The following is a 57,671-nucleotide window of genomic DNA, read 5'->3' as shown; positions in this document are numbered from 1 at the left end:
CCGCCAGCCCGCTGCGGCGCTGGGTTGGCGTGCGGATCGCCCGCATCAGCACGGCATCGGTGGCATACAGCGAAAGCTGTCTGCGCGCCCGGGTGATAGCGGTATACACCAGTTCGCGGGTCAGTACCGGCAGGAAGTGATTGGGCAACACCAGCACCGTATGATCAAACTCTGACCCCTGAGACTTATGCACTGTCATCGCATAGGCGGTTTCATGCGCCGGTAAACGGCTTGGCTGCACCGACTTGATGCTGCCGTCCGGCAGTTGGAAGTGCACGCGCAACTCACCGCTTTCATCGCGCAAAGCGATACCGATATCGCCGTTAAACAGCCCCAACGCACTGTCGTTGCGGCCAATCATCACTGGACGACCGGGATACCAACGCCCCAAGGCCCCTGGCGTACGCTGGATAAGCCCTGCCCGTTGCAGCCCCGCCTCGATACGCTCGTTCAACCCGGCGATACCGAATGGCCCTTCGCGCAGCGCGCACAGCACCTGGAAACGGCCAAACTCCGCCAACACCTCTCCCGCATCCGCCCTGGCAGCGACCCGCCGCAAATAATCCCCATAGCCTGCCACACAGGCGTTCAGCAGGGCCTGATAGTCCTCCGTTTCTGCCAATGGGTAACCCGCAACGTCACTGAAACTGCCGCTGAGTGCCCTGGCCGCCCGCTTGCCGTCACCGGCATTCACCGCGAAGGCCAATTGGCCGATGCCCGAATCGGCATCAAAACGATAGCTTTTGCGCAGCAGGCACAGGCTGTCTCGCACCGCTGCCTCCGCCTGCGCATTTTGCCCCTGCAACGGGCAGCCGGTCAGACGGGTGAGCTGTTCTGCGCGCGCAGTGCTGTACCCCTGCTCGGCAAAACGACAGATATCCCCCAACACAGCCCCGGCCTCTACCGACGCCAGTTGATCCCTGTCGCCAAGGAAAATCACCCGCGCCTGAAGGGGCAATGCGGCAATCAGACGCGCCATCATCGGCAGATCGACCATTGAAGCCTCGTCCACCACCAGCACATCCAGATGCAGCGGGTTGCCACGGTGATAACGCATGCGCTGGCTATTGGGCTGAGCGCCCAACAGGCGGTGCAGCGTCGACGCATCGGTGGGGAACAGCGCGCGTTGCTCCGGAGTTAACGCCAACTGCCTGCCGGCGCTGCCGAGCGACTCGGTCAGACGCGCCGCCGCCTTGCCGGTGGGTGCCGCCAGTTGAATACGCAAGCGCCGGCCATCGGCAAGCTGTACCAGCGCCGCCAGCAATTTGGCGACGGTGGTGGTTTTGCCGGTGCCCGGCCCCCCAGAAATCACTGCAATACGCCGCGTCGCGGCCACTGCGGCAGCAATTTTCTGCCAGTCAGGCTCATTGGTCGCCTCGCCGAACAGCCGATCGAGGATGGCGCGCAGTTCAGGCTCGTCAACCGCCTGATGGATACTGTCGCTGCTGATAAACTCCGCCACCTCGCCTTCGTTCTGCCACATGCGCTGCAGGTACAAACGCTGCTGTTGCAACACCATCGGCATGGCGCTGCTGCCGTCACCCACCGCCGCACTGGCCGTCAGGCGCTGCTGCCAACGGGCAAGATCCGGTCGCCCGGCCGCCAGCCACACGGCCTGAGCCAGCTCCGGCTGACGCCCCTCAAACAGATTTTCCGGCAGTAACTGTTCCAGCATCAGGCAAACATGGCCGGCGCCAGCCTCCGCGCTGAGGCAGGCGGCAGCCAGCAGAATGTCAGGCTCTTCCTCCCCGGCCACTATGCGGGCGAACTGCAGGTCCAATGGGCGCAGCACGCCAAGTGCCTGCGCCTGCTCCAGTAGAGCGATCATGGCTCATCCTCCGCCGTAATGGCTTCGCCGCTGAACAGACGGTCCATGCCTTCCACCAACTGCGGTGCCGGGCGACAGGCGAAGATACCGTTGCCCGGGTGCTGCGCGTCCACCCCGCGCAGGAACAAATAAATCACCCCGCCGAAGTCGCGTTGATAGTCATAATCCGGCAGTCTATGGCGCAGATAACGATGCAGTGCCAGCGTGTACAGCTGATATTGCAGATCGTAGCGGTGTTCCGCCATCGCCTGCTCCATCGCCGCACGGGTATAAGCGCCGCTGTCCTCTCCCAACCAGTTGGATTTGTAATCCAGCAGGTAGTATTTTCCCTGCCAGCAAAACACCAGGTCGATAAATCCCTTCAACATTCCCTGCACCTGCTGGAAATCCAGCGCCGGGCAGCGGGCAGAAAGCGGATCGTAATTTTTCACCAGCCTATCCAGCTCATCCGCCTGCAACAGTTTTTCTATGGGTAAATAAAACTGCAGCTCGGCCTGTTTATGCTGCGGTGCCAGCGCCGACAACGAAACACCGGCATCATTGAGCGGGACATTCAGCAACACCTGCATCCACGCCAGCAGTATCGGTTGCCAGTGCTCGGCAAACCCTTGCTGCTGCAACTGTTCAAACAACCATTGTTCATCAAGGGGTTGGGTGAAATCCAGCGTTTCAAACAGGCTGTGCAGGAAGGTTCCCGGTGCTGCGCCGCGCGGGAAGGTATGCGGTGTGAGCGCTGGCTCACTGTCCAACGCCTGTTCGCCTGCGGCGTCGACATCCAGCCGTGGCAGCAGATCCTGCATCAGGCCAGAGCCGTGTTGCTGCAGGCCGGTGTAACTGGTCACGCGCCAGAAATCCTGCACCGGGCGCGTGAAGCTTTTTGCCGCCAGTTCGGTTAACGCCGGCACTTGAGGCAGCCAGGCCCGTTCATCCAGTTGTTCAACCAGCGACAGTGCAATCCCCTCCCCAGCCAGCTGTTGAAGACGTTGGTGCAGCCAGGCTGCATCCCCGGCCTGGCCGGCCTGCACCAGGTAGCCCAGCGCGCTGCGGTGCAAATCGGTATCACCCTGTTTCTTGCGTGTGCCCTGGATCAACGGCGCTATGCCGATGCTGCAGTGGTATACCGAACGGGTCAAGGCGACGTACAGCAGGCGCAAATCCTCCGCCAGCCGCTCTTCTTCGGCCCATTCGATACTTTCTTCATCGGCGTTGAGGTCAAGCAGAGCCTGGAAACTCTGCCGATCGTGGTACAGCACCTGCTGCTGCTGGCGGAAATTGCCGACGAACGGCAACCAGACCAGATCGAACTCCAGCCCTTTCGATTTATGGATGGTGATCACCTTCACCAGATGACGATCGCTTTCCAGCCGCAGTTGCTGGTTGTCGGATTGGCGATTTGGTTGAGCAATCTGCTGTGCCAGCCAGCGCACCAGCGCATGTTCGCTGTCGAGTTGTGCAGAAGCCTCTTGCAACAGCTCCCCCAAGTGCATCACGTCGGTCAACCGACGCTCGCCGCCGGGGCTGGCCAGCAGATTCTCCGCCAGGTGGCGCTGATTCATCACCTCATGCAGCATGGGCAACACGCCACGGCGCAGCCAGCGCGTGCGGTATTTATCGAACTCGTTGACCAGCGTATCCCAGGCGCGTTCATTGCGATTCAAGCCGTCCAGCGCCTGCGCGTCCAACCCCATCAGCCCGGTCGCCATAGCGCTGCGCAGCGTGCGTTCCTGCTCCGGCGCCAGCACCGCCTGCAACAGCCACAGCAAATCCTTGGCTTCCGGCGTATCAAACACGCTGTCGCGATTGGACAGATAGACCGAAGGAATGGCCAGGGCGCTGAGCGCATCACGCACCAACGCCGCCTCATTGCGGCTGCGCACCAGCACGGTAATATCGGAGGCCTGCACCGCCCGCCGCTTTTCGCCGTTCACCAGCCAGGCCTGCTCACGTTGCCCGGCACTGAGCCAGTCACGGATTTGCGTGGCGCACAGGCGCGCCATCAATTGTTGGTACTCACTAACGCCAACGCCTTCACCCTGCTGCAACCAAAACTGCATCGCCGGCTGTGGCTGGTTATGCAGCTCAAACGCCAACCCGCGATTTTTTTCGGCGGCGGCCACCTCGATAAACGGAATTTGACCGAACAGGAAGGGTTTTTCCACCTGAGCAAACAGATGGTTAACGCTGCCAACCATTGCCGGCGACGAGCGCCAGTTAGTCTCAAGCGTGTAGTGGGCGCTTACCTCAGAACGGGCGCGCATATAGGTAAAGATGTCGGCGCCGCGGAAGGCGTAAATAGCCTGTTTCGGGTCGCCTATCAGCAACAGGCCGCATTCCGGCCGGCCGACGTAGAGCTTTTGGAAGATGCGGTATTGCTGTGGGTCGGTATCCTGGAACTCATCGATCATCGCCACCGGATAACGCTGGCGAATCGCCTGCGCCAACCGTTCGCCGCCTTCACTTTGCAGCGCACTGTCCAACCGGCTTAGCAGATCGTCAAAACCCAATTCGGCGCGCTGGCGTTTCTCCTGTTGAATGGAGAGACGTATCTCACTCAGCGCCCGCGCCATAATCAAATCGCGCAGCGTCAGCGGTTCATCAAACAGCGTATCTATCGCCATAAACAAGGCATGGCGAGGCGGTTCGCCCTTTTTGGTTTTATCCAGCAGCGCTGACTGCCGGAATTTTTCCAGCTCTTTCGGCAGTTGGTAATCCTGGGTTTCCAGCACCACCCATTCGCCCACCTTATGCAACCAATTAGGCAGGTGTTTGCTGCTGTAGCTGCGTTTATCCACGCCGGACTGGCTGATTAACGCCTCCAGATCCCCCGCCGCCGCCAGCCACTGAGCTTTAATGGCATCGATTCGCGCCACGATCTGCTCATGGCGCATCAATACCGTTTCTTCATCTTTCGGCGGCCGACGCAGCGTTGGCGCTTCGCCGCCCAGATAACCGGAAAGATCGGCCAGCAGCGCCTCCGGGCCGCTCCACTCCTGGCTCACCGCCCGGGCGACGCCCAACGGCAACGGGTAACAATGGCGACGCCAGAAATCTGCACAGGCCTGACGCCGTAGCGGCAATTCATCCTGCACCAGCGTTTGCTCAAACAGAATGCCGGACTCGAAGGCGTTGTGGGTCAGCATGCGCTGGCAAAAACCGTGGATGGTGTAGATCGCCGCTTCGTCCATCTGCCGTTCGGCAGCTAGCAGCTGCGCGGCGGCATCGGGCAGATCGTCAATCTCCTCCATCAGCGCAGACAACAAGGGGTCCTTGCTGAGACCGCGGACGCAAGCAATGCGTAACGCATGGATATTGCTGCGAATACGCCCACGCAGCTCTTCGGTGGCGGCCTCGGTAAAGGTCACCACCAGAATCTCCTCCACCGTCAGCCGCCGGGGAAAGGCCGCCGCCTGGCCCAGGCCAAGCAGCAGGCGCAGATACAGCGCACCTATGGTAAAGGTTTTGCCGGTCCCCGCCGACGCTTCTATCAGCCGTTCGCCAAACAACGGCAACGTCAGCGGATCAAGCCGCTGCGGGGCGGCCTCTGTCATGGTGTCGCCACCTTACGCGGCAGAGTTTGCTGCAGGGCAGAGGCGTTTGGATAGGTGACCCAGTCCTGCTGCACGGCATAATCCGCTTTCTCTTGCCCGCTGCCGCTAACCTGCGACAACACCGCCAGCCCCTGCGGCTGAATGACCGCCTGGTGGAAATAATCCGCCAGCTTGGTCGGCGTCAGTTGCTTAACCTGCTCAATCAGCTTATGGCGGGTATCGAAGGTGAAATTGCCGCGATCGAAATCATTGGCAAAGCGGCTGGCTTCTTCGCTCAGGGTTTGCGGGCGCTGTTTCAGCTCGTTGATCATCGCCTGCTTGTACTGCTCAAAGTCCGCCTCGCTCATCTCACGCAGGCGCTTTTCAGTTTTCGGGTAGAAATCCTGATAGCGTTGGTACAGATACGCCGGCTGCTTGCTGTTGCTTTGCAACAGGAAACCTATCCCCCACTGGCGGCCCACTGACATTGGGAAAGCAAACACCGCATAACCCAACTGTTCCTGAGTACGCAGTTGGCTATAGAACCAGGGCTGGATAATCTGCCCCAGCAGCGAGCTGTAAGCCATACCGGTCACTTCATCATACCCGGTCGGCACATAGACGGCCGCCAGCGCCGAGTCGGTGCTGCTGCCCGCACGCTGCAGGTTAGCCAACTGTTTTTTAGCCACTTCAACGTCTTCGCCGTGCCACCATTCAATGCCGGTGCAGCCCAGGCGGTGTTTCAGCGTTGAGGCCAGAGTATCCACCTGCTGCTTGCTCATATTGCCCACCACCAGCAACTCCGGTGTGGCGTCGGCCAACAGGCTGTCGCGGTATGCCAGAACCTCTTTCAGCGTCAGGGTCTTCAGCACCTCGCGGCGCTCACTGCGCTCGGAGTAAGGCACACGGGAAACCATCTGCACCGGTTGGATCGCCAGCTCGAACGCTTTCCCTTTCTCAGCCGAATCCAGCTGTTCCAGATACCAGGATTTGGCCTGCGCCAGTTGATCTTCCGTCGGCGTGAAGTTGGAATAGCCCTCAATCAGCGAGGTCAGCAACTGCGGCAAACGCTGGGTAAAACCGTTGGCATTGAACATCAGGCCATTGTTCGGTGAAGTCGAGAAGCTCAGCCCGCCAATCGAGGCCTGATAACTCAGTTGATCCAGCGAAATACCCGCCAGATAGTCGGTCAGCGAGAACAGCACCTGATTGCGCGCAGAGTCCATGGTTTTTGCGTTGCGGAACGCCACTGTGACATCGGCTTTCGGCTCGTCGGCAAAGTAACGGCTTGGCATATACAACACCCGCAGACCCGGCTGATCGACCACCATTTCCGGTTTCTTGAACTCGTGGGACGGTTTGTTCAGGCTAAAGTCATCGGGAATATACGGGTTCAGCGCAGGCAACGAGAGGCTGATCCCCTTGCCCAACTGCTGCCACTGTTCGAAACGCTGCGGCGCGATTTTATCAACCTGATAAGGTGCATTGACGAAATAGGCCATCTTGTTATGCGGCTCATTCGGGCTGACAAACCAGATGCGTGCATTTTGCGGCGTCATGGCATCCAGACGCTCGGCAATCGCCTTGGCGTCATAACGATCGGCCAGGTAAGGCGCATCCAGCGTGTGTTCTACCGGCACACGCAGCATGGTGTCCACCAGCCACTCTATGTAGTCCATATCGCGGGTGATCGACGGATAGCGGAAATCCAGGTTGAGAACGTGGGAGATCTCATCGAAATAGCTTTGTTTGATACCTTCGCTGCGCAGCATTTTCAGATAGTTAAAGATGGCCGCTATCACCTCGTCACGCTTGGCCAGGCCTTTATCGGTCAGGGAGACGCTGATTGAGAATACCCCGCCGTTGCGATCCACCATCGGATCGGCCCCGGCGTTGATCGCATCCGCCAACCCCTGCTTTTGCAGCCAGTCAGACAGGGTATTTTGGCTGCGGTTGCCAATCAGGTAGCTAATATAAGTGTCGGTCTTGCTGCGGAATTCGGCGCTGTTGTTATCAATGCGAAACTCTACTTTCAACTGCTTGCGCGGCTGAGCCGGCACATAGTGGATAATGATGCCCTGCTGTTCAGGGGTAACCGCAGGGACGGTAATTGGCGGCACGCTGGCTTCGCGATTGGGCACTTTGCCAAACGTATCGGCCGCCAGTTCGGCCAACTCCGGCAATGGCTTGCTGCTGTACAACACGCCCATCATCAGGTTGGCAGAATAATAACGCTGGTAGAATGACGTCAGTTCATCATGCAACTTGCTGCCCGGCTTGTCCTTCAGCGTATCGAGGTTGCCACCGGAGAAACGCGCGCTCGGGTGAGCCGGGTTCAGCGTTTCCGCCCCGACCTGCGCCATGCGCATGCCGTCGCGTGAACGCGCCATCGTCAGTTCGGCATTGACCGCATTACGTTCACGATCGGCATTGACGGGATCCAGCAGAGGCTCCGCAATGGCGTCCGCCATGCGGTCTACCGCCGGCGCTAACGCGTCGTTTTCTACTTCCAGATAGAACGCGGTGCGATAAGACGCGGTGCTGGCGTTGTGGCTACCACCGTGCTTTTTCAGAAACTCCGCCAGGTTTTCCGGCTGCGGATAGCGCTTGGATCCCATCAGCACCATGTGCTCCAGGTAGTGCGCCAGCCCAAGCTGGCTGTTCGGATCTTCCAGCGATCCCACCGGCAGCGCCAGTGCCGCCAATGATTTTGGCGCCTGAGCATCGGATACCAACAAGACGGTCATCCCGTTTGCCAGCTTAATCGCCTGATATTGGCGTGGATCGTGATCGCTTTTGTTGATCTTCTCCGCCAGCGGTTGCCATCCCTGCGCGGCCCAGCTTAACGGTGCCCAACACATGGCCAATAATACTAACCCGGTAATGCGGGCCAACTGTCTGCGCATATCCAAAATGAACCCCTATTCTGACACCGCTACGCCAAATCCCTGACGTTGGCGGTGTGCATCAAAACAACACAACCAAAGGCTATATACCTGTACGTTATGTAAGACCGGAGCTAACCCCGATAGTTGAATATAATCCTGCTTATTTTTACCACCTCGGGGCAATCAGTACCACCGGGGGATGTTACCCCAGTGGCTTACCAGAGCAAGCGCCTGGGGATGAACGAACTGGGCGCATGGATACGCCAGAGCGGCCAACTCGAAATTCATAGGGTAAATAACGCTATGTAATGTCAGGGGGTCAGCCTAAGTTATGCTTCGCCACCGGCAACAGGTAACGTTCTGTTTCGGCCAAAATTTGCTCTAAACAGGCATTGTCCAACTGACGGAATACCCGTTGAACATAGGCGTCTTCGCCTTCGCCAGGAATGCGCTGATCGCCTTGCCAGGTTTGCAGTAACTTGGCCCGCGCCTTGATTTGCACCTCTTCATCCCAGTCGATGCTCTGGGTTTCCGGTTGATAGCACTGGCTCAGCCACGCCCAACCGCTTTTATTCAGCAATAGCAACGGCTGGCATAAACCGCGCCGATAACCCGCCACCAGCTCCGCCAACTGCTCGCGGGCATCCTCGGCGGTTAACGCGGCAAAACGCCACGCGGCGCCTTTGCGGCCATAAATACGGCTTTCTCCCGTGCCACCGGCGCAGCAGTACGCCAGATGTTCCAGCCACAACAGTATGCCATCAACCGCCGACAGGGTGGCCGGTCGCCAGCGCAGCAGCCCATCCTCCTGTACCTGATGCAGCCAGCCGCTGATATGCACCCCGGCAATGTCGATATCCAGCTCCAGACTGTGCCCTTCGCTGCGTTCGGCGCGCACCTGTTCGGCCAGCTCGCTCATCTCCTCTTGCTGTTTCTGCCAGTAAATCTCGCCGAAGGGCCCAAAAGGCAATCCGCCGGCGGCACGCACCCGCTGGAACAAACGGGTGGCATCCTCGCCGTCAATCAAGGTATTCAACAATTGGCTGTTGAACTGATAACGGCTGAGATTATCCAGGATGAAGGGCTCTTCGTCCGGCAATTCGGTCTCTTCGAGGATAAAACTGACCCCCAGCCGCAGTTGGAAGAACGCGCGAATTGGGTGGCGATAGAACCGCAGCAAATCATCCAGCGAGATCTGGGTCTGCTCATCAGGCAATAGCGGTTGATTAAACTGCGGATGCGCCACGCCACGCCCAACGGCTGCGGGCAGCCATTCGGCGGCATAGCTTTGCGCTTCCGTGCCGGGCACAAAATTCTCGGCGGCGAACGGCATGCGCGCGTGCCAGCTAAGCAAATGTTTACCGACCTTCTGTGCGCTGGTATCGGCGTCCAGCGCCTCATCACCCTGCAGGCAATAGCTTTGCTCCAGATACTCCAGCAGCTCGGTCACCAGCACCGAAGGGTAACGCAGGCCGTTATCCTGAATAGAACGACCGATAAAGCTGATATACAGCCGCTGCTGTGCCGACAGGATCGCCTCCAGGAACAGATAGCGATCGTCATCGCGGCGGCTGCGATCGCCACGCTTCACCTGCTGCGCCATCAGATCGAAACCCAGCGGCGGCAAAGTGCGTGGATAAACCCCGTCGTTCATGCCCAGCAGACAAACCACGTTGAACGGAATGGAACGCATCGGCATCAGCGTGCAGAAGTTGATTTGCCCGGCGAGGAAGCGTTGACTGATACGCTCCTGATCGAGGCGCGCAGCCAGTTCGTCACGCAGAATGGTCAGCGGTACCTCATCGGGGTAACGCGCCGCCAGCCCGTGTTCGAACACTTTGTTCCACTGCTGCTCAATCAGCGCCAGTGCCGCCTCGGTTTCGCCGTCCGGCTCAAAGAAGGTATCGAGCAGTTGGCGGCAAAGCGGCAGCCACTCCGGCAAAGAACGCGCCTCGGTCAATCGTTGCCGCCAACGGCTGAGGGAGGCCAACAGCTCGGCCAACTGCCCGGCCAGCTCCGCGACCAGCCCGCTCGATTCGTCATAAGGCAACACGCCCTGCCAATCGCCGGCATTGCTGTCCATGGCGTATCCCAACAGCATGCGGGTAATGCCGAACTGCCAGGTATGCTGGCCGGTGGCCGGCAGATCCAGTTCACGTACGTTATCGTCATCCAACCCCCAACGGACGCCGGATTCCCCCACCCAGTGACGTAACAGGCGCAGCCCTTCCTCCTGGATCGAGAAACGCGCCGCCAGTGCCGGTACTTCCAGCAGCGCCAGCACCTGTTCCGAAGTAAAACGGCTCTGCGGCAGATCCAGCAGCGAAATAAACGCCTGCAAAGCCGGGTGCGCCTGACTCGCCTTCCGGTCAGAAATCGCAAACGGCAGATAGCGTTCCGGGGAAGCGTTGCCGAACACCGCCTGAATATAAGGCGTGTAGCTGTCGATATCTGCCACCATCACGATGATATCGCGCGGCGTCAGCGCAGGATCTTCCGCCAGCATGGTCAACAGCTGGTCGTGCAAAACCTCCACCTCGCGCTGCGGGCTGTGGCAAGCGTGCAGGCTGATAGAACGATCCCTGGGATCGAGCCGGCGTTTGGTCGCGCTGCTCTCCAGCGTCTCCAGCGTGGTGCCGATGACGGCGCTATTTTTCAACTCCAGCATGTCGTGCTGAATGGCGTGCAATACGTTGTCCGCAGGGATATCTACAAATGCGAAAACCTCCTGCGCGGATTCTATCTGCGAGAGCAAAAAGTGATGGTCGCGCCCCAACTTGCCCCATGAGGCCAACAGCGGATTGGGCAGATCCTGCTCGCCTTCCGCATTAAACAGCGCGGCGGCGTTATCGGGATCTCTGAATAACGCATATTCCGTTTTATCCTGATAATGACGCCGCTTGCGGCTCTGCAATTTCGCCAGGAATGACTGGCTCTGAATATCCCCCCAATAGTAGCGGCACGGATTGGTGAACATCAGGTGAATATCAATATGGCGGCCCAGCGCCTGCAAGGCTTCCAGATACACCGGCGGCAGCGCCGAGATACCGCAGATAAACACCCGCGGCGGCAACCCTTCCGGGCAATGATCCGCTTTTTCCAACGCGCTGATAAAGCGACGATACAGGTTTGCACGGTGCCATTCCGGCTGCCCCAGTTCGTGGGTATATTCGACCAATCGCGCCCACAGCGGTGCCTGCCATTGCTGGGCCTCCGCCAGCCCATCAATGCTTTCGCCTTTTTGCCAGCTTTCCAGCCATTGCGGGCGATACACCAGGTATTGGTCAAACAGATCCGCCACCCGGCCGGCAAGCTGATGAATTTTACGCTTGTCGCCGTCGTCGGTGAGGTAATGTTGCAACGGGGCGAATTCCGATCGGGTGAGCAGATCCGGCAACAGCCACATCAGTTTCCAGGTCATGGCGTCTTTACTGAAAGCGCTCTCTTTCGGGATGCCGGGCAAAACCCGGGTGAACATCTCCCAGATGAAGGTGGCGGGCAGTGGGAAGGCGATATTGGCGGCGATGCCAAACTGTTCCGCGAGCTGCATCTGCAACCACTGCGCCATGCCGGGGCTTTGCACCAGCACCACTTCCTGTTGAAAAGGGTCGGCCAATGGCTCTCTGGCAATCAACGTGCTGGTCAGCGTTTTCAGCAAATCCAACTGATTGGAATGATAAACCCTAAACATGGGTGCTCCCTTAAAACATGATATCTGCCGGATTCCCGGCGGTGCAGTACCAGCGGTTCAATTCAGCCCACTGCCGCTGAGGCGTTTGTATTCTTACCCTCAGCCGTTGGCAAGCGGCTTGCGGGGAGTTCAGCCGCATCTCGCGCTGCCACCCGAGCGGCAAGGGCAACAGTTCGGCATCCGTGCGGCCGGTGGCCGCAAAGACTTCCAGCTGTTGGTGCGCCAACGACCAGGCTTGCCGATACTGCCACTGGCGCTGAAAAGAGTGCAACAGCACCTGATGATACTGTAACAGTCCCAGCAGCGACACCGCGAACAGCAACGCGGCAATCAGCACTTCCGGCAGGCTGAACCCCTGTTGGCGCCATAGCCCTGCGGCGGGAGCCACACGAACGTTAATCCGCACAGTCCGCTTCCCGTTTTTCGGGGCAAAAATCCAGCCAACCGCCGATTTCCGCCCTTAGCGCAAAGGTACCGCCCGCGCCATCCGGTTTGGTCAATTGATATAATCGCAACGGCTCCCCTTCACTCATCGCCCCCTCCCCCCGCACCAGCACAATCCCCGCCTGGGCGGACAACTTGGCGCAGGCGCGCAGCTCTGCGGTTTGCCGGCACCACCAGCCGTTGGCGCCTAACCGGTTGCGGGGCCAGGACTGCGCCACGCCCCAACTGAGCGCCGAAGCGGCCTGGTTGTATGCCTTCAGATAGCGCTGTTGATCGGCGGCCAGCAGCAAAGCGCTATCCAGTTGGCGGTGCTGGGCATTCAACAACATCAGCCCCATCACCAACAGCAGCATCACTGCCGCCAACGTGCTGCCGCCATGCTGCCCCACCGCACTCATGGTAGCGAGGCCATGTTAATCGCCCAGTTCAGGCTGCGGCGTATAGCGTCATCCGCCTTCGAACGCCCGGCCAGCGACAGCAGCACCCAAGTTTTGCCGCCGCTGCCCGCGACCGATTTGACGCTGAAAGTTTCAATGCGCACTTCGTCATTATCAAGTAACCGCTCCCAACCCGTGCCGTGGCAGTGGGTTACGCCACGTTGCCCTTCCAGCGCCCCCTGCCGCAGCCGGTAGCCAAAATATCCGGCATCTGCGCCGAGCGTCTCCCAACGGCCATTACGGGTGATATCGTAAGCGACGATCACACAACTGCCCGCCGCCTCCCCGGACGCATGGTCAATCAGTAATGCCCGCCCGCGGCAGTTACCGGCGCAGAAACCGGCGCGGCGCAGATCTTTCTCGATGCCGAACGCCAACTGCCGGAGTACCGACTCCAGTCGATAGTGCCGACCGACATCGACACTGTGCTGCCGCAACACCGGGTAGGTTTTAGCCGCCGCCAGCATAATCAGGCTGCCGAACGTCAGCGCCAGCATCACCTCCGGCAGCGTGAATCCGCGCTCTAGGGCTGGCATGGCGTAATACCCCGGATGCTTACATCCTCGCTGCACAGGCGTAGCCGGCCTTTGGCGGACAGCACCAATCGCAGGCTGCCGGCACCGTTGCTGAGCACAATATGCCCAGCCTGCGCGTTATTGCGTAATCCATAAAATCCCATCTCCTTTTGGGTGTGCGCTGCCAGCCTTACATCCCGGTAATGCGGGCTGAACAGCTCATCGCCATGCCCCTCACACCCCGAAAGCGGCTGATTGCTCCCGATACACCAGGGATCGCCGGTTTTAAACCACAGCAACGCCGTGCGGTTACGCCAGTTGGCGTCCGCCTGCAGCCGGGTGAGAAACGCCAGCAACTGTTGAGCGGTATGTTCCAGCCGCAGACTCTGCTGATAATGGCGCCAATGGCTGACGCCCCAGCCGGTGAGCATGCTCGCCAGAGTGATCACCACCAGCAGTTCAATCAGCGTCATGCCGCGCTGGCCTTTGATATTGAAAATCAGGTTGTCGTTCATGGCGGCCAGTGTAATCAAGGCGGCAAAACGGGGAAGCAGGGTTTACTCAGGTTCAAGCGCTCTGCGCAACCTTTCGATGCAACAGGCAACAGACCAAAATAAAATGCGAAGCGGAACGCAAACAGGGCCAAGGCAGAGGGGAAAAAAGTAAGGGCGCAACCCGTGCGCCCTTGGGGATAACTTATGCGGCCAAAATCAGATGGCAACCGGCGCCTTGATGGCGGGATGCGGATCGTAACCTTCGATTTCAAAGTCTTCAAAGCGGTAATCGAACAACGAAGCCGGTTTGCGCTTGATCACCAGCTTCGGCAACGCACGCGGTTCGCGGGTTAGCTGCAACCGGGTCTGCTCCATATGATTGCTGTACAAATGGGTATCACCACCGGTCCAGACAAAATCACCGACCTCGAGATCGCATTGCTGCGCCATCATATGTACCAGCAGCGCGTAGCTGGCGATGTTGAACGGCAGGCCGAGGAACACGTCGCAGGAGCGCTGATACAGCTGGCAAGAGAGCTTGCCGTCCGCCACGTAGAACTGGAAGAACGCATGACAAGGTGCCAGCGCCATCTGATCCAACTCGCCCACGTTCCAGGCTGAAACTATGATGCGGCGTGAATCCGGATCCTGTTTCAGTTGTTTCAGCACGTTGCTCAACTGGTCTATCTGACGGCCGTCCGCAGCGCCCCATGCGCGCCACTGCTTGCCGTACACCGGGCCAAGATCGCCATGCTCATCTGCCCATTCGTCCCAAATGCTGACGTTGTTTTCACGCAGATAAGCCACGTTGGTGTCGCCGTTCAGGAACCACAACAACTCATGGATGATGGAGCGCAGGTGGCACTTCTTGGTGGTCACCAACGGGAACCCTTCCTGCAAATTGAAACGCATCTGGTGGCCGAAAATCGACAGCGTGCCAGTGCCGGTACGGTCGGCTTTAGGGGTGCCCTCGGCGAGCACTTTGTTCATCAAATCCAGATACTGTTTCATTTGTTCCTCACGAGAGTTGCTGCTGCGGGCGACGACGATACGCCCAAATCATCATAATAATACCGGCCACCACCATCGGGACGGACAGAATCTGCCCCATGCTGACAACGCCGTCGAACAGGCCGAGCTGGGCATCCGGCTGGCGGAAGGCTTCGACGATAATGCGGAATGCGCCGTAGCCAATCAGGAACAGGCCGGACACGGCCCCCATCGGCCGCGATTTGCGGATAAACAGGTTCAGAATGATAAACAGCACCACGCCTTCCAGCAGCAGTTCATACAGCTGGGACGGGTGACGCGGCAGCACGCCGTACTGATTAAGCAACGGCAATAGCTGCGGATCGGCGGCGGCAATGGCGACGTCTTCGCCGCGCGAACCGGGGAACAACATCGCCCAAGGAGTATCTGTGGTCACGCGGCCCCACAACTCGCCATTGATAAAGTTACCCAAACGGCCGGCCCCCAGGCCAAACGGGATCAGCGGAGCAATAAAATCGGAAACCTGGAAGAAGGTACGTTTGGTGCGGCGGGCGAACCAGAACATGACCAGGATCACCCCCAACAGACCGCCGTGGAACGACATGCCGCCATCCCAGACTTTAAACAGGTAGAGCGGGTTATCCAGGAACAGCGGCAGGTTGTAGAACAGTACGTAGCCCACGCGGCCACCGACGAACACACCGAGGAAACCGGCATACAGCAGGTTCTCCACTTCATCCTTGGTCCAGCCGCTGCCCGGTTTGTTGGCACGGCGCACCGCCAGCCACATGGCAAAAACAAAGCCAACCAGGTACATCAGACCGTACCAGTGCAGAGAAACCGGGCCGATAGAGAAAATCACCGGATCAAATTTAGGAAACGCCAGATAGCTATTGGTCATCTATCACCACAACATGTCTATTATTCTTCCCCAACCGGGGGCGGCAGGTGCCAAACGCGCCAAAACACTCTTTTTCGTTGCTTTCAACGCAGTCGAGGAGGCGGATAATAGCATAAGCTTAACCGCCTCCGGACTGGCCGGCAGGGAAAAGTTCTGTAAAAAAATCAGTCAACAGCGGCCTTTACTTGCCGCCGCGGATCAAGCCGCCCATGCCGCGCCGTTCCATAAATGCCGCGACCTGGTGACGCACTTCGGTGGTCATCTGGGCGTTCAGCACCCGCTGCGCCAGCACTTCGGCATCGGATAACTCAATATGCCGCAGCAAATATTTGATACGCGCCACGCTGCGCCCGTTCATGCTCAGGTTACGATAGCCCATGCCCACCAGCAGCAACGCACCCATAGGATCCCCGGCCAGCTCACCGCACAGGCTCACCTGCAACCCGGCCGAGTTGGCCTGAACGACGATCAGCTTCAGCACCTGCAACATTGAAGGATGCAGACTGTCGTACAACGCCGCCACGCGGGTATTGTTGCGGTCTACCGCCAGCAAATATTGGGTCAGGTCATTGGTGCCGACCGAAATAAACTCAACCCGCCCGGCCAAATGGGGGATCAGGAAAATCATCGACGGCACTTCCAGCATCACGCCAAGCTTGGGCTTCGGGATTTCATAGCCGAGCACCTCTTCCACTTCGCGACCTGCGCGTTCGATCAGACGCCGAGCCTCGTCGATCTCTTCCAGGCTGGTGATCATCGGCAGCAGGATACCCAGGTTACCGGTCCCGGCATTGGCGCGCAGCATAGCGCGCACCTGAATCAGGAATATTTCCGGCTGATCAAGGGTGATGCGGATACCGCGCCAGCCCAGGCAGGGATTTTCTTCGCTGATCGGCATATAAGGCAGCTGTTTATCGGCGCCGATATCCAGCGTCCGCAGCGTGACCGGTTTGTTCGGATAGAGCTGCAACATGCCCTGATACTGCGCAACCTGCTCTTCTTCCGAAGGGAAGCCGCTCTGCAACATAAAAGGGATTTCGGTTCGGTACAGGCCGACGCCATCGACTCGCCCGCCCAACAGCTGTTCGTGTTCCGGGCTGAGGCCCGCGTTAAGCATCACCTGGACACGCTCACCGCTTTTGAGCTGGGCCGGCTGCTCGACGTCGTCCTCCGCCAGTTTGCTTAATTCAAGCTCTTCGCTGATCAGCCGCTGGTATTCCTGCACCAGTACCGGTTCAGGGTCCACCAACAGTTCGCCGCGATAACCGTCGACAATCAGCAGCCGCTGGCTGAGCAGCGCCGGCTGGATATCCGCGCCCATCACCGTCGGCACGCCCATCGCCCGCACCAAAATCGCCGCGTGGGAGTTGGCGGCGCCATCGCGGACCACCACGCCGACCAGCCTATCCTGCGGCATTTCGGCCAGCAGGGTAGCGGTCAGTTCGTCCGCCACCAGCACAAAACGCGCCGGCCACTGGGTAGCGCCCTGGGTGGTGTCGTCGAGGTGGAATAACAGACGCTGGCCGAGCGCGCGCAAATCGCTGGCGCGCTCGCGCATGTAAGTGTCTTGCAGGCTGGCAAATTGGGCGGCAAAGACCTCAATGACCTGCTTAACCGCCCATTCCGCCACCGAGCCGGCGTCAATTTCGGCGAACAGTTCGCGCTTGAGGCGAGCGTCGTTCAACAGGTGGGAGTACAGATCGAAAATCGCCGCGCTCTCTTTTTGCGAGCTGGCGGCAAAGCGCTTGCTGAAGCGGCGGAATTCCGCGCCGGCTTCTTCCAGCGCCTGCGTCAGGCGTTCCCGCTCGCTCACGGTATCGAGCGTCGAGGCCTTGTAAACCTGATCGAGCGACGGCTGGCTGCTGTCCTGCCAACCTTCCGCCACCGCTACGCCGGGGGATGCCGCCAGCGCCCGGATGCGGGTCTGGCGATATTGGCCAAAAATGGCGTTAAGCTGCGATTGCGAGAGGATCCCGGCCATTTGCGTAGCCAGAGTCACCATGAAGGATTCTTCGCCTTCGTCGAACTGGCGCAGTTCGCGCTGCTGCACCACCAGTACCCCCAACAGTTGGCGGCGATGAATAATCGGCACGCCGAGGAAGGATCGGAAACGATCCTCCTTCACCTGGGGTATGTATTTGAAGCTGGGGTGGCTCTGCGCATCCGCCAGGTTTATCAGCTCCGCACGGCGCCCGACCAACCCGACGATACCTTCATCAAATGCCAACGCGATAGCGCGCCCACGCGGTTTCTTCAACCCGCGCGTCGCCATCAGGTAATAGCAGCGGCGATCGTTGTCTGCCAAATAAATGGAACAGACTTCCGTATCCATCGCCAGACAGGTTTCATTGACCAAAAGATCCAGCGCATCTGTCAGACTGGCCGCCGCGGCCACCTTCTCAACAATTTCTCGCAAGCGCGTGAGCATAGTCGGCTTAACTTAACCTCTCTTCCGGCGATAAGCGGGGGGCTGCTGCCGCTGTGTTGCCTGCTCCTGCATCGGCATCACGGTGACGGCGAATTCTTTCATCACCCGGCGGTAAACGTCGCGTTTGAACGACACCACCTGGCGTACCGGATACCAAAAGCTCACCCAGCGCCAGCCGTCGAACTCCGGCGTGCTGCTGCGTTGCATATTGATATCCGCGTCATTGCTCATTAACTGCAACAGAAACCATTTCTGCTTTTGGCCGATACAAACCGGCTTTGTGTCCCAACGCACCAAACGTTTTGGCAATTTATAGCGCAACCAGTTGCGGGTAGAGGCCAGGATACGCACATCCTTTTTGCTCAACCCCACTTCTTCGAACAGCTCACGGTACATTGCCTGTTCTGCGGTTTCGCCAGGGTTAATCCCACCTTGGGGAAACTGCCAGGAGTGTTGACCGTAACGGCGAGCCCAAAGGACCTGCCCCTGACGATTACAGATTACGATACCAACATTCGGGCGGTAGCCATCATCATCGATCACCGGACTACCTCAATAGCTTAAATTCGCATAGATGTCCTGATTGTTTCACACAAGCTACAGGCGGTAAACCACTGCTTTGCAGCACTCTAAACCGGATAACATTGGGATAACTCACAGATAATGGCAAAGTTATAAACAAGCGAGCCGATTTCACGGCGGTTTTATTCACTTTTTCTGTGGATAGGTGTGTGAAGAACTCAAGGGATAAGCCGGTAAAACTCTGGTGAACCCAAAAATGACGCTAAAAGTGATTTAATATTAATTAAATAAAAACAATGATATAAATTATTATCAACAGGCTTTGGCAAGGTAAAAATGTGATCTATGCACGGTAAGGATCTTACCCTGGCGAAAGATCCACCAACATCGTTTTTATCCACAGATTATCCGTATGAGTTACGCACAAAACGGACAATTTCGTAAAAAAGCGCCCGCGTCAAGGCTGTAAATCGAACCAGTGATCGGGAAAAATTTGGGTTATCCCACAAATCTGTGGATAAATAGGTGTAAGATCCTGTTTATTGTCGGTGGCTTCAGGTGCACAAGCAGCGGACGAAATGGGTTTACTGTGCGGCGGAATAAAAAAAGTCATGAAAAATCATGCTGCTATTCGTTTATTCCCGTGTCTTTTCCCACTGATATTCGCTGTGCACAAATGCAGTACATTTTTCAACCAAACCTGACGAGCTTGTATTTATGGCGTTTTTATCCCCTCTCCCCTCTCCGCCGGAAAACGAACAGCGGCTGTTTGAGCGAGCGCAGCAGCTTGCCGGCTTTACCCTGGGCGAACTGGCTGCACGCGCCCAACTGCCGATCCCCAAGGATCTGAAACGCGATAAAGGTTGGGTGGGCATGCTGCTGGAGTTGTACCTTGGCGCCATGGCGGGCAGCAAGCCGGAGCAGGATTTCCCCGAACTGGGTATTGAGTTGAAAACCATCCCGATTGACGCCGCCGGCAAACCGCTGGAGACCACCTTCGTCTGCGTAGCACCGCTTACCGGCAACAGCGGCGTGACCTGGGCCAACTGCCATGTGCGCCATAAGTTGGCGCGGGTACTGTGGATACCGGTAGAAGGCGAACGGCAAATCCCGCTGGCGCAGCGGCGCATAGGCTCACCGCTGCTGTGGAGCCCGAGCGCCGCTGAAGAAGAGATGCTGCGCCGTGACTGGGAGGAACTGATGGACCAGATCGTGCTCGGCCACGTGGAGCGGATCACCGCACGCCACGGTGAGGTACTGCAACTGCGGCCCAAGGCGGCCAACAGCAAGGCGCTGACCGAGGCCATCGGCGAACAGGGCCAGCCGATCCTCACGTTGCCGCGCGGTTTTTATCTGAAAAAAAACTTCACCGCCGCGTTATTGGCAAGACATTTCTTAATATGATCCTCTTTGTTTAAGCCAGGTTTAGCTAACAGTGTCGCCAAATCAATAAACGCGTATAATTCAGCCTTTGCATTTCATTAAGGTGTGGCTTGGCAATGTTCGATTGGATTATGGATCCCAATGCCTGGTTAGCGTTAGGTACGCTGACCATTCTTGAGATCATTTTGGGTATTGATAATATTATTTTCCTGTCTCTGGTGGTGGCCAAACTGCCGAAGGCGCAGCAGAACAAGGCACGCCGTATCGGTCTGGCCGGTGCAATGCTGATGCGTCTGGCGCTGCTGGCGTCTATCGCCTGGGTAATCCGTCTGACCCACCCGCTGTTTACCCTGATGGACCACAGCGTCTCGGCGCGCGATCTGATCCTGCTGCTCGGCGGACTGTTCCTGATCTGGAAAGCCAGTAAAGAGATCCACGAAACCATCGAAGGGTCCGATGAAGAGCACCATACCAAAGTGAACGGCTTCCTCGGCGCCATCGTGCAGATTATGTTGCTGGATATCATCTTCAGCCTGGACTCGGTGATTACGGCGGTAGGCCTGTCCGATCACCTGTTTATCATGATGGCGGCGGTGGTGATTGCGGTGGGGGTAATGATGTTTGCCGCCCGGCCGATCGGCGAGTTCGTCAATCGCCATCCTTCAGTGAAAATGCTGGCGCTGGCGTTCCTGATCCTGGTGGGCTTCACCCTGATGCTGGAAAGCTTCCAGGTGCATGTCCCGAAAGGTTATATCTATTTTGCGATGTTCTTCTCGATGTCCGTCGAAGCGCTCAACCTGATGCGCAGTAAAAAAAACCAGGCAACCGAGTAATCCCCACGGGAGCATGCGAAAGCCGCTCCCGCTCGCATTTTTATCCCTCCTTCATATTTTCCCCATACTTTCTCTTACCAAGATAAGGACTTATCTGAAACACGAGGTATCCAGAGTTTGCTAATCTTGGAAGAAAGCTCTTTTCCGCATACATAATTGAGGATCGGCAGGATGAAAAAGTGGGTAATGGCAGTTTCTGCGTTGGTAATCGCCGCCGGTCTGACGGGCTGCTCCAGCGATTACGTGATGGCGACCAAAGACGGCAATATGATCCTGACTCAGGGCAAACCCGAGATCGACCAGGATACCGGCCTGATCAGCTATAAAGATGAAAAAGGCAACAACCGCCAAATCAACGGCGATCAGGTTTCACAGGTCATCGAACGTTAATCCCCCCCAACTAGTTACAGCCAGGCGGCCAGTTCGCTCACCCCAGTGACTTTAGTAAGGAACTGGGGTGAACGGGTCGCTGTCGCTTGAAAGACGACGGGTATATCGCCTCCTCCCCTGCGCGATAACCTTCTCCGCACGGAATCCACTTCCCCCATCTTCACGGCTTGGTTATAGTCGGGAAAGGCGATATTACCGCCTTGCAAGCTATCAGGCTCCTGTTTCACCGGGCGTAAAGGCCCGTAAGCACTGACACGAAAGGAAGGCCGTTAATGCAATACCACCGTATACCCCACAGTTCTTTAGAAGTGAGCGTGCTGGGACTGGGCACCATGACCTTTGGCGAACAGAACAGTGAAGCCGATGCCCATGCGCAACTCGACTATGCATTAGCCGCTGGCGTCAATCTGATCGATACCGCAGAGATGTATCCGGTACCGCCCCGTCCTGAAACCCAGGGGCTGACCGAACAGTACATCGGCAGCTGGATCAAGGCGCGCGGCAACCGTGAAAAAATAGTGCTGGCCAGCAAGATCGCCGGGCCGGTACGCGGCGCCGACAGCAGCATCCGGCCGCAACAGGCGCTGGACCGCAAAAATATCCGCGCCGCGCTGGACGCAAGCCTGAAACGGCTGAACACCGATTATCTCGATCTTTATCAGTTGCACTGGCCGCAGCGCCAAACCAATTACTTCGGCAAACTCAATTATCAATACACCGACGATAAAGCCAGCGTTACCCTGTTGGAAACGCTGGAAGCGTTGACCGAGCAGGTACGCGCCGGGAAAATCCGTTATATCGGGGTATCCAATGAAACGCCGTGGGGCGTAATGCGCTATCTGCAATTGGCCGAAAAACACGAACTGCCGCGCATTGTCTCGATTCAAAACCCCTACAGCCTGCTGAACCGCAGCTTTGAGATCGCTCTGGCGGAGATCAGCCAGCACGAGGGCGTTGAACTGCTGGCCTATTCCAGCCTGGCGTTTGGCACCCTGAGCGGCAAGTACCTAAACGGCGCCAAACCGGCCGGAGCGCGCAATACGCTGTTCACTCGCTTTAACCGCTATTCTGCACCGCAAACGCAACTGGCGATTGCCGAATATGTCGCGTTAGCCAAAAAGCACGGACTGGATCCTTCGCAGATGGCGCTGGCGTTCGTGCGGCAACAGCCGTTCGTGGCAAGCACCCTGCTGGGCGCCACCACGCTGGATCAGTTGAAAACCAACATCGACAGCTTTGACCTGGTGTTGGATGAAGACGTGTTGCAGGGGTTGGAAGAGATCCATACCCGCTTTACCATTCCCGCGCCATGAATACGTCGGGGCGCGGTGTGTTGCGCCCCGACAGCTGTCCATTGCGGTTATTTCGCGCCGCGCTGTGAAAACCACAGCGCGGTGATCGCCAGCGCAAACACCACGCCAAAACCAATACCCACACCGACCACCGGCACGCTCACTTTCACCGCCAGAGAGTACAGACCCAGCATGAGCAACATGGCGGTATTCTCTCCCAGGTTTTGTACCGCAATCGCATTGCCGGCGCCTACCGAACGTTTTCCTCGTTCCTGCAACAACGCGTTCAACGGCACCACAAAGAAGCCCCCCAACACGCCTATCGTCAGCAGCAACGCATAAGCATTAAACAGGGTGGTTTGCAGCGCAAAGATTGCCACCGCCACGCCAATCAGGATCCCGGCCGGCATACAACGTTTCACCGTTTCCAGCGTGACAAAGCGCGCAGCCGCCCCGGCGCCAATCACAATCCCTACGGCCACCATGGCGTTCAGCAGCGTCGGCGTGGCGTTATCGCCGATGCCAAGCGCCACCGGCACCCACAGCACCAACAGAAAACGCAGCGTCACCCCGGCGCCCCAGAACAGGCTGGTGCCAATCAATGAAAAACGTGTCTGACCGTCGCGCCACAACACAACGCATGCGTTGAAGAAGGCGCGGGTCATCGCGCGCGGCGTCCAGGAAGCCGCCGGGTGCGCCGCCGGCAGGCGTGGAATGTACAGGTTGGCGATCACCGCCGCCGCATATACCAGCGCGCAGACCGCCAACGCAGCCACAATGTGCCAGTCGGCCAGCACACCGCCGGCAACCGAGCCAATCAGGATCGCGGCAATGGTGGAGGCCTCCATCAGGCCGTTGGCCTTGACCAGCTTTTCGCCGTGCGTGATTTCACCCAAAATGCCGTACTTGGCCGGGGAATAAGCGGCGGCACCCACGCCCACCAAGGTATAACCGAGGAAGGGATTAAGCCCAAAACAGATGACCAGCGCGCCGGCCAGCTTCAGAGCATTCGCCGCCATCATCACCCGTCCCTTGGCGAAACTGTCGGCGACCTGGCCGACAAAGGGGGCCAGAATGATATAGGTGGCGACAAACGCCATCTGCAAAATCGGCTGGCTCCAGTCGGGGTACAGCTGCTGCTTGATCAACGCCAGCGTGGCGAACAGCAACGCATTGTCGCCGAAGGCGGACAAAAACTGCGCGCAAATCACGGCAATCATGCTGCGCGAGAGCAAAGGTGAGTCGGTATTCAACGACGGGTTCATCGGGTATTCTCCGGCTGTTCGGCCATTTTACGCAGGGTTACAAAGTCCGGTTTGCCACTGCCGAGCACCGGCAAGGTTTTCAGGAAACGAATATCACGCGGTACCGCCAGTTCGGGGCTACCCAACTCACGCGCCGCACGCAACAAGGCTTCGCGGGTGATGCTTGCGTCGGTGGTAAACAGCACCAGCGCTTCCCCCTTGCTGCTGTCGCTTTTCACCGTGGCGGCATGCTGCCCTTCCGGCGCCACGCGCTGCGCCAGCAACTCCACGCTCTCCAGCGAGACCATTTCGCCGGCCAGCTTGGCGAAACGCTTTACCCGGCCGCGAATGACGCAGTAACCCTGATCGTCCAACGTGACGATATCGCCGGTGTCGTACCAGCCCGGTTGCAGATTGCCGTTTTCATCTTCCGCCGCCGGCGGTTCCAGCTCACCCGGGCGCTCCACACGCAGATAGCCTTTCATGATATTCGGACCTTTCAACTGCAGGCGCCCGCCGTTATCGATGCCCGGCACCTTCATCAAACGCGCCTCCATTTTCGGCATAATGCGGCCCACGGTACCCACCTTCGCCGCCAACGGAACGTTGATCGACACCACCGGCGCACATTCGGTTACGCCATAGCCTTCCAGGATACGGATGCCGTATTTGTCCTGATAAATCTGTTTGGTGCTGTCCGCCAGCTTTTCCGCCCCGGCCACCACGTAACGCAAGCGGGCAAAATCATACGGATGGGCGAAGCGCGCGTAATTATTGAGGAAGGTGGCGGTGCCAAACAGCACGGTGCAGTTGCGGTCATACACCAGTTCGGGCACCACGCGGTAATGCAACGGGCTGGGGTAAAGGAAAATGCGGCTGCCGGTCATCAGCGGGGTCAGCAGCCCGACCGTCAGGCCGAACGAATGGAACAGCGGCAGCGATGACATAAAACGGTCGCGCGGGGTGAAATCGGCGATGGTGCGGATCTGTTCAACGTTGGCCAACAGGCTGGCATGGGAGTGCACCACGCCTTTTGGATTACCTTCCGACCCCGAGGTGAACAAGATCAAGGCGGCATCGTCCGGCTGTTGCGGCAGCATGGCATGTGCCGGCTGGAACAGGTGGCGCAGGATCCACAGCTTGTCCGCCAAAGTCAGGGTATCTTTAAGGTCCTCCAGATACACCCAGTTGGCCTCCGGCACCTGTTCCGGCAAGTGTGTCAGCTTGCCCTTTTCCAGGAACTGGCGCGAAGTGACGATGGTTTTGATGGTCGCCGCGGTCATCGCGCTTTTCAAACCGTTGGAACCGGCGGTGTAATTGAGCATTGCCGGAATACGGTTGCGCAGAGAGGCGCCGAAAATCGCCGCCACGGTGACGGTGGCGTTCGGCAACAACATGCCGACATGTTCGCCCTCTGCGGTAAAGCGCTGCAGGATACGGCTGACGCCCAGCGATTTTTTGATCAACTGCCGGTAGCTGTCCTCCCTGAAGGCAATGTCTTCAATACAGGGTTTGTTGCTGCCATAGCGGTGCTGAGCCGCCAGCAGGGCGCGGAACAGCGTTTGCGGCTCGCGAGTGTCCATCCGCGCCTTCATCATGATCTGCATCAGCCGGTCACCGGCCAATGCGCGACGATCGCGGGCGCGCGGCGCTTCCGGCATCGGCAGCGACGTCGGCGGTAAAATACGGATGCTGATCTGCGGGAACCAGCGGATCTTGAATACGCCGGCCATGCGGCCAAAGGGGCTGAACTCGGCACCGTCCAGCCGTACCGGTACCAGGGTCGCGCCCGATTTGGCGGCGATAAACGCGGCGCCGTCATAAACCTTCATCAACGAACCGGTCACGGTGATGCGTCCCTCGGGGAATACCACGATCGGCCGGCCCTGTTCGACCATACGCACCAGCTGTTTGATCGCCATCGGTTTGGTCGGGTCGAGATAAACCAGATCGATATAGGGTTTCAACCAACGCATAAACCAGCGATCGCCGATGCTGGCATAGACCGCAAACACCGGTTTGATCGGTAAAAACAGCGCCAGCAATATGCCGTCGAGGAAGGAGATGTGATTGGGCGTAATCAATAGCTTAGGCTGTTCGAAGTGCCGGGCATCACCCTCAACGCGAATTCGATACAGCAGGCGGAACAACGTGCGCAGCACGGACAGGATCATGCCCTTCTCCCTTTGGCCAAAAAAATGAGTGTATACCCAATAGATTTTAAGGTGCAGGAAGGCGGCAAGCATACGAATTCCCAAGAGCTTACTGAAGTAAGTGATTGGGGTGAGAACGCGCAGCCAACACACCAGCGCCTTGAAAGATGAAGGGTATAACTGGTTGTGGGGAAAAGAATACTATACGGCAGGCAAAAAAAAACCTACGCATCCGCGTAGGTTGGTGCAATTGAAAATGGCTTCAACATACAGAGTATGCTGATTTCTCACCAATCAATACCTCTGGGATCACCTACTCTAGAGAGATGCCGATCAAGAAACTACCGATGAATCGCAAGAGTTCTGCTCTAAATGCAACCAGCTGTAAATTTTCCACGATCTCCTGAAATAACTTAATGAAACTTAAACGATAGTAACGGTGAGAAAAGGAATTAACGGCGGCGGAAAGTAGCCTGACAGGAAAAAAACCTACGCATCTGCGCAGGTTGGTGCAATTAAACGAGTTTCAACACGCAAATTGTTGAAACTCATCAATCAATCCCTTTGGGACCACCGAGTCTGGATAAAGACTATTGGCAAAACTGCCGGTGAATCGAAAAATTAATTTTTGAAATGAAATCAAGTGCGTAATTTACGCCGCCGCATGAAATACATATTTATCTCGCGTCATTCACGTCAAAGGACGGCAGTGAATATATCCGAAAAATGCTCAGGCTGACCACAGAGAACTCTCTCCCCCCTTATTCACCACGATAACCTCACAGAAGACATGCATACAAAAAACACTATTAATAATTAACGTATAACGAGAAGTAATAAAATCTATATGCATGTATAAAAAAAGTAAAACCAAAAATACTTTCAATAAATCACGCAAAAAATCAGAACATAAATCTATTTTATTATACATATCAAGCATAATATTGCATAAAAATGCAAATAAAAATAATATAATCTCGCATTGAGACATCGAGGAAAATCATCGCGACATCAATGTCATTTATTCTCCAGTCAGCCAATAGGAATGCTAATTCTCTATTTAAATGGCATACTCTCAGAAGGAACTCTGAATGAAAAAATATTTATTATTAGCCTTACTGCCTCTGGCATGTTCTAACGCCCTGGCCGCCAAAACAGCCGGCACTAGCGTGGATTTCTCCGGTGAAATTTACAACAACACCAGTTGCAGCATTGCAGCCGGCACCAACAGCGTCGATCTTGGCCGCCATTCCAGCGAAGCTTTTGATAAAGTAAACCCCGTCCAACTGGAAGGCAATGGCATCGGCAACATCCCGTTTACCGTTAATTGCACCGCGCCGACCAGCATGGGTATCGAAGTCGTCAGCGCAAAAGGTGACGCAGATTATCAGTTTGGAGATAAAAGCTTTACCGCTTCGCTGGCCAAAGGCGCCAATAACAAAGACATCGCGGTACTCGGTTTGGCGCTGTCTGATATCGCTATGGATGGCGACCCTATCGGGGCGGTGATGATTCCTCAAGAGAATGAGATTTTTGATCTGACGAACGCGACCAATGGCGCGGATAAAGAACAGGCCATATTCTCCGTCGCTTCGGGCAACCGTTTCACGGCCACCTCAGACGGCAATTATGACGAGATAGCCATCGGTCAAAACCTCAGCGGCACATTCAGCTACCGCGCGTTCCTTACCCCACTCAGCTACATCGATGACAAGAGCATCCAAATGCAAGACAGCATTGCTCTGCAGGCCTCGGTGAACCTCTCCGTTCACTACCTATAACCGTCGCGTGGGAGCAATTTTTTTGTTCCCACCTATTTTGGCCCGCTGATACGCCAAGCATCCTAGCACCCTATTTCCAGGGTTCATTATTCTCTGACGTTCAGGAAATAAAATGAAAGGTCTTATCCACTATATTGCAGCAATAGTTCTATTTTCTCTTTCCATCAATGGCCACGCAACAATTAAGCTGGAAAAGATCAGTCTTTTGATCAACCAGGATAAAGGGGAAGCAACGATCAGGATCGATAATATCGGCAACTATCCGGTATTATTATTTTCATCCGTCGCAGAAAACTCATTGAGCCAACAAGGAAAAGACCCCTTGTTTATCTTATCCCCACCGGCGGCGCGCATCGATCCGGGCAAATCTCAACTGGTACGCGTCATGCTTGCCGACCCGGCACGTCTTGATCAGACCCGTCAGCATATGCGTCATCTGTATTTTCAGGAAATTCCTGATATGGGTGAAGGCAATAATCAGATCAAGATCAATACCCGACACCGGGTTGTCGCCGTCGCCCATCCCGCCACATTGGCGGAAAACAAACAGCCTTGGCAAGCGCTGAGCTGGCAGCGAAACGGGCATGCGTTGCAAGTCAGGAATCCAAGCCCCTACGTCGTGCGGTTAGTCCCCAGCATCACCACTCTGCCCGGCAAACAGCAGCTTGTGCTGGAACAGCCTTATTTGCTGCCTGGGCAAACCATTACGACACGTAAGAGCGATCGGCTCGCTCGCATTCCTTTCCGTTTGCATTACACGCCAATCAGCAATACAGGGCGCGCCATACCCGCAGTGACGGTTAACCTTGCCCCAAGCCAGTGAGGCAGCTTTGAAATTGCATACACCGCTACGCCTATTGGCGTTTTGCCTGACTTCCGGCTACATCTTGCCCAGTCATGCCGGCTACGATACTGATATGATGCGCGCCCTTGGGATCCCCAGCGAAATTGCCGACTACTTTTCTTCCGGGGCAAAATTTCCTGCTGGTAAACACCCGCTAAATATTAGCATCAACGGGCAAAACTACGGGCAGCACGAGATCAGTATCGACAAACAAGGCGAGTGGCGATACGACCCCGTTCTTGTGGAAACTCTGGGGTTGCACCCCTGCAAGCTCGATGTGAAAAAAGACATGCTGATGAGCCAGTGCTATGCGGACAGCCGCATCGACAGCGATACCGGCAACAATCGACTGGTTTTACTCTTGCCGCAGCACCATATTCGCCGGCAACCGGCCGAGTATGAATTTGGCGGCCATGCTCTGATGTTGAATTATACCGCCAGCCGATTCGACAGCCAAAGCCACAGCAGCGATTACGCCGCTTTGGAAACCGGTTTTAATAGCGACAACTGGCTGTTCCGCCACAACGGCACCTACAACAAATCCGAGCGGCAGCAGAGTTACACGCCTTACGACAGCTATCTGCAACGCACGTTGACGGACTATAACGCCATGATGCGTCTGGGACGAGCAACGCTGTCAGACTCGCTTTACAGCGGCATTACTCTGGATGGGTTGCAATGGCTGCCTGACTCGGCGCTGTCGTTTAGCCAGCGCAACGAGGTGCCGGTGGTCGAAGGCATTGCCGAGAGCCAAGCCAAGGTTGAAATTTTTCAGAATGGCAGGTTAGTTTACGCCACGCTGGTGCAACCGGGCGCCTTTCGCCTTGCGGATATTCCCGCACAGTTTGACGCGGTGGACTTGTCCGTCACCGTCACGGAAAGCAACGGCAGCCGTAAACAATTTGTCGTCCCTTATCTTGCGGCACCCGGAAATTCGGCGCCCCGCCAGGGCAGTTATTCCCTCGCCCTCGGGCGTACTCACAATCTGGACAACAGCGCAGAAACGCCCTTCATCACAAGCTCGTTCTCCTGGCCGTGGTTTGATAATCATCAGTTGAGAGGCGGCGGCTTTCTCAGCCGCAATTACCGCGGCGTGGCCACCGGTTATGGCGTAAATGGCCGCAATTATCGCTTCACGGCCCTGGGGCATGTGGCACGTTCATCAAGCGGCAACGGCGCTAAACTGCAGTTGAATGGCGCGTTGCCTTTGATAAAAACCTTAACGCTGAACGCCGGCTACAGCATTCAGTCAGAACAATATCGCACCCCCACGCAGCTTGGCTCAACCCGCAAGAGCAATCGCGAAGAAGCCCCCTGGTTTGCATCGCGCAGCGAACCTTCACGCCAGCGGCAAAGCTACAGCCTGGGTCTGGGCTGGTATCAGCAGCATATTGGCAATCTGTCCCTGGGAGCCACTCGCACGGAGGGAGGAGATACGCAGTTCAATCAACGGGTATATGCCTATTGGAACCGACAATTTGGCTCCGCAACCCTGAGCGTTAACCTGGAAAAAGAGCGCAGCCGCTACTCTCGCGATAACGACACGCGGGTATATGCCTCTATCTCGCTGCCGCTGGGGAAAAATCTGCGTTACAGCGCCAATATGATCAATAACGGCAAAAATCGCAGCATCGGCAATTCGCTTTCAGGCCAGGCGTTAAACGGCGATCTGACCTATGGGCTGAATGCCACTCAAAGCAACCAAACCCACAGTGGCGCCTATTCAGGCAACCTGAACTATCTAAGCCCGTTCGTAACGCTTTCCGGCAGCTATAGCCAATTGTCGGAAAGCCAGAGGGCGCTTTATTACAATGCCAGCGGCTCTTTGGTCGCAGACGGCAGCGGATTGACGCTGTCTCCACAGCAGATAGGCGATACCTTCGGGATTTTGACCCTCCCCGGCCTGCCCGGAGTCAGCGTCTCCACCCCGGGAGGAAAGGTGAAAACCTATGGCAAACAAGGGAAAGCGGTCATCCCTCGTTTACGCGAATACCAACCAAGCCTGGTCAACGTCGATACCAGTACTCTGCCCCCCGGCGCCGATATCGACAACGGAGTGCGCAATATGAATTTGGCGCGCGGCAGCGTCAAACACGTCAACATCAATGCCATCAACACGTTGCGGGTCATGGCTCAGATTAGCTATGACGACGGTAAAAAACCCGCCATCGGCAGCATGGTTCAGGATGAACGGCAGCGGGTAGTGGCCTTTACCGACGGACAGGGCGCCGCCTTCATTGAACACCAGAAAGCTCTCGACATCGAGAACGATGCGCCATCGCAGCGCTTTAGCATGAAAACGCCGTCAGGCCGGGTATGTTATTTCGAACTTGATGGAGAAACAGCCTCCGCCAACCGTGCCGGAATTAGCCGACGCCACGTCGTATGCCGCTAATCGCACGCAGATATAGGACATAAGATGAAAGTGATTTATTACGGGTTAGCCGCCATTGGCATCAGTTTTGGGGCTGGCGCCGACTGCAGGCTAACAGCCACGCAAAACAGCATTTACCTGGGAGAGCACGATATTGGAACGCTCTCCCAGCAACCCACCCTGCTGCACAGCACCCCATTGCAATATCAGTTGAATTGCGATGCGCCAGTGCGGCTTCAAGGGTTTACCCTGCGAGAAAACCGAAGCCAGGCCGAACACCGTGGCGGGGAAACGCCCCCATCAAGCTACCTTAATCTATCGATTGATGAGCTGCGCAGCGATGATGGGGAGCGAATTGCCTTTTCGCTCAGCCCAGAAGATCCAAGCCAAACCCGCCTGTCAAATTACCCTTTACCGGCCAATAGTGAAACGCTGCGGATCTTTACGCCAAATGCCGCATCCGGGCGGCATTTCACGCTGTCGTTAACCGTTGCCAATTTCGCGGCGCCCGCGACGCAGCTGCGTAAGCAATCACGAGATCTGATCCCGTTGTCGACGCAATTGCAGGTCAGCGCGGACTATGTTGAGCAGTGAGAGCAGGAAAGGCGCTCACTTCCACCAGGCAACTCATGGCATTCGGCCCCTGCGTCAACGGCGAGGTGCCGATATCCAGCGTTAAAACGTTCGGGTTGCCGGACTGCTCCACCGCCAGGCGCTGCGCGCCAAAGCCCGGGTCGAACCAGGCCCCGGTGGCCATCAGCACCACGCCGCGGGTGACGCCATCGGTAATGGCAACGCCTGCCAGACAACGGCCGCGCGCATTGCTGACCTGTACCTCGGCCCCCTCGGCAATACCGCGCGTTGCAGCATCCTCCGGGTGCATATACAGAGTCTCTCGGCCCGCCGTTTTATTGCCCTGCGCCAGCGGCGCCGGATCCATCTGGCTATGCAGACGGTCGCCCGGCTGAATGGAAATCAGATGCAGCGGCCACTCTTTGGCCTGCGGCGCGCCCAGCCATTCGACCGGCGGTTGCCACTGCGGATGGGGTGCAAAATCCGCATAGCGATAACCGGCAATTTTCTCGCTGAACAACTCGATTTTGCCGCTTGGGGTTTGCAACGGATTAGCCTGCGGATCGGCGCGGAAGCCGTCGAAGAATACAAACTCCTTCGCCGGTGCCGGCAGTTCCACATAACCTTTACGCCAGAAATCCGCGAACTCCGGCCATTCCACGCCGGTCCCCGCCTGCGCCTGCCCGCACTGCTGATAGATAGATTCGATCCAGGCCCGTTCGTCACGGTTTTCGGTGAACTGTTCGCGGTAACCGAGCCGCTCCGCCAGATCGGCGAAAATATCAAAGTCGTTGCGCGCCTGATGCTGCGGCGCTATCGCCTGATGCATCGCCAGCACATAGCGATCGCGCGATGAACCGCCGATATCGTTGCGCTCCAGCGAGGTCGTGACTGGCAGCACGATGTCCGCCATCTTCGCCGCCGGTGTCCACCAGATATCCTGCACTATTACCGTATCCGGCTTTTGCCACCCTTCCACCAGCCGGTTCAGCTGTTGATGGTGATGGAACGGGTTGCCGCCGGCCCAGTGAACCAGATGAATATCCGGATAGTGCAGCGTTTCCCCACGGAACGAGTAAGGTTCGCCGGGTTGCAACAGCATATCGCAGATGCGCGCTACCGGGATCGCCAGCCCGCAAGGATTGTTGCCCACCGGCATCATTGGCCCCGGCGTATCCACCCGCGGATTGCCGACGCCGTTCATTGAGCCATGGCCAAACGAGAATCCGCCGCCCGGCAGGCCGACCTGGCCGAGCATCGCCGACAGGGCGATCATCATCCAGTACGGCTGTTCGCCGCGATGAGCGCGCTGAACCGAGTAGGAACAGGTAATAAAGCTGCGTACGCCGATCAATTGCTGCGCCAGCAGGCTGATGCGCGCCGCCGGAATGCCGGTGATAGCACTGGCCCATTCCGGCGTTTTCGCCACGCCGTCGTCCGTGCCACGCAGATAATCCGCCAGTTGGTCGTAACCCACGCAATGGCTATAGAGGAAAGCCTCATCCTGTGCGCCCCGACGCTGAATTTCATACGCCAGCGCCAACATCAGCGCTACATCGGTGTTCGGGCGGATCGGGATCCATTCGGCATTCACAAAGTCCGGGCAGTCATCGCGCATCGGGCTGATGTTGATCACCGGGGTGCCTTTCTGCGCCAGCTTCTGCAGCCAGGGTTTGAGCGTATGCTCCGCTGCGCCGCCGGAGGATACCTGGGCGTTTTTCAACGCCAGCCCGCCGAAGGCGACAAACAGCTCGCAGTGTTCGACCACGCTCGGCCAACTGGTCACGCGCCCGGTCAATGGGGTAAAGGTGCCGATAACGTACGGCAGGAAAAACTGCGCCGCGCCCCAGCTGTAATTGCCCAGTTGGTCAACGCCACCGCCGCCGCTGAAATAAAAACGCCGCACCAGCGAGCGCGCATGATGCAGACGCCCGGCGGATGACCAGCCATAAGAGCCGGTAAACAGGCCGGAAGGGCCGTAACGATCGCGCACGCGGCGATTCTCTTCCGCCACCAGATCAAGGGCGAGATCCCATTCCACCTCAACAAAATCTTCCCGGCCACGCAGCGTGCGGTCGCTCCCTTCGCGTTTCTGCAACCAGGAACGGCGTACCGCCGGCTTGCGGATGCGTTTGTCGGAATAGACCATTGGCGCGATGGAATCGAGCAGCGGAGAGGGATCCGGATCGTCGGCGAACGGCTCGCAGCGGATAAGCCTGCCGTCTTCAACCACGGCGGTATACGCCCCCCAGTGTGCGAGTTGCGGGTAACGTTTAATGGACATGAGATTCTCGGGCAATCAATAGATGCACAAAAGTAACATCAGCCGACGCGCGGTTTCAAAGCACAAATTGCTCTATCACTGTACCCTGCGGGCCTAAGCGCACATTAAATCGCACATATCTGCAACGGCCGCCACAAGTTGCGATCACCACCGCTTGCAGCCCCGGGCTTTTTCCGCAAAACTGGGGAATGTAAGCGATTACCCAGGATGTATTACAGATATGGCTACGATAAAGGATGTTGCCAGGCTGGCGGGTGTTTCCGTGGCCACGGTGTCTCGCGTAATAAACAATTCCCCGAAAGCCAGCGAAAGTTCGCGCTCTGCGGTGCTGGCGGCGATGGAACAACTGCAGTACCACCCTAACGCCAACGCGCGCGCGCTGGCGCAGCAATCGACCGAAACGCTTGGGCTTATCGTGTCCGACGTTTCCGACCCCTTCTTTGGCGCCATGGTCAAGGCAGTGGAACAGGTGGCCTACACCACCCACAACTTCCTGCTGATTGGCAACGGTTACCACGAGGCTGAAAAAGAGCGCCAGGCGATTGAACAACTGGTGCGGCACCGCTGTGCCGCGCTGGTGGTTCACGCCAAAAAGCTGACCGATAACGAACTGAGCGGTTGGATGCAGCAGATACCGGGCATGGTGCTGATAAACCGCACGCTGCCGGGCTTCGAGGCACGCTGCGTGGCGCTGGACGACCGTTATGGTGCCTGGCTGGCCACCCGCCATTTGATCCAGCAGGGGCATCAACGCATCGCCATCGTCTGCTCCACCCACCAGATTTCCGACGCGGCAGACCGTCTGCAGGGCTATCTCGATGCGTTGCAGGAACATGGCATTGCGGTGGATGAAAAACTGATTGCCTACGGTGAGCCGGACGAGATTGGCGGTGAACAGGCGATGACCGAGTTGCTCGGACGCGGCAAGCACTTTACCGCAGTGACCTGTTATAACGACTCAATGGCCGCCGGCGCGCTCTCGGTGTTGAGCGACAACAGTGTGGACGTGCCGGGCCAAATGTCATTGATCGGTTTTGATGACGTGCTGATTTCACGCTACCTGCGGCCGCGCCTGACGACTATCCGCTATCCGGTGGTAGCGATGGCGACCCAGGCTGCCGAACTGGCGCTGGCGCTGGCCAACAACCAGCCGCTGCCGGAGATCACCAACATGTTCAGCCCGACGCTGGTGCGGCGTCATTCGGTCGCCAGTATCAATAACGTTTACGAACAGAATTAAACCAGCGCCCGGTGGTACAACCGCACCGGGCGGTCCGGATAATCCAGCGCGTCGCCGATGTAATGCCAGCCGTGACGTTCGTAATAACCGCTGAATTCGCTGTACAGATAGAGTTCACTGAAGCCGGCTCGCCGGCTGTAGTCCTGCACGTGTTGTTGCAACCTCAGGCCAAGACCGCTGCCGCGCTGGCTTTCATCCACGTACAGCGCCGCCAGCCAAGGGGTCAGATCCTGGCGACTGATCAGGTCACAGCGCCACAGAGCGACGGTGCCCACCGGCTTTTCCCCCTGCAAGGCAATAAAGGTGATCGGCAAATCCGCGCCCCGCAGGCCGCTTTCTACCACGCTGGCGAAAAATGCCCGGCTGTTTTCGCCGCCGAACGCCCGCCACTGCCAGTCCACCACCTGTTGCAGGTACTGCGGATAATCCGCCAAAGGCACAATGTTAATCATATTTCCGCTTCCTCTCGTTGCCCGAAAGCAGTCTAGTGCCGTTCCGCCACCGCGTAAACCAGAAGGAAAAAAGCCCCGCAGCCAAGGGATAACCCTATGCTAAACTGAGCGTTATTTGCCGCAGCGGATGTTGAAAAGGGGTTAGCCACTGATGATCACCATGTTGGATGTTTCCCTTCGCGCTGGGGTCTCTAAAGCCACGGTTTCACGCGTGTTGAATGGCACCGGCCAGGTGAAAAAAAGCACCCGCGACGCGGTGTTCAAGGCGATGGACGAATTGGGTTACCGCCCGAACTTTCTCGCCCAGTCGCTGGCGAACAAAAGCTCCAACAGCATTGGGTTGGTGGTATCCAACTTCGACGGCCCCTATTTCGGGCGCCTGCTGCGCCAGGCCGCCAAGCTTATCGAGGCCAGCGGCAAGCACCTGATAGTCACCGATGGTCACGATACGCCGGAAGATGAACTGCAGGCAGTGCAGCTGTTGGCCGATCGCCGCTGCGACGCGATCATTCTTTATACCCGTTTCATGTCCGAATCGGCGTTAATGGCCCTGCTGGGCAGCCTGCCGGTACCGATCATGGTGATCAATCGCGATCTGCCGCAGGCGCGTACGCGCTGTGTTTTCTTCGAACAGCGGCAGGCCGCCTTCCATGCGGTGGATTATCTGATTCGGCAGGGGCACCGCGAGATAGCCTGCATCACCGGCCCTATCGCCACCCCCACTGCCCAGGCGCGGCTGGCGGGTTATCGGCAAGCGCTTGAGCATCACAAAATTGCCTTCGACGATGCCCGCGTGGCCTATGGCGACAGCAGCGTGCAAAGCGGCTATCAGGGCAGCCGCAGCCTGCTGGCCGGCGAGACCGGATTCAGTGCGCTGTTCGCCTGCAACGACGATATGGCCGTCGGTGCGATGAAGGCGCTGCACGAAGCGGGCAAGCGCCTGCCGCAGGATGTCTCGTTATTCGGTTTTGACGACGAGCCGAGCGCCGCCTATTTGCAACCCGCGCTATCCACCGTTTACCTGCCGATAGACGTGATGATCGAGGCGGCTATCAGCCAGGCTTTCCGCCTGATCAACGGCGAAAGCCTCTCCCCGCTTTCCCCGTTCACCGGCGAGCTTCGGTTGCGCGACTCCGTGGCTCCAGGCCCCTACGCCGGTTGAGACTCTCAGGCGCAAAACGCTGATTGCGCACTGCGCCGCATTTCTTTTTCTGCGATTTCCCATTCCCCACCCGTACGCATATTGTCTCCACAATAACCTTTACACTATATAGCATAAAAGCTATATTCGGAGCGTGGTATGTGGCAAGTCGTAACCGTCGAACGATTCGACGACGGGTTTTTATCACTGAACGGCGATGAACAAAAAAGCGTGTTGGCGGAAATATTCAAATTGCAGGAATTCGGCCCGCTATTGGCTCGTCCGCATGCCGACACTCTGCATTTTTCCAGCTCAATAAGGCATCTTAAAGAGCTGCGTATTCAGCACCGCGGTCGCCCGTTTCGGGTGTTTTTCGCCTTTGATCCGCAACACCTGGCCGTACTGCTATGCGGTGGTGACAAGACAGGCGATAAACGCTTTTATCAGCGCCTGTTGCCCATCGCCGCCATGGAGTTTTCACATTATCTGGCGACCCAGAGGTAACGCATATGGCCAAGCCTTTATCAAATTTGATCGATAAGCTCGATCCCACCGTCGTTGCGGCAGCCCGGCAAAAGGCGGAGAAGGAAATTTTTGAATTGCGACTGGCGATGCTGCGGGAAGAACTTGCGGTGTCTCAGGTAGAACTGGCGAAACGGCTTGGCATCAGCCAGCCGTCGGTCGCCAATCTGGAAAAGCGCGGTAGCGAAATCAAACTCTCTTCACTGAAACGCTACATTGAAGCCATGGGCGGCACGCTTTCGTTAGAGGTTGAACTGCCCAACGGCCAGCATCGGCGGATGACACTCTGAGACGGGCGCAGCGCGCTGCGCCCGTCTGCATCAGATCAGTTCCAGCGCAATCAACTCTTCGATGGTCTGCCGGCGGCGGATCAGCCGTGGCTCCCCGTTCTCGAACAACACTTCCGGCAACAGTGGACGGCTGTTGTAGTTTGAAGACATCGAAGCGCCATAGGCGCCGGTATCATGGAATACCAGATAGTCGCCGACCTGCACCGGCGGCAACTCGCGGGTTTCAATGCCGCCACCGGCCTGTTGGGTGAACACGTCGCCGGATTCGCACAGCGGCCCGGCAATCACGGTGTCGCGCAGCGGCTGATGCTCGGTATTGCGGCCATCGGCCGGCAGCAGGGAAATATGGTGATAGCTGCCATACATCGCCGGGCGCATTAAATCGTTAAAACCGGCGTCCACCAGCACAAAGTGACGGCTGCCCATGTCTTTCACCGCACGCACCTCGGCGACCAACACCCCGGCCTCCGCCATCAGGAAACGACCCGGTTCGATCTCCAGGCTCACCGGATGGCCCAGATGAGCGGCAATGCGCTCGCGCGCGCTGTTCCACAGGCCAAAATAGTGTTCGGTATCAATCGCCTCTTCGCCGTATTGATAGGGGATCGACAGCCCGCCGCCGGCAGAAATCGCGCTGATATCATGACCCAGTTCGATCACCTGCTGCACCATGGCGTCGCACACGCGCTCCAGATGCTGGTAATCCACGCCCGAACCGATATGCATATGCACACCGATCAGCTTCAGGCCGTATTGCCGAATTTTTTCCACTGCCTGCGGCAAATCGGCATACCAAATCCCGTGCTTGCTGTTCTCGCCGCCGGTATTGGTTTTCTGGCTATGGCCGTGGCCAAAGCCCGGGTTGATACGTAACCACACCGGGTGGCCAACGGAAACCTGGCCCAGTTGATCCAGCATATCGATCGAGCCGACGTTCACCGGGATTTTCAATTCGCTGACGCGCGCCAGCGTCGCGTGGTCCAACACGTCGGCGGTAAACACGATGTCGCTTGGCTCACCGCCCGGCTGAAAACCGGCCTGCAACGCACGCTCAATTTCGCCCAGCGAGACGGAATCCACCTTGACGCCCTGTTCGCGCATCAGGCGCAGAATATGAATATTCGAGCAGGCCTTTTGGGCAAAACGAATCACGTCAAAATGGCGCAACTGGCTGATGCGCTCGCTGATGATAGCTGCGTCATAGGCCCATACCGGGCAGCCAAAACGCTGAGGCAAGGCCAGCAGGTTAGCGGCATTGAGGGCGGTGGTGGTATCGTGCAAAGCGCGTGGCATGGTGATGTTCCCGGATCAAAAATGTGGCTGAAGTCATGTCACCCATAGTGCCGCACTCTTTACTGCGTGGAAAATATCTATTTAGCCGAAGTCTATTCATTTATGATATGGACTTACCTGTTTATGGAGCGCGCCGATGCACGCGATTACCCTGCGCCAGATTGAAATTTTCCATGCGGTGATGACCACCGGCAATCTGACCGAGGCGGCAGCGCTGTTGCAAACCTCACAGCCCACCGTCAGCCGCGAACTGGCCCGCTTCGAGAAACTGATCCAGCTACAGCTGTTCGATCGGCTGCGCGGACGTTTATACCCGACGGTGCAGGGCCTGCGGCTGTTCGAAGAGGTGCAGCGCTCCTATTACGGCCTGGAACGCATCGTCAACGCCGCTGCAGGTATCCGCCAGTTCCAGCAGGCGCAGCTTTCCATTGCCTGCCTGCCGGTATTCTCGCAGTCGCTGCTGCCGGTGGTGTGCAAACCCTTTATCGATCGCTACCCGGAAGTCAGTTTCAGCGTGATACCGCAGGAGTCGCCGTTGTTGGAAGAGTGGCTGTCGGCGCAGCGCCACGATTTGGGTCTGACGGAAAACACCCTGACCCCGGCAGGCACCGAGCGGATGACGTTGATGACGCTGAACGAGGTGTGCGTGCTGCCGGCCGAGCATCCGCTGCTGGCGAAAAGGGTGCTGACCCCCCAAGACTTCGACGGACAAAACTTTATCAGCCTGTCGAGCACCGACAGCTACCGTCAGTTGCTCGACTCGCTGTTTAATGAGGAAGGCGTCAACCGCCGTCTGGTCATGGAAACTCACAGCGCGGCATCGGTATGCGCCATGGTGAAAGAAGGCGTGGGGTTGTCGATAGTGAACCCGTTGACGGCGCTCGATTACGCCAACAGCGGCGTGCACGTGCGGCCGTTCAGCGTTGAAGTGCCTTTTACCGTCAGCCTGATCCGGCCGCTGCACCGCCCATCATCGGCGCTGGTCACGGCCTTCATTCAGCATTTGCAGCAGCAGGCCGAGAGTCTTCCCGCCCGTCTGGCCGCAGTGATTAAGCGCTAGCCGGCCGTTTGGCTCGGCTGAAAGTCACCAGGCACAGCACCAACCCCAGCAAGGCAATCGCCGCGGCGGCCAGCGGCACGCTGGTCAGCCCCAGCCCCTGTGCAATCACCACCCCGCCTACCCAGGCTCCGATGGCATTGCCCACGTTAAACGCGGCGATGTTCAGCGTGGAAACCAGGTTCGGAGCCTTTTTACCGTAGGTCACGACGTTGATCTGCAGCGCCGGTACGGCGGCAAACGCCGCAGCGGCCCACAGGAACAGGGTCATTTCCGCCGGCACCATGGAATGGCTGGTCCAACTGAACAGCGCGGCAAAGAAGGCAATCACCAGAAACGTGCAGGTCAACGTAACCGGCAAGCGCCAGTCCGCCAAACGGCCGCCGACGATGTTACCCAGCGTCAGGCCGACCCCCATCAGCAACAGCGTCCAACTCACCCCATGTGACGAAATGCCGGTCACCTCAGTCAGTAACGGGGCGATATAGGTAAACAGCGCAAACATCGACGCGGCAAAGGCTACCGTCATCAGCAGCGAAAGCCAGATGCCGCCGCCGCGCAGGGCCGCCAGCTCTTTTTTCAGATCGGTTGGCGCCTCATCCTCCACCGCCGGCAGCTTGCTGTACAACGCCAGCAAGGACAGCACGCCGATGACCGCCACCGCCCAGAAGGTGGAGCGCCAGCCCAACGCCTGCCCCAACGCGGTGCCGAGCGGCACCCCCAGCACGTTGGCCAGCGTCAGGCCGGTGAACATCAGCGCCACCGCAGAAGCGCGGCGATTCGGTGGCACCAGATTGGCGGCCACCACCGCACCGATGCCGAAGAACGCGCCATGACACAACGCGGTGACAATACGCGCCAGCATCAGGAAGTCGTAGTTGTAACCCAACGCGCACATGATATTGCCGAAGATAAAAATCACCATCAGCAACAGCAGGGTATTCTTGCGCGGCAGCTTCGCCGTCAACAATGCCATGATCGGCGCGCCTATCGCCACGCCGAGGGCATAGCCGCTGATCAGCCAGCCGGCTGAAGGGATTGAGACCTGAAGATCCCCCGCCACCTCAGGCAGCAGCCCCATGATCACGAACTCGGTGGTGCCAATGGCAAATGCACTTAACGCCAGTGCAAGCAGAGAAACAGGCATGTGTAACGCTCCCAGTCGACAAAGCCCCGGCATCAGGCGCACGGGGCCGGTAAAAACTCGCGGAATTGCCGGACAGCCTGACAGGCTGCCCGCGAAAAAGGGTCAGAGATGTTGTTCAACCTGTGGGTTATTTTCTTAACCCTATAATTATTAAGTCTTATTCACTCTTTTCACGCTACAGAAATAGCACGGCGACCGACCTTGAAACCAGTGACAAAGCCCCGCTGAGCACAAAAAGCCATCATCAGGCCGCTAAACGCTTGAATGCGCTGGCGATGAAAAATGTGTGCAAATGTTGCTGTCGTGTTAACGATATCAGCGCAGCGTCGCCCGCCAGTTGGGGTCGGTGGCAAACCACTCCACCAGAAAATCCAGCATGGTGCGCAAGGTGGCCGGCATTTGGCGACGCGAGGTATAAATGCCGTAAATCCCCATCGACTGCGGCCGATAATCCGGCATAAGTTCTATCAGTTCACCGCTTGCCAGCAATGGAGCCGCCGAATAATAAGGCTGCATGGAAATGCCGGCGCCCTGCACCGTCCCGGCCATCAATACTACCGACTCGTTGGCGCTGAGATTGCCGCTGACCGCCACCGCCGACTTCACGCCCTGAGCATCAAAATGCCACAGGCTTTTACCAAAGTAGGAATAAGTCAGGCAGTTGTGCAGCGCCAAATCCTGGGGATGGCGCGGCATGCCGTGCGCCGCCAGATAAGCCGGGGAAGCGCAGACCACCGAAGCGCACGAAGACAGCGGCCGGGCGATCAGATTGGGATCCAGCTCATTGGTGATGCGCAGCGCCAGATCGATGCGCTCCTCCACCAGATTGACCGCCCGATTATTCATCTGCAAATCCACCGCCACCTGCGGATGGCGTTTGAGATATTGCGTCACCGCCCCCACCAGCGCGGTCTGGCCCAGCGACTGTGAACAGGTGATGCGCAGCAGACCGCGCAATTCGTCACTTTGCTCGCCTTCGACCAAATCGATCTCACCCGCCAGCGCCAGCATCTGCCGGCAACGTTCGAGAGTGCGCTCTCCGGCGTCAGTCAGACTAAGCTTACGGGTAGTGCGGTGCAGTAAACGCGCGCCGGCCCATTGCTCCATCTGCGCCAGATAGCGCGTCACCATCGCTCGCGACATTTCCAGCGTTTCCGCAGCGGCAATCATGCTACCGCGATCAACGATGGTGATAAAAACTTCTGCTGCGGTAATGCGATCCATGATTCGTCCGATTTACGCAATGAATAATTGCTCATTATCCGGTTTTTCTAACGCTTTATGCAACCTAACATCTGTACAACAACAACTGATTACCCAAAAGGACCTCTGCCCATGTTTAAGAAATCATTATTGACCCTGGCTTTCGCCAGCATCGCCACTGCAAGCACCTTCGCCGCTGCGGCTGACTCCCTGACCATGGAAGTGTACAACCCGGGAGAGAAAAGCGTGTTCCCGGTTTCTTCGGAAATCATCAGCGGTAAACACGAAGTGGCGCTGATCGACGCCCAGTTCCAACGCAACGACGCCGAAGAACTGGTTAAAAAGATCAAAGCGACCGGCAAGAAGCTGACCACCGTCTACATCAGCCATTCCGATCCGGATTTCTACTTTGGTTTGGACGTGATCAAAGCTGCGTTCCCGCAGGCAAAAATCATCGCGTCGCCGGACACGATCAAAGAAATCAATGCCACCAAAGACGGCAAAATGGCGTACTGGGGCCCGATCCTGAAAGACAACGCGCCTAAAGCGGTCGTGGTTCCGCAGGCACTGCATGGCGACAGCTTCACCATCGACGGCCAGAAAGTGGAAGTGAAAGGCCTGACCGGCCCAACGCCGGAACGTACCTACGTGTGGATCCCTGAGCTGAAGGCGGTAGTGGGCGGCGTCCCGGTAGCCGGCGACAATATCCACCCGTGGATCGCCGATAACCAGACCGTGGAATCCCGCGCTCACTGGCAGCAAACGCTGGAAGGCATCAAGGCGCTGAAACCGAAAGTCGTCGTCCCTGGCCACTTCCTGCCGGGCGCGCCGCAGACGCTGGAATCCGTGACCTTCACCCAGAACTACCTGACCACGCTGGAAGCCGAGTTGCCGAAAGCCAAAGATTCTGCGGCGCTGATTGCGGCAATGAAAAAGCATTACCCGAACCTGAAAGATGAATCTAGCCTGGAACTGAGCGCCAAGGTGCTGAAGGGCGAGATGAAGTGGCCGCAATAAGCGCGTCGCCAATCAGACTACACTGCCTTTGACAGGCTCAATGTTCTGCGGCGTTCAGCCGCAGAACATCACGAGGAGTAAAGATGACCGGTACAACTCTGCATTACGTTTTCGACCCGCTGTGCGGCTGGTGCTATGGCGCCGCGCCGTTGGTGCAGGCGGCCAAGAGCATTCCTGGGCTGACTGTCGCCCTGCACGCCGGCGGCATGATGACCGGCAATAATCGCCGCCAGATCACGGACGAATGGCGTAACTATGTGATTCCGCATGACAAGCGCATTGCGGAGCTGACCGGCCAGAGCTTCGGTGAAGCCTATTTCAATGGGTTGCTGCGCGATACCACGGCAGTGATGGACTCCGAGCCGCCGATTACTGCGATTCTGGCGGCGGAAGCGCTGGGGGGACGCGGGGTGGATATGCTGCACCGCATTCAGATAGCGCATTATCAGGAAGGCCGGCGCATCGCCGATACCCCGGTGCTGGAAGCCCTGGCGAAAGAGCTGGGCCTGCCCTCGGCTCCGTTCATTGCCGAGATGCGCTTTAACGCCGGCGCGCCGACCGCACAGCACATTGCGGAAAGCCGCGCGTTTCTTGCCAAAATCCAGGGCCAGGGGTTCCCGACCTTTGCGTTGCAAGACAACGAAGGCCAGCTGCGCCAGATCCCGGCAGGCAACTATTTGGGCAACGTTGATGCCTGGAAAGCGTTGTTGAGCGGCGCGGTGAACTGGGCTTAATACTGGTTTCGGCTGCGCACCCCGCAGCCGATTACTCGACCCGTATGAACGTCCCCTGCGCCTGTACGTTAAAACCAAATCCGCAGTCGCCCTTGGTGCGCAGGTCCACCGCATCCACCGTAAATTGCATCGCCACATCACAGGCCATTCCGTCCCCCGGCTCCCGCTGGCGGTATACCGCCTTGCCCCGTTCAATCGGCAATACCTGGGCGAACTCGCCCATATTCGGCCCGTAATACAGCCCCATTTGCGGCATATAATAGCCGGTATAATTAATCAGCCAGCGCTCACCCTGGGGTTTGACCGCAACTTCGCTCCATACGCCGCGCCCGGCGTACTGCCAATAGACGCCACCCGGCCCGCTTGCCGGCGGTTGCTTCGCCAGACGTTGCTGCAGCAGCTTCAGATTATGCTGGGATTTCGCATCCTTCGGCGCCAGCTCCAGATAAGCGCGCGCCTTGAGCAGTTCACCGGCATGCATCAGCGCCAGCGCCACGTTGTTATAGGCAGTGGCGATCGCCTGATCGTTCAGCCCGCAAAACTCGCTCCAGGCTGCCTGATCGCGGAAAACATCAGCCGCCCGGCCATAATCGCCCCGCTGATAAGCGTTTTTCCCCAGTTCGGCATAGCCCGCCACTTTCTGGCAATCGGCATCAATATCCGGCTCATCAATATGTGCCATCGCCTGGCCGCTGGCGAGCGCGCCATAGGTCAACAGCAGGGGAACCAACGCCTTCATGCCTTATCCTTTCCAGAGTGAGTAACCGGTAATTCGGCGCCAGTATAACCCTCATGTCACCCGGCTTCACCTCTAAGGATTCATCCACAATATTTCAAACGGTTAGCCGCGTTAAAACTGCTTACATGTCACGGTTTGTTTGTTACCTGGCGGCGGCTCATGCTGATCGGAACGTAACAAACCCGACCGAGAATCCTATGAACAGCCCCCCTACGCAAAAACGCGCCGTCTGGCAGTTGATTAAACCTTTTTGGGTTTCGGAAGAAAAATGGCGAGCCTGGTCGATGCTGATCACCATCGTCGCCCTGTCGCTCGGGCTGGTATATATCAGCGTGCAGATCAATCAGTGGAACCAGGTGTTCTATGACGCGCTGCAAAACAAAAATTATCCGGTGTTCAAGGCGCAGCTGTGGCGTTTCACCTATCTGGCGCTGATCTTCATCGTACTGGCGGTGTATAAAATCTACCTGACCCAAGGCCTGCAAATGCGTTGGCGGCGCTGGATGACGGAAAAATTCATGGGTAAGTGGCTGGCGCATCAGGCCTATTACCATACCGAGCAACAACAGATCGTCGATAACCCGGACCAGCGTATCGCAGAAGATCTCAACGTCCTGACCCAGTACTCGCTGTCGCTGTCGCTCGGGCTGCTCTCCAGCCTGGTGACGCTGTTTTCCTTTGTCACCATTCTGTGGCACGTCAGCGGACCAATGACCTTTATGATTAGCCAGCACACCATTACCGTGCCCGGCTATATGTTGTGGTTCGCGCTGTTGTACGCCGGGTTGGGCTCACTGTTGATCTGGTGGGTCGGCAAGCCGCTGGTCCAGCTCGGCTTTAATCAGGAACGCTATGAAGCGAACTTCCGTTTTGGCTTGATCCGCATCCGCGAAAACAACGATGCCATCGCGCTGTACCACGGCGAACCCCGCGAGGCGCAACAGCTGGGCGATCGTTTTGAGACTATTCGCGCCAACTGGTGGTCGATCATGCGCATCACCCGGCGGCTCAATATCGCCTCCAACTTTTACAGCCAGTTCGCTATCGTTTTCCCGCTGCTGGTGGCGGCGCCGCGCTACTTTTCCGGTGCCATCCAGATGGGCGGCATGATGCAGATCGCCTCCGCGTTTGGCGAGGTGCAGGGGGCGCTGTCCTGGTTTATCGATGCCTTCAGCGATCTGGCTACCTGGAAAGCCTGCGTGAACCGTCTGGCCGGTTTTAACGCCGCGGTGGATCAGGTACACCACCAGCAACGCGGCATTCAGTTGCGGCCGGAAAGCGCCCAACCGTTGATTCTTGATAACCTCAGCCTGCAACTGCCAGACGGCCAGAGCTTGCTGGATTCAAGCTCCATGACGCTGAAACGCGGCGAACGCGTACTGGTCGTCGGCCCTTCGGGTTGCGGCAAATCAACGCTGCTGCGCGCTATCGCCGGCATCTGGCCGTACGGCTCCGGCACCATCGGGCTGGACGCCGCCAGCCGCGCATTATTCCTGCCGCAACGCAGCTATATTCCGATAGGCACGTTGCGAGAGGCACTCAGTTACCCTCACCTCGCCGCCGACTACAGCGATGAGCAACTGCTGAAAGTGCTGGAAAATTGCCGCCTGAAGCATTTGCAACGCTGGCTGGACACCGGTGCCAACTGGAGCCAGCGCCTGTCGCCGGGTGAGCAGCAGCGGTTGGCGTTTGCCCGGGCCATTTTGACCCGTCCGGATATTCTGTTCCTCGACGAAGCCACCAGCGCGCTGGACGACGAAACCGAACAACTGATGTATTGCCTGCTGGTTGATGAGTTGCCGCAGGTGACGCTGGTGAGCGTGGCGCACCGCAACAGCGTGGCCAAATATCACCAGAGTTGCTGGCGCTTTAGTCGCCCGAAAGAAAATGAACCGGCGCACATGGCGCCTGGCCCGCTGCCCGTCGCCGGCTAACGGACCGACGGTAGCCCGATGAACACGCTTATCGTTCATCGGGCATGCGGGATCGCGGAAAGGTAAATCCCGTACCCGCCGGTCAAGCGCTCCTTGTCAGGCCGCCCGTTCTTCCCTACACTTGCGCACAAATATCGGTACCCTGCTGGTACGTAAGCGTTAACGTCAATCAACGCATCATGTCATGCAGCATTGATTGGCTGCATGCTGGTGCGAGGAATTCATGCCACACTCCGCTTTATCCCCAAAATCTGCCGCCACGAAGCGCAGCCGTTTACGCTCCCCTTTATTGCTGATTGCCGGCATCATGCTGATCGCCGCCAACCTGCGCGCCGCACTGACCAGCGTGGGCCCGTTACTGGAACAGATCCAGCGACAGTTGATGCTGTCCGCCACTGCCGCCGGCTTGCTCAACTCGCTACCGTTGATGCTGTTTGCCGTCCTGTCGCCGGTGACGCCGGGACTGGCCAAAAGAATCGGCATTGAACGCACATTGGGCATGGCGCTGCTACTGCTGGTTGCAGGCATAGTACTGCGCTCTCTGACGCCAAACGGCATGCTGTGGTTAGGCAGCATATTGATCGGCGCCGCCATCGCGTTTGCCAACGTGGTGTTGCCAACGCTGGTCAAACGCGACTTCCCCAGCCGAGCCGCCGCCATGATTGCCGGCTATGCGGCGGTGATGTCTCTGGCTGCCGCTACCGCCTCCGGCCTGGCAGTGCCGCTGGCGGAACTGAAGGATCTCGGCTGGCGTTTCTCCCTGCTTTGCTGGAGCCTGCCTGCCCTGTTGGCGCTGCTGGTCTGGTTGCCGCAGTTGCGCCGCCCACCGACCGTAACGGCCAGCGACGCGCGACAGGCCCCATTGACGCCGTCACGCTCGCCGTGGGGCAGCGCGCTCGGGTGGCAGGTAGCGCTGTTTATGGGCTTACAGTCCATCACCTTCTACACCATTATCGGTTGGTTCAGCGCCTTTGCCGCCAGTCACGGCACCTCGCCGCAACAGGCGGGGTTCGAACTGTTTATCTACCAGGTGGTGGCAATCGCCGCTAACTTTGCCATGGTATTTATTCTGCCCCGAGCGCGCGATCAACGCGCAATCGCGTTGTGCAGTTCGTCGCTGATTTTTATTGGCGTCACCGGCCTGCTGTCGCTGCCAGAAAACTCGCTGATATGGCTGATTTTTGCAGGATTGGGGGCAGGAAGTTCGTTGGTGCTGGCGTTGTCATTCTTTGGCTTGCGCAGCGGGCATCAACACCAGGCCACGCAGTTGTCAGGCATGGCGCAATCGGTAGGCTATTTACTGGCGGCGCTGGGCCCAACGTTGTTCGGCGTGCTGCACGATCTGACCCAAGGTTGGCAATTGCCGCTGAGTATCCTGCTGGGCCTGACGCTGCTGCAAATGCTGTTTGGCGTTCTTGCCGGGCGTAATCGCATCATCCGCTGACGTCGTGGCGGGTGGGTAGCGCCGGTGCAGGATCCGGGGCGTCCGCCTGCCAGAGATCGTCAATAAAATCGCGCTGTGCGGCGCTCAACTGCCAGCGAGGCGGTATCCTGGCAAGACTGCGCTCTTTGGCGCTCTTGCCGTTTTTAACGCGTTTCTTGTCCATCGACATGTTTCCTAAATCATCAACAACCCATAAATCGCGGCGGCAATACCCAACCAAAATATCCCACAGCCGATAAACACGCACAGCCAAGCCTTACGTTTGATGTCCACTCCATCCTTGCTTATCACTCCGCGCCTCACCAATAGATTAAATTGATTGAATGAGTATTTTTGATATGTTTAAACAATCAATAAAATAGTGCAAAAAACGACAGCACCACACTTCACAGGACATAGGCTAACAACAACCCAACTATCAGTATCCAGGTAGTGTGACACGATAAAAAAGATCAAAATCAAACCATCAGTAAACGAATTATTATTAAAACAAATGGCTGGATTTAACCTAAATTGGCGGGTGGTTTGGCGGTAAAGGGAAATAAAGAAGAGAACTTTTGCTGAGGCCTGAGCGACTGAATCCTTAATTCAGGCCGCGTAAAGCGGCCTGAAAGGATCAGCTAATCTGCATGACCGAGTCCTTACTGGCGTGATCACGCTCGCTGCCCGACAATTCAATCAGTTGCCCATCGCGCATTTGCAACAACCGATCGGCATGCTCGAAATAATGGTCGTCATGGCTGATGGCAAATACCGTTTTGCCTAACTCACGCAGTTGCGGTAACAACTCGCGATAAAAGATGCGACGAAATTGCGGATCTTGATCCGCAGCCCATTCGTCCAGTAGCAAAATATCCCGCTGTTCCGCCACCGCCAGCAGCAAAGCCAGGCGTTTACGCTGCCCTTGCGACAGCTGCGGATTAGTCACTCTCAGGCCGTCAAATTCCAGTTTGTTTTTCATGTTCAACCGGTTAAGCCAATTTTCCACCAATTCGGCGTCAGGCTGCCGGCCATCCGGCCCCTGCAAATGGTGGAACGGATGAAAATCGGTAAAAATGGCGGAAAACAAACGGCGGTAGTCGTGCATGTCCGATGGTTCCTGCGCAACGCCGTCCAGCAGGATCTGCCCGCTGACCGGCTGATACAGACCGGTCAGTAACATCGCAAGCGTTGATTTTCCGCTGCCATTACCGCCAATCAGAAACACCAATTCCCCCCGGCGCAACGTCAGGGAGACAGGCCCAACGGCAAAACCGGCTTTCTGCTCCGTCGCACCGTGATGGAATACGATGTCGCGCAGTTCCAGCGTTTGCCAGGTTTTGGCGGCAACCGTTGGGAATGCCGGTTGATAATCGGCAAGCCGCAGGGATTTGATCTTATTGAAGGCCACTTCTGCCCCTATCAGCGTCGGGAAAGCCCCTACCGCTTGCAGCAATGGCGTGCGTAAAAATAACAGCGTCAGTGAATAGGTCGCCGCAACGGCGGTATCCGCCCAGCCCAGGCTGTTGGCCATATAGAACACCAGGCCAATGGCGCCCAGCATCATGATATTCGACCAGTTTACCGCGCTGAGATGGAAGGTATCGGCGCGAATAATATGGTAACGGTAGCCTTCAGCATCCGGCCGATAAGCCTGTTGATAGAGCGTTTTCGCGCGATCGCGGTTCAGCGCCAGTTCTTTGCGGCCGTCAATGGCAGACTGATAATGTTGGTAAAGGCGTTCTTCCGCCTCACGCACGCTGCTCAGATGACGATACACTCGCGATACCAGATACCCGCTGCCGAAAACCGTTACCGCTACCCAGACTGCGGTCACTGCCAACATCTGCGGTGAAAGCCAGCCCAGATAGGCCGCAGACCCCAGCGTCAGTATCACCCCTTGCACCAGTTCCGGCAGACGGACAAAAGCCAGCGTAATATTGCGTATGTCGCTGGCCAGGCTCGCCAATAGAGAAGCGCTGCCCAATTGCTCAATCCGTTCAATAGGGGTATCCAGGATCCGCTTCACCAGTTGGCCGCGCAGACGGAATACGAAATGATGGCCAAGCGTGGTCAGCGCCAGCTGCGATCCCAGCGTCACCGCCAGCAACAAAGCCAATAGCCCGAGGAACTCCGGCAGCACAGTCAGTGGGTTGCCCGCCGCAGCCATCAGCCGCAGATTTATAAAGGCGATGATGCCGATGCCCAGCGCCGCGCTAGCCATGGTCAACGCCATTACCGCCAGAAACGGCCAACGATACTGATGGTAAACCACCCGTAGCAACTCCATGAAAAACCCTTACCCTGCAAACTTGTGATGGCAGGCATTGTAAGCGGCGAGAGAATGATATCAATAATAATTCTCATATCACTTGCAGCGCGGGGAGAAAACATCCCCAGCCGGGCGGCATCGGATATCCGAAATATTCAATACGGATATCGGTCTGGGGAGCACTAAATTGAATTAATGGAAATATAAATGCGCACTGCCACTCAAAAATACCACCCATTCGCTCAAATGAGAGATATCAAAAACATTCACTGCAAAAATAGAAATAAAATAAATATATGGATTTACCATTAACACCGTGAAGTAATTTTATTTTCTTTGCCGTTACTCTGCGTTAAGTGCTTTAATAAAAACTGAAAATTAAAACCCCAGCCAATGTTAATAGCCTAGGTAATTAAAATGAAGAAACGGAAATTTCTCAGCCAGGTTGAAATTGAGCAACTTATTTCAGCCGTTCCTGAGGGTAAAAACAGTATTCGGGACCGTTGTTTGCTACTGATGTGTTTTATTCATGGTTTACGGGTCAGCGAACTCCGTTCATTACGTTTACAGGATATTGATCTTGCAACTAATCGGGTGCACATATTCCGGTTGAAAAATGGATTTTCCGTTCAACACCCCATACAACCCCGAGAGCGCAATGTTTTGTTGAAGTGGCTTGGCCTGAGGTCGGGCTACCTTGAAGCCGATAGCCAGTGGCTGTTTTTGTCACGCCACGGTGGGCAAATATCGCGACAACAGCTGTATCGGCTGATGCGAATGTACGGTGAAATGGCCGGCATTAGCGTTCAAGTGCATCCTCACATGCTTCGCCACTCCTGCGGCTATGCCCTGGCTGACAGAGGGATAGATACACGCCTGATCCAAGATTATTTGGGGCATAAAAACATTCAGAACACCGTAATTTATACTGCCACTAACGTGGAACGATTCAGAATTATCAATATTTGATATAAAAACAATGCTAAATAGAGACTCAATGCCCCGAGGGAGAAATACCATGAAATACATATCTTCAGGGGCATTTCATTTGAAAAATGCCGAACGCAGATTCCCCCCACGTTATCATTGCCGATGCGGTTCTTTCACTATCGCCAGAAACGCGCCGGCGCACCAACGCACGCCTTAACGTTGCGTACTTCTCTGCCACTCTCCGGCAAGCTGGCGGGTAATTTTGCCATGCAGTGAAAACAGTTCACTGTCGTTCGACACCTTCAGCTTACGCATGGCGCTGCATTTGTGCGCGCTGATGGTTTTGATGCTGCGCCGCTGCAGTTCGGCAATCTCCCGTAAACTCATACCGTTAAACAAAAAGGCCAGAACATCGCTTTCACAACGGGTCAGCTCACGCGTTATCGTCGTTTCTCTCGCGGAAGTGCGCGCCAGACAGGCACCAATCTGCGGGCTTAATACTCGCTCTCCGTTCAGCACCCGGTTGAAAAACTCCGCCACCAAAGGTAACGCATCATCCCGCGCTACAATGCTGATATTAGGTTGGCTCAATAGCAGAGCCAGCTCTTCGACACTTTGGCTGCGGGTATAGGCTACCACCCGTAAGGCCGGTAACTGAACGCACAGATCAAGCAGTATCTCCCGGCCCTGTACCTCAGTCTCGCCCACGCCATTCAATTCGGCAATCAAGACGTCGGCCTGTTGGTAGATTGCCCCATCTGCCGCCTCTCTCATACTGGTTTCCCGTACCACGATCTTTCCCCGGGTCGAGAGCGTACTCACAAAACTTGCCAATCCATCCAGCGTCAATGGGCAACGATCCATTAACGCAATATTCAACCGTTGATGACGTGAAACCTGCATATCCTGCTCCTGTCTTCCTTCGATACTGCCGCGTTAAAACGCTGCCAGTTTACGCCCCTAGCGAACAAAGGACGGGCCATTCACCGCCATCCATTTACCCTGAAGATATAGCTCGCCATCATTATGAAAACCCAGCTTTAACATAGCATTACGCTTGTGCGTACTGACGGTGCGAATATCGCGGCACAGCGTCAAAGCCACATTGGTCACGCTTTTGCCGGAAAATAGCTGAGCCAATACATCCAACTCGCGCAGCGTCAGGGGTTTCTCTGCTGCGGCTTCATGCAACCCACGCTGGCGGATGCGATGGCTAAAGCTACTGCTTCCCGCCAAAACCTGCCGTACACAATGTTCCAGTGCGACGGCAGGTTCCTGTTTCAACGTCATGCCTCGGATACCTGAAGCTATCAGTTGCCGCAACACCCTGGGCTCATCCAGCGCAGTGCATACCAGCAGCGCTGTATCAGGCGACTGCTCATGTATATCGGCGATCAGTCTCAAGCCGTCCAATACGGACTCCGACTTGCCGCATAGTTCCATAATTAACAGGCGGGGCTGATGTCGGGTTAACGTGGCCTTCAGCTCGGCAAGGCTCCTCACCAACAGGAGATTGTCCTGTTGAAAACCACAAGACTCAATCAATCGGTTACTGATCCCTAACGCAGTAATGGAACAGGGTTCCATAATGACTACTGTTCCGGCTTTTTTATCGTATGTATCCTTTGAATCCGGCATATTATTGTGTTGATAATTAGTATCCATATCATCACCTTAACTTTACTATTACGACCCCTCGTCAGCCATTCGCCTGAAAAACATCACCGAGTAATATCGGCCTTCAACATCGACAGCCGGCAATCCAGAACGCTGGCGCTATAAATGCCTACTCATAGACAAAGGCAATCTGCAGTACGCCATCAATACTGCCGGGCGTGGCGCCACCATTAACGCTGTACGCTCGGGCCCGAAGATTGAATGTGGCCTCATGCGTCAGCGGGTTGACCAACTGCGCCATGCTTTTATTGTTACCCAGATTGGCACCGCTTTGGCTTTGCAACTCGATTTGTACCCTGCGCGATGTGCCGACGCTTTTATATAAACTCGCCCCTTCTTCCGCTTCCGAACCGCTGAACGTCGCCGTCGCCGAAGTGGTGGTGGCTGGACAGTTTTTCAGCGTTAGCGGAAACTCAATCCATTCGCTGCCGGTCCCGGCTCTCCCCAAAATAGCGGCAGAAATATTGTCGCCGAGATTGACCTGAATATTGCTGTTTGCTCCATCGACAATACAGGGCGCCGCTTTGATAGTGCCGGTTATCTGTAACTTTGCCGCCGCAACCGGAAACGCCACCTGAAAAATGCCGGCAATGACCAGCGCCCGGCTTATTCCGCTCAAGCCATAAAACATAACGCTCTCCTTTTCTTTAAGGGCATGATTTCCCCCAAGGTTAAATATTCACTTATTGAATCTCTGCCTGAATGGTCGCCGTCGCATTGAATTTCCCCACCGCAGGCATCTGCCCGGTGGTATTGACCGGATACGCGCTGAACCTGGTGTTGCCACTCTGGCTGGGGTAGTTGAAATCGACGCCCAGACGCCCGTTTTGCGGCGAAACCGGATAACCGGACCGATCATTAATCCTCACCCCTATACTGCCGTTAGTGGTCTTCAACAAATCAGGCATATTGCTGTCGGCTTCCCCCCTGAATGACAGACTGATCTTGACCCCTTCGGAAATATTGCGACAGGCCAGGGTCAGTTCCTTCTGATGCGGAGTAAAATTAGGCGGCATATTTCCTTTGGTCTGGAAATCGGTAGACAGAATGTCGCCAAAATCAATCATCACCGTCTGTGGGCTGATTTCGCAATTTTGCGGCACCGTCACCACACCGTTCATCATGACCGTTGATACCGGGGTAACGCTGCTCACCCCATTGGCGACCGAGACATAGTTCTCGACCAGTCGGGTGTTGGGGATGATGGTCTGGCCGACAAAAGGTCTGCGGAAATAGAGATGAACGCGCCCCCTGGCGCCGCTGCTATAGGGCGCACTCGCACAGCTTTCACCGGGCTCCAGCTCCGTTTTTCGATTGGAAATATTGTTGAAAGGCGTCGGGATATACTGTTGCAGATTGCCGCCAATATAGACCTCGCTGGCCACTGCCAGATATTCATTCAGCACGTAATAGGTTAAAGGACCGTCTACATGATTTTGTACCGGCAGACTCGGCCGGGCGGTGACATAAGAAGCCGTGCGGTTAGTGCATTCGCACTGCACATCGTAGGTATCGCTCAGATTCCAGTTATTGCCGGAGGCATTATTGATTACCATGCCGGTGATGTTCTGTTCCGGCCTGCTCAGGGTGGGTGCAAATATAAATGAAAATTGATGAGTTCCTCCTATGGGCCTGCATTGACCAAAGGCAGCCTGTGCTTGCGGCAGGCTGAGCATAGCGGCGCAAAGAAGGCCACAAGAAATCACAACCCGTTGATTTAATTTTACTGTTTTCATCACGCACACCTTATAAACACTGCCCGTTGACCAGGCGAATCCCACCGCTCTCGGGTTGGTTGGCCAATTGATAGCTGACCTGACACCGCTGGGTTGCGTCATGGCCCCACTTAACCTGCAACTGGCCACTTTCGGGCATACCTGCCAGATAAACCTGCCCGCCGTCGCCGACGATACTCGCGTTGTGGGCTGCCCCGACCGTAGCGCCAAAAGGCACCGGGTTACCGCTGCGCGTCAACAGCGTCATCAGTACCCGCTGGCCGACGTTAGGGTTGAAACTGGCGCGCACCACTGCACCGCGGGTCGGGATCACCGTTTGGCTACTGAGTGTCATATCGACGTCATCGGCGAACGAGTCTCCGTCCAATCCAACGATATTGCGGCGATAAGGCGTCAAATAAGGCACTACCGCATAACCGCGCCAGTCGGTGCTCACCCCGGTCTGATTCAGCACCTTGGCACCCGCGGCGCCCGGCGCTTGCACCAACGCGACCGTATCGCCCAGCGGCTGGGACAGCGTGATGCCGTTTTGATGCACCAGCACGCCGCCCTGAATGCCATAGTTCACCTGCCGGCGGTGGCGGTCATAGCCATAACCCAAATTCAGTTCCGCCAGGGAGCCCTTGTAATCGGCCTGAATATTGCCGTTGGCCCCTACACCTCGCCCGGTGTAACCCTGGCTCAGGCTGTAGTTGAGGTTATTGCCCTCCAGCGCGCTGCCGCTCAAGCCGAGATTGTTGCTGGTGGCACCATTGCGGCTGCTGTTCATGTTATAGGTTGCATAACTTCCCGGTAGCCACTTGCTCAGTGGCACGCTGACGTTGAAGGCCACAATATGGTCACGGACATAGGTTCGATTACCGTTGCTGTCATACCCGTTCTGGCTGAAGGTGTAATTCAGGCCATAACTCACGCTTTCCCAATTGTTGTTGTAGCTGACGCTTGCCGACTGGGAGCGGCGGTTGTCGTTCCAGTAGTCTTCACTGAACACACTGAGCGACAACGATCCCCCCCTCTCCCACAAGCTTTGACTCAGCATCAGTTCGGCACGGCTTTTCTTGTGATCGTTATAAAGTGCCCTGCCGCCATAGCTCTCAAACGCCTCTTGCAGGGTATAAAAGCCGCGCGTGGAATAACGGTAACTGGCCAGGCTGAAGTTAGTGCCGGACTCGATAAAGTTTTTGCCGTAGCGCAGCCGCCATGATTGCCCCTGCTCTTTGGGGTGAGTTTCCTGCTTGGTCCAGGCCTGCGTCACGTCGGCGGATATTGCCCCAAGCGCCCCCAGATTTTGCCCCAAACCCAGCGACAACCCTTGATACTTGCTGGCGGCTTGCACCCCGCCATAGACCGTCGCGCCCCAGGGAAGACCATAAATACCCGTGGCCTGGCTAAAGGGATGTTCATCAACGCCGTCGCTGTAAGAACGGTACTTTCCGCTGGTCAGGCTGTACTTAAAGCGCCCCTCACGTTGCAATACCGGCACCACTGCGTAAGGCACTACAAAATTTTGTTCCTGGCCGTCGGCTTCGCGAATGCTCACGTTCAGATCGCCGCTACCGCCGGTAGGATAAAGATCGGTAATTTCAAACGCCCCCGGCGGCACATAGCTTTGGTAAATGACATACCCGTTCTGGCGGATCACAATTTGAGCGTTGCTGCGCGCTATCCCACGCACCACCGGTGAATAACCTTTCATGCTGTCCGGCAGAATTTCATCCTCCGAGGCCAATTGCCCGCCGCGGAACTGTATGCTGTCGAATACGTCGCTGGCGGTGGTGCTGTCACCCAAGGTCAAACGACTTTGCAATGCAACGATGTCACGCTGCAGGTAGGTATTAATCGAACGCCATGAGGAAACTCCGCCGCTATATTGATTCCACACGGAATAGTTACGCAGGCGCCATGCGCCCCAGTTGATGCCTGAGCGTAGGTTGAGGTAATAGCTGTTGGTGTTTTGCCCTTGGCTTTCGCGTTCCTGACCATTGGCGCCGGTGAAGTTGTAGTTGACCAGCAGCACCGGTATGCCGGCATCCCACAGTTCAGGAGGCACATAGTCGCGCGCGTTCATATTCAGCGCGGCCTGGGGAATACTCAGATTAAGTCGCAATTGGTTGAACTGAAAAGTGGTGGAAGACTGAGGTATCGTCTGCGCCAGATTGACGCAACTTTCCAAGCTGTCGATAGCGGGAAATGCGCTTACCTTTACGCCCAATTCAGTTAGCTTCGCGGCGCTCAGACAAGGCTGTAGCTTTTGTTTCCCTGCCGCATCACGCAGGAGACGAAACTCGATATCCAGAGTCTCTATCTGCTGACCGTTAAGATAAAGATCGACCCGGTAGTTACCCGGCGCCTGGCTGCTGTTTTCTTCAAAAACAGAAAGATCCGCTCCACGCAGCGCCGGGTTATCGATTTCCAGCAGGGCCGGATTAAAATAACGGCTCGCATAGGCCACGCTGGAAGAATTCAGCAACAGCAGCATTTGACAAGAAATCAGGTACGCCAAGACCGACTTAGGTTTTCGCAGACCAATACAACTCGGGTTATTCATCTTTTTAACTCCCTGTCCCGATCATTTCGCCCACCCTGAACTCTGGCGAGCCGTATCCCTGTGTCCCGTCGTCTGTACGGGGCTTAAAATAAACGGCTATATCCTGTTGGTGAAAGTCGTCCCGGTACCGCCGTAATCATTGATGATTTGCCAACTCAGGTTACCGCCGCTTCCGCTGGCGGCCGGCAATGGAAAACTGGCGGTGGCCTGAGGGGCTACCATTGTGCTGCCGGGAATCTCATGACCATTGAGCTTCAAATTGAAAAAAGTGAGGTAATAGGGTGAAGGATTATTGACCTGCAAACGGTTGTCGCTACGCTTCCATGTCAATTTCCCGGCTGCCTCTTCCAGATTGCCGGATAACCCCTGCGGACGATAAATCAGCTTGATACGGGTCTTGATCGCAATTTGCAGCGTGTTGTCTTTTTTCTCTACCGATGGGATGGCTTTCACATTCAGCCAATACAGAGATTCTTTGTCCGAGGGTAAATTGCCGCCCG

The 57,671-nt window shown here is 56.8% G+C and carries 47 protein-coding genes (2 of these 47 only partly in view); 18 read left to right on the top strand and 29 right to left on the bottom strand.

What is annotated here, in order from left to right:
* The 12 genes from recD to rppH form a co-directional block, all read right to left on the bottom strand.
* A protein-coding gene (gene recD / locus JK621_RS21150) for an exodeoxyribonuclease V subunit alpha (protein ID WP_212557522.1) crosses the window boundary here: on the bottom strand, positions 1-1,828 show its 5' portion. Its footprint begins 23 nt before the window's first position; 1,828 of the gene's 1,851 nt are visible here — the first part of the coding sequence; the start codon lies at positions 1,826-1,828; the stop codon falls past the left edge of the window.
* Entirely contained in the window at positions 1,825-5,376 is a 3,552-nt protein-coding gene (gene recB / locus JK621_RS21145) for an exodeoxyribonuclease V subunit beta (RefSeq protein WP_212557521.1), read from the bottom strand. Before recB ends, recD begins: the two co-directional genes overlap by 4 nt.
* Positions 5,373-8,261, bottom strand: a complete 2,889-nt coding sequence (ptrA, locus tag JK621_RS21140) for a pitrilysin (RefSeq protein WP_212560262.1) — start codon at positions 8,259-8,261, stop codon at positions 5,373-5,375. The genes recB and ptrA overlap by 4 nt, the downstream gene beginning before the upstream one ends.
* Positions 8,262-8,562: 301 nt before the next feature.
* Positions 8,563-11,934, bottom strand: a complete 3,372-nt coding sequence (gene recC, locus JK621_RS21135; protein WP_212557520.1) for an exodeoxyribonuclease V subunit gamma — start codon at positions 11,932-11,934, stop codon at positions 8,563-8,565.
* 10 nt (positions 11,935-11,944) lie between these two features.
* Positions 11,945-12,340 carry a prepilin-type N-terminal cleavage/methylation domain-containing protein gene (locus tag JK621_RS21130; protein WP_212557519.1) on the bottom strand — a complete coding sequence of 132 codons (396 nt, stop codon included), beginning with the start codon at positions 12,338-12,340 and terminating at the stop codon, positions 11,945-11,947.
* On the bottom strand, positions 12,330-12,776 hold the full coding sequence (locus JK621_RS21125) for a YgdB family protein (RefSeq protein ID WP_212557518.1): 447 nt from the start codon (positions 12,774-12,776) through the stop codon (positions 12,330-12,332). Before JK621_RS21125 ends, JK621_RS21130 begins: the two co-directional genes overlap by 11 nt.
* Positions 12,773-13,351 (bottom strand): prepilin peptidase-dependent protein, encoded by a 579-nt coding sequence (locus JK621_RS21120; RefSeq protein WP_212557517.1) that lies wholly within the window; start codon positions 13,349-13,351, stop codon positions 12,773-12,775. Before JK621_RS21120 ends, JK621_RS21125 begins: the two co-directional genes overlap by 4 nt.
* Positions 13,339-13,845, bottom strand: coding sequence for a prepilin peptidase-dependent protein (locus JK621_RS21115; protein WP_212557516.1), 507 nt, complete (start codon positions 13,843-13,845; stop codon positions 13,339-13,341). The genes JK621_RS21120 and JK621_RS21115 overlap by 13 nt, the downstream gene beginning before the upstream one ends.
* A gap of 195 nt (positions 13,846-14,040) precedes the next feature.
* Positions 14,041-14,835 (bottom strand): thymidylate synthase, encoded by a 795-nt coding sequence (gene thyA, locus JK621_RS21110; RefSeq protein ID WP_004952281.1) that lies wholly within the window; start codon positions 14,833-14,835, stop codon positions 14,041-14,043.
* 7 nt (positions 14,836-14,842) lie between these two features.
* Positions 14,843-15,715 (bottom strand): prolipoprotein diacylglyceryl transferase, encoded by an 873-nt coding sequence (lgt, locus tag JK621_RS21105; protein WP_212557515.1) that lies wholly within the window; start codon positions 15,713-15,715, stop codon positions 14,843-14,845.
* A 181-nt stretch (positions 15,716-15,896) separates the two neighbouring features.
* Positions 15,897-18,143, bottom strand: coding sequence for a phosphoenolpyruvate--protein phosphotransferase (ptsP, locus tag JK621_RS21100; protein WP_212557514.1), 2,247 nt, complete (start codon positions 18,141-18,143; stop codon positions 15,897-15,899).
* 12 nt (positions 18,144-18,155) lie between these two features.
* Positions 18,156-18,686 carry an RNA pyrophosphohydrolase gene (gene rppH / locus JK621_RS21095; RefSeq protein WP_126484873.1) on the bottom strand — a complete coding sequence of 177 codons (531 nt, stop codon included), beginning with the start codon at positions 18,684-18,686 and terminating at the stop codon, positions 18,156-18,158.
* Positions 18,687-19,382: 696 nt separating this feature from the next.
* On the opposite strand from rppH, the gene mutH reads away from it, so the two are divergent.
* From mutH to JK621_RS21075, 4 genes are all read left to right on the top strand, one after another.
* The gene (gene mutH, locus JK621_RS21090; protein ID WP_212557513.1) at positions 19,383-20,069 is read left to right on the top strand and encodes a DNA mismatch repair endonuclease MutH; all 687 of its coding nucleotides are present in this window, start codon (positions 19,383-19,385) and stop codon (positions 20,067-20,069) included.
* A 95-nt stretch (positions 20,070-20,164) separates the two neighbouring features.
* Complete coding sequence (locus JK621_RS21085) at positions 20,165-20,881, top strand: TerC family protein (RefSeq protein WP_212557512.1); 717 nt, start codon at positions 20,165-20,167, stop codon at positions 20,879-20,881.
* Between the two features lie 171 nt (positions 20,882-21,052).
* The gene (locus JK621_RS21080) at positions 21,053-21,271 is read left to right on the top strand and encodes a YgdI/YgdR family lipoprotein (RefSeq protein WP_004952287.1); all 219 of its coding nucleotides are present in this window, start codon (positions 21,053-21,055) and stop codon (positions 21,269-21,271) included.
* Positions 21,272-21,543: 272 nt separating this feature from the next.
* The gene (locus JK621_RS21075) at positions 21,544-22,584 is read left to right on the top strand and encodes an NADP(H)-dependent aldo-keto reductase (protein WP_212557511.1); all 1,041 of its coding nucleotides are present in this window, start codon (positions 21,544-21,546) and stop codon (positions 22,582-22,584) included.
* A gap of 47 nt (positions 22,585-22,631) precedes the next feature.
* Here the strand turns inward: JK621_RS21075 and lplT are convergent, their stop codons facing one another.
* Positions 22,632-23,828, bottom strand: a complete 1,197-nt coding sequence (gene lplT, locus JK621_RS21070; RefSeq protein ID WP_212557510.1) for a lysophospholipid transporter LplT — start codon at positions 23,826-23,828, stop codon at positions 22,632-22,634.
* Positions 23,825-25,981 (bottom strand): bifunctional acyl-ACP--phospholipid O-acyltransferase/long-chain-fatty-acid--ACP ligase, encoded by a 2,157-nt coding sequence (gene aas, locus JK621_RS21065; RefSeq protein WP_212557509.1) that lies wholly within the window; start codon positions 25,979-25,981, stop codon positions 23,825-23,827. Before aas ends, lplT begins: the two co-directional genes overlap by 4 nt.
* Before the next feature lie 1,070 nt (positions 25,982-27,051).
* Here aas and JK621_RS21060 point away from each other — a divergent pair.
* The 4 genes from JK621_RS21060 to JK621_RS21045 all read left to right on the top strand — a co-directional run bounded on the left by JK621_RS21060 (position 27,052) and on the right by JK621_RS21045 (position 31,553).
* Positions 27,052-27,741 (top strand): hypothetical protein, encoded by a 690-nt coding sequence (locus JK621_RS21060; RefSeq protein ID WP_212557508.1) that lies wholly within the window; start codon positions 27,052-27,054, stop codon positions 27,739-27,741.
* 112 nt (positions 27,742-27,853) lie between these two features.
* Positions 27,854-28,564, top strand: coding sequence for a fimbria/pilus periplasmic chaperone (locus JK621_RS21055; RefSeq protein ID WP_212557507.1), 711 nt, complete (start codon positions 27,854-27,856; stop codon positions 28,562-28,564).
* A 7-nt stretch (positions 28,565-28,571) separates the two neighbouring features.
* On the top strand, positions 28,572-30,980 hold the full coding sequence (locus tag JK621_RS21050; RefSeq protein WP_212557506.1) for a fimbria/pilus outer membrane usher protein: 2,409 nt from the start codon (positions 28,572-28,574) through the stop codon (positions 30,978-30,980).
* A 24-nt stretch (positions 30,981-31,004) separates the two neighbouring features.
* Complete coding sequence (locus tag JK621_RS21045) at positions 31,005-31,553, top strand: hypothetical protein (RefSeq protein WP_212557505.1); 549 nt, start codon at positions 31,005-31,007, stop codon at positions 31,551-31,553.
* Here the strand turns inward: JK621_RS21045 and JK621_RS21040 are convergent.
* Positions 31,528-33,816 (bottom strand): molybdopterin guanine dinucleotide-containing S/N-oxide reductase, encoded by a 2,289-nt coding sequence (locus JK621_RS21040; protein ID WP_212557504.1) that lies wholly within the window; start codon positions 33,814-33,816, stop codon positions 31,528-31,530. The two genes, JK621_RS21045 and JK621_RS21040, sit on opposite strands and share 26 nt — an antisense overlap.
* Before the next feature lie 220 nt (positions 33,817-34,036).
* Between JK621_RS21040 and galR the strand changes: the two genes are divergently transcribed.
* Positions 34,037-35,056 carry an HTH-type transcriptional regulator GalR gene (gene galR / locus JK621_RS21035; RefSeq protein WP_212557503.1) on the top strand — a complete coding sequence of 340 codons (1,020 nt, stop codon included), beginning with the start codon at positions 34,037-34,039 and terminating at the stop codon, positions 35,054-35,056.
* Here galR and JK621_RS21030 read toward each other — a convergent pair.
* Positions 35,053-35,508 carry a GNAT family N-acetyltransferase gene (locus JK621_RS21030; protein ID WP_212557502.1) on the bottom strand — a complete coding sequence of 152 codons (456 nt, stop codon included), beginning with the start codon at positions 35,506-35,508 and terminating at the stop codon, positions 35,053-35,055. The two genes, galR and JK621_RS21030, sit on opposite strands and share 4 nt — an antisense overlap.
* Before the next feature lie 151 nt (positions 35,509-35,659).
* On the opposite strand from JK621_RS21030, the gene JK621_RS21025 reads away from it, so the two are divergent.
* From JK621_RS21025 to JK621_RS21015, 3 genes are all read left to right on the top strand, one after another.
* A complete protein-coding gene (locus JK621_RS21025) occupies positions 35,660-36,670 on the top strand; it encodes a LacI family DNA-binding transcriptional regulator (protein ID WP_212557501.1) in 1,011 nt (336 codons plus the stop codon).
* A gap of 138 nt (positions 36,671-36,808) precedes the next feature.
* A complete protein-coding gene (locus JK621_RS21020) occupies positions 36,809-37,153 on the top strand; it encodes a type II toxin-antitoxin system RelE/ParE family toxin (RefSeq protein ID WP_212557500.1) in 345 nt (114 codons plus the stop codon).
* 5 nt (positions 37,154-37,158) lie between these two features.
* A complete protein-coding gene (locus JK621_RS21015) occupies positions 37,159-37,461 on the top strand; it encodes a helix-turn-helix domain-containing protein (RefSeq protein WP_063200237.1) in 303 nt (100 codons plus the stop codon).
* A 30-nt stretch (positions 37,462-37,491) separates the two neighbouring features.
* Here the strand turns inward: JK621_RS21015 and lysA are convergent, their stop codons facing one another.
* Complete coding sequence (gene lysA, locus JK621_RS21010; protein WP_212557499.1) at positions 37,492-38,754, bottom strand: diaminopimelate decarboxylase; 1,263 nt, start codon at positions 38,752-38,754, stop codon at positions 37,492-37,494.
* Between the two features lie 136 nt (positions 38,755-38,890).
* Here lysA and JK621_RS21005 point away from each other — a divergent pair, with 136 nt between their 5' ends.
* A complete protein-coding gene (locus JK621_RS21005) occupies positions 38,891-39,814 on the top strand; it encodes a LysR family transcriptional regulator (protein ID WP_212557498.1) in 924 nt (307 codons plus the stop codon).
* On the opposite strand, the gene JK621_RS21000 is transcribed toward JK621_RS21005, so the two are convergent.
* Positions 39,804-40,958: an MFS transporter gene (locus JK621_RS21000; RefSeq protein ID WP_212557497.1), complete on the bottom strand. Its 1,155-nt coding sequence runs from the start codon at positions 40,956-40,958 to the stop codon at positions 39,804-39,806. The genes JK621_RS21005 and JK621_RS21000 overlap by 11 nt on opposite strands.
* A gap of 315 nt (positions 40,959-41,273) precedes the next feature.
* The gene (locus JK621_RS20995) at positions 41,274-42,182 is read right to left on the bottom strand and encodes a LysR family transcriptional regulator (protein ID WP_212557496.1); all 909 of its coding nucleotides are present in this window, start codon (positions 42,180-42,182) and stop codon (positions 41,274-41,276) included.
* A 111-nt stretch (positions 42,183-42,293) separates the two neighbouring features.
* Here JK621_RS20995 and JK621_RS20990 point away from each other — a divergent pair, with 111 nt between their 5' ends.
* On the top strand, positions 42,294-43,178 hold the full coding sequence (locus JK621_RS20990) for an MBL fold metallo-hydrolase (RefSeq protein WP_212557495.1): 885 nt from the start codon (positions 42,294-42,296) through the stop codon (positions 43,176-43,178).
* Positions 43,179-43,261: 83 nt separating this feature from the next.
* On the top strand, positions 43,262-43,912 hold the full coding sequence (locus JK621_RS20985) for a DsbA family protein (protein ID WP_212557494.1): 651 nt from the start codon (positions 43,262-43,264) through the stop codon (positions 43,910-43,912).
* A 31-nt stretch (positions 43,913-43,943) separates the two neighbouring features.
* On the opposite strand, the gene JK621_RS20980 is transcribed toward JK621_RS20985, so the two are convergent.
* Positions 43,944-44,651 carry a tetratricopeptide repeat protein gene (locus JK621_RS20980; protein WP_212557493.1) on the bottom strand — a complete coding sequence of 236 codons (708 nt, stop codon included), beginning with the start codon at positions 44,649-44,651 and terminating at the stop codon, positions 43,944-43,946.
* Between the two features lie 197 nt (positions 44,652-44,848).
* Here JK621_RS20980 and JK621_RS20975 point away from each other — a divergent pair, with 197 nt between their 5' ends.
* Positions 44,849-46,585, top strand: a complete 1,737-nt coding sequence (locus tag JK621_RS20975) for an ABC transporter ATP-binding protein/permease (RefSeq protein WP_212557492.1) — start codon at positions 44,849-44,851, stop codon at positions 46,583-46,585.
* 223 nt (positions 46,586-46,808) lie between these two features.
* On the top strand, positions 46,809-48,029 hold the full coding sequence (locus JK621_RS20970) for a CynX/NimT family MFS transporter (RefSeq protein ID WP_212557491.1): 1,221 nt from the start codon (positions 46,809-46,811) through the stop codon (positions 48,027-48,029).
* On the opposite strand, the gene JK621_RS20965 is transcribed toward JK621_RS20970, so the two are convergent.
* The 3 genes from JK621_RS20965 to JK621_RS20955 all read right to left on the bottom strand — a co-directional run bounded on the left by JK621_RS20965 (position 48,019) and on the right by JK621_RS20955 (position 50,298).
* Positions 48,019-48,192 carry a hypothetical protein gene (locus JK621_RS20965; protein ID WP_212557490.1) on the bottom strand — a complete coding sequence of 58 codons (174 nt, stop codon included), beginning with the start codon at positions 48,190-48,192 and terminating at the stop codon, positions 48,019-48,021. The two genes, JK621_RS20970 and JK621_RS20965, sit on opposite strands and share 11 nt — an antisense overlap.
* Before the next feature lie 11 nt (positions 48,193-48,203).
* Positions 48,204-48,320, bottom strand: coding sequence for a YmiA family putative membrane protein (locus tag JK621_RS20960; RefSeq protein ID WP_212557489.1), 117 nt, complete (start codon positions 48,318-48,320; stop codon positions 48,204-48,206).
* 325 nt (positions 48,321-48,645) lie between these two features.
* The gene (locus JK621_RS20955; protein ID WP_212557488.1) at positions 48,646-50,298 is read right to left on the bottom strand and encodes a multidrug ABC transporter permease/ATP-binding protein; all 1,653 of its coding nucleotides are present in this window, start codon (positions 50,296-50,298) and stop codon (positions 48,646-48,648) included.
* A 399-nt stretch (positions 50,299-50,697) separates the two neighbouring features.
* Here JK621_RS20955 and JK621_RS20950 point away from each other — a divergent pair, with 399 nt between their 5' ends.
* The gene (locus JK621_RS20950; RefSeq protein WP_212557487.1) at positions 50,698-51,249 is read left to right on the top strand and encodes a tyrosine-type DNA invertase; all 552 of its coding nucleotides are present in this window, start codon (positions 50,698-50,700) and stop codon (positions 51,247-51,249) included.
* Positions 51,250-51,423: 174 nt separating this feature from the next.
* On the opposite strand, the gene JK621_RS20945 is transcribed toward JK621_RS20950, so the two are convergent.
* The 6 genes from JK621_RS20945 to JK621_RS20920 form a co-directional block, all read right to left on the bottom strand.
* The gene (locus JK621_RS20945; RefSeq protein WP_212557486.1) at positions 51,424-52,113 is read right to left on the bottom strand and encodes a response regulator transcription factor; all 690 of its coding nucleotides are present in this window, start codon (positions 52,111-52,113) and stop codon (positions 51,424-51,426) included.
* Positions 52,114-52,170: 57 nt separating this feature from the next.
* Positions 52,171-52,875: a response regulator transcription factor gene (locus JK621_RS20940; protein WP_212557485.1), complete on the bottom strand. Its 705-nt coding sequence runs from the start codon at positions 52,873-52,875 to the stop codon at positions 52,171-52,173.
* A 121-nt stretch (positions 52,876-52,996) separates the two neighbouring features.
* Positions 52,997-53,518, bottom strand: coding sequence for a fimbrial protein (locus JK621_RS20935; RefSeq protein WP_212557484.1), 522 nt, complete (start codon positions 53,516-53,518; stop codon positions 52,997-52,999).
* A gap of 52 nt (positions 53,519-53,570) precedes the next feature.
* The gene (locus tag JK621_RS20930) at positions 53,571-54,623 is read right to left on the bottom strand and encodes a fimbrial protein (RefSeq protein ID WP_249337103.1); all 1,053 of its coding nucleotides are present in this window, start codon (positions 54,621-54,623) and stop codon (positions 53,571-53,573) included.
* 10 nt (positions 54,624-54,633) lie between these two features.
* Positions 54,634-57,171, bottom strand: coding sequence for a fimbria/pilus outer membrane usher protein (locus JK621_RS20925; protein ID WP_212557483.1), 2,538 nt, complete (start codon positions 57,169-57,171; stop codon positions 54,634-54,636).
* 96 nt (positions 57,172-57,267) lie between these two features.
* A protein-coding gene (locus JK621_RS20920; protein ID WP_212557482.1) for a fimbrial biogenesis chaperone crosses the window boundary here: on the bottom strand, positions 57,268-57,671 show its 3' portion. 274 nt of this gene lie beyond the right edge of the window; 404 of the gene's 678 nt are visible here — the last part of the coding sequence; its start codon lies off the right edge, out of view; the stop codon is at positions 57,268-57,270.

It is taken from the genome of Serratia plymuthica (genome assembly GCF_018336935.1).
Classification (GTDB): domain Bacteria; phylum Pseudomonadota; class Gammaproteobacteria; order Enterobacterales; family Enterobacteriaceae; genus Serratia; species Serratia plymuthica_B.
Note: the sequence above shows the minus strand (reverse complement) of the source record. Positions and strands in the feature narration are given on the sequence as shown.

What these genes read in the sequence shown, in the direction of transcription:
- recB (WP_212557521.1), bottom strand. Translation starts at nt 5,376, where the DNA reads ATGACAGAGGCCGCCCCGCAGCGGCTTGATCCGCTGACGTTGCCGTTG.
- ptrA (WP_212560262.1), bottom strand. Translation starts at nt 8,261, where the DNA reads ATGCGCAGACAGTTGGCCCGCATTACCGGGTTAGTATTATTGGCCATG.
- recC (WP_212557520.1), bottom strand. Translation starts at nt 11,934, where the DNA reads ATGTTTAGGGTTTATCATTCCAATCAGTTGGATTTGCTGAAAACGCTG.
- JK621_RS21125 (WP_212557518.1), bottom strand. Translation starts at nt 12,776, where the DNA reads ATGAGTGCGGTGGGGCAGCATGGCGGCAGCACGTTGGCGGCAGTGATG.
- JK621_RS21120 (WP_212557517.1), bottom strand. Translation starts at nt 13,351, where the DNA reads ATGCCAGCCCTAGAGCGCGGATTCACGCTGCCGGAGGTGATGCTGGCG.
- JK621_RS21115 (WP_212557516.1), bottom strand. Translation starts at nt 13,845, where the DNA reads ATGAACGACAACCTGATTTTCAATATCAAAGGCCAGCGCGGCATGACG.
- thyA (WP_004952281.1), bottom strand. Translation starts at nt 14,835, where the DNA reads ATGAAACAGTATCTGGATTTGATGAACAAAGTGCTCGCCGAGGGCACC.
- lgt (WP_212557515.1), bottom strand. Translation starts at nt 15,715, where the DNA reads ATGACCAATAGCTATCTGGCGTTTCCTAAATTTGATCCGGTGATTTTC.
- ptsP (WP_212557514.1), bottom strand. Translation starts at nt 18,143, where the DNA reads ATGCTCACGCGCTTGCGAGAAATTGTTGAGAAGGTGGCCGCGGCGGCC.
- mutH (WP_212557513.1), top strand. Translation starts at nt 19,383, where the DNA reads ATGGCGTTTTTATCCCCTCTCCCCTCTCCGCCGGAAAACGAACAGCGG.
- JK621_RS21085 (WP_212557512.1), top strand. Translation starts at nt 20,165, where the DNA reads ATGTTCGATTGGATTATGGATCCCAATGCCTGGTTAGCGTTAGGTACG.
- JK621_RS21080 (WP_004952287.1), top strand. Translation starts at nt 21,053, where the DNA reads ATGAAAAAGTGGGTAATGGCAGTTTCTGCGTTGGTAATCGCCGCCGGT.
- JK621_RS21075 (WP_212557511.1), top strand. Translation starts at nt 21,544, where the DNA reads ATGCAATACCACCGTATACCCCACAGTTCTTTAGAAGTGAGCGTGCTG.
- lplT (WP_212557510.1), bottom strand. Translation starts at nt 23,828, where the DNA reads ATGAACCCGTCGTTGAATACCGACTCACCTTTGCTCTCGCGCAGCATG.
- aas (WP_212557509.1), bottom strand. Translation starts at nt 25,981, where the DNA reads ATGATCCTGTCCGTGCTGCGCACGTTGTTCCGCCTGCTGTATCGAATT.
- JK621_RS21060 (WP_212557508.1), top strand. Translation starts at nt 27,052, where the DNA reads ATGAAAAAATATTTATTATTAGCCTTACTGCCTCTGGCATGTTCTAAC.
- JK621_RS21055 (WP_212557507.1), top strand. Translation starts at nt 27,854, where the DNA reads ATGAAAGGTCTTATCCACTATATTGCAGCAATAGTTCTATTTTCTCTT.
- JK621_RS21045 (WP_212557505.1), top strand. Translation starts at nt 31,005, where the DNA reads ATGAAAGTGATTTATTACGGGTTAGCCGCCATTGGCATCAGTTTTGGG.
- JK621_RS21040 (WP_212557504.1), bottom strand. Translation starts at nt 33,816, where the DNA reads ATGTCCATTAAACGTTACCCGCAACTCGCACACTGGGGGGCGTATACC.
- galR (WP_212557503.1), top strand. Translation starts at nt 34,037, where the DNA reads ATGGCTACGATAAAGGATGTTGCCAGGCTGGCGGGTGTTTCCGTGGCC.
- JK621_RS21030 (WP_212557502.1), bottom strand. Translation starts at nt 35,508, where the DNA reads ATGATTAACATTGTGCCTTTGGCGGATTATCCGCAGTACCTGCAACAG.
- JK621_RS21025 (WP_212557501.1), top strand. Translation starts at nt 35,660, where the DNA reads ATGATCACCATGTTGGATGTTTCCCTTCGCGCTGGGGTCTCTAAAGCC.
- JK621_RS21020 (WP_212557500.1), top strand. Translation starts at nt 36,809, where the DNA reads ATGTGGCAAGTCGTAACCGTCGAACGATTCGACGACGGGTTTTTATCA.
- JK621_RS21015 (WP_063200237.1), top strand. Translation starts at nt 37,159, where the DNA reads ATGGCCAAGCCTTTATCAAATTTGATCGATAAGCTCGATCCCACCGTC.
- lysA (WP_212557499.1), bottom strand. Translation starts at nt 38,754, where the DNA reads ATGCCACGCGCTTTGCACGATACCACCACCGCCCTCAATGCCGCTAAC.
- JK621_RS21005 (WP_212557498.1), top strand. Translation starts at nt 38,891, where the DNA reads ATGCACGCGATTACCCTGCGCCAGATTGAAATTTTCCATGCGGTGATG.
- JK621_RS21000 (WP_212557497.1), bottom strand. Translation starts at nt 40,958, where the DNA reads ATGCCTGTTTCTCTGCTTGCACTGGCGTTAAGTGCATTTGCCATTGGC.
- JK621_RS20995 (WP_212557496.1), bottom strand. Translation starts at nt 42,182, where the DNA reads ATGGATCGCATTACCGCAGCAGAAGTTTTTATCACCATCGTTGATCGC.
- JK621_RS20990 (WP_212557495.1), top strand. Translation starts at nt 42,294, where the DNA reads ATGTTTAAGAAATCATTATTGACCCTGGCTTTCGCCAGCATCGCCACT.
- JK621_RS20985 (WP_212557494.1), top strand. Translation starts at nt 43,262, where the DNA reads ATGACCGGTACAACTCTGCATTACGTTTTCGACCCGCTGTGCGGCTGG.
- JK621_RS20980 (WP_212557493.1), bottom strand. Translation starts at nt 44,651, where the DNA reads ATGAAGGCGTTGGTTCCCCTGCTGTTGACCTATGGCGCGCTCGCCAGC.
- JK621_RS20975 (WP_212557492.1), top strand. Translation starts at nt 44,849, where the DNA reads ATGAACAGCCCCCCTACGCAAAAACGCGCCGTCTGGCAGTTGATTAAA.
- JK621_RS20970 (WP_212557491.1), top strand. Translation starts at nt 46,809, where the DNA reads ATGCCACACTCCGCTTTATCCCCAAAATCTGCCGCCACGAAGCGCAGC.
- JK621_RS20965 (WP_212557490.1), bottom strand. Translation starts at nt 48,192, where the DNA reads ATGGACAAGAAACGCGTTAAAAACGGCAAGAGCGCCAAAGAGCGCAGT.
- JK621_RS20955 (WP_212557488.1), bottom strand. Translation starts at nt 50,298, where the DNA reads ATGGAGTTGCTACGGGTGGTTTACCATCAGTATCGTTGGCCGTTTCTG.
- JK621_RS20950 (WP_212557487.1), top strand. Translation starts at nt 50,698, where the DNA reads ATGAAGAAACGGAAATTTCTCAGCCAGGTTGAAATTGAGCAACTTATT.
- JK621_RS20945 (WP_212557486.1), bottom strand. Translation starts at nt 52,113, where the DNA reads ATGCAGGTTTCACGTCATCAACGGTTGAATATTGCGTTAATGGATCGT.
- JK621_RS20940 (WP_212557485.1), bottom strand. Translation starts at nt 52,875, where the DNA reads ATGGATACTAATTATCAACACAATAATATGCCGGATTCAAAGGATACA.
- JK621_RS20935 (WP_212557484.1), bottom strand. Translation starts at nt 53,518, where the DNA reads ATGTTTTATGGCTTGAGCGGAATAAGCCGGGCGCTGGTCATTGCCGGC.
- JK621_RS20930 (WP_249337103.1), bottom strand. Translation starts at nt 54,623, where the DNA reads ATGAAAACAGTAAAATTAAATCAACGGGTTGTGATTTCTTGTGGCCTT.
- JK621_RS20925 (WP_212557483.1), bottom strand. Translation starts at nt 57,171, where the DNA reads ATGAATAACCCGAGTTGTATTGGTCTGCGAAAACCTAAGTCGGTCTTG.